Source organism: Salegentibacter agarivorans (genome assembly GCF_900113135.1).
In the GTDB taxonomy this organism is placed as follows: Bacteria; Bacteroidota; Bacteroidia; order Flavobacteriales; family Flavobacteriaceae; genus Salegentibacter; species Salegentibacter agarivorans.
The window spans coordinates 1-47,384 of sequence record NZ_FOOH01000031.1 but is presented as its reverse complement, the minus strand read 5'-3'; the positions used below and the strand labels follow the sequence as shown (position 1 = coordinate 47,384).

Here is a 47,384-nt window from a genome sequence, read left to right as displayed (position 1 = left end):
ACCTGATTTTCCATAACAAATCCTTGTCTCTCGACTTGTTTCTGCTTAGCCTGGAAAGGCGAATAATCAGGCTTCCCCCGTTAAGCAAACATTCCTGTTAGTGAAGCCATCCGTTTTAACATATATTGCTATTCGGATTTTGGGCATCGGCACTTTTTGCAACCTTACCCCCAATATATGCCAGAATCGGTTCGATTTCTCTATGTTCCACTAACTTGCTAGGTCTTCCTTCACACACCACCGTTGCCAGTGACGCACTTGACTTTACATTGCTCTTCCCTCCGATCAGGTGAGCGGGCTTTCTTTCAAGCCTCGGAATTGTTTGCATGCAGGGCAAACAAAAAAGCACCCCATTTGGGATGCTTTTAAATTTTTGTTGAAAAAAGAAAAGATTAATTATCTTCTCCTTCTTTAACTGCAGCAACATCATCTGTTTCAGTAGATGGTACTTCATCTGCTGGTACTTCGTCTTCATCTTCGTCGTCCTCAAGGGCAACAATGTTACGTGAAGTTCTAACCTGGCAAATTACTGTGTTATCTGGATGCTGAATCTCGTAAGACTCGTCTGCAACTGCAGTAACATAAAGTTTTTGACCAATTTTAAGTTTGGTTACATCTGCAGTAATATAATCTGGCAATTCGTTAGCCAAACCTCTTACTTTTAAACGACGTAGGTTATAACGTAAAACACCACCATTTTTAACCCCTCTCGCAACACCTTCGGTATGGATAGGAATTTCCATAGTGATTGGTTTATCATCACTAATCTGGTAGAAATCTACGTGCAATATAGCATCGGTAACCGGGTGGAATTGGATATCCTGAAGAATAGCGTTAAACTTCTCGCCGTCTTCAAACTTAATTTCCACTGTATGCACATCTGGGGTGTACACAAGGTTGTTAAACGAAATTTCTTCTGTTGCAAAGTGCAACGGCTTGGCATCTCCCCCGTATAATACGCAAGGAACCTGTCCAGCATTACGTAGGGCCTTCGTGGCTTTCTTTCCTACGCTTTCTCTTTTAGATCCGTTGATCGTAATTGATTTCATTGTTGAAAAATTTTAGGCTGCAAAAGTAGCGCTTTTTTCCTTTCTATAAAACCCTGACTTAAAATTCTTTAAAAAGAAAATTATAATTGAGAATCGAAGCTAAAAAACTGAATATTAACTATGAATAAAGGGTTTGATTACATAATAAATTTAGAACTAATAGATTCATTGTTATGAACCCTATTCATAACATCGGCAAAAAGATTGGCACAGCTTACAACCTTAATTTTTTTACTTTCTTGCTTTAGCGGAATAGAATCGGTCACAATTAATTCCATTAGTTTTGATTTTTCAATCTTTTCATAAGCTCCGCCAGAAAGTACCGGGTGGGTACAAATAGCTCGCACACTTTTTGCCCCGCGTTCCATCATTAAATCGGCAGCTTTAGTAAGTGTTCCGGCAGTATCTACCATATCGTCTACCAAAACCACATTTTTACCTTCTACGTTACCAATAAGCTCCATGTGCGAGATCACATTGGCTTTTGCTCTTTGTTTGTAACATATTACCACATCGCTCTCCAATGCTTTAGAGTATGCATAAGCTCGTTTAGACCCCCCCATATCTGGCGATGCAACTGTTAAATTATCTAATCCCAATTTCTTTAAATGCGGAAGAAAAACTGTGGAAGCGTAAAGGTGATCTACGGGCTTTTCGAAAAATCCCTGAATTTGATCGGCGTGCAAATCCATAGTTATAATTCTGGTGGCTCCTGCGGTTTCCAGGATACTGGCAATCATTTTGGCAGCAATTGGGACTCTGGGTTTGTCTTTTCTATCCTGACGTGCCCAACCAAAATATGGAAGCACCGCGGTAATATGTCTCGCCGAAGCTCTTTTTGCAGCATCAAGCATTAAAAGCATCTCCATTAAGTGGTCTGCGCCCGGGTGGGTAGAACCAATAATAAAAACTCGCGAACCGCGAACCGATTCTTCAAAAGAAGGCTGAAACTCGCCATCGCTATAAGTTGAAGTAATTACATTTCCTAATTTGGTGCCGTAAGCGGCCGCTATTTTTTCAGCTAAAGCTTTACTCTGGGTACAGGAAAAAATCTTAGCCTCTGGAATTACGTTGGGCATGTTGTGTTGTTTTTATGAATGTTGTTTGTTGTGCTGCAAATTTAGAAATTAATTCCTTTCACACCTCACGAATATGTTTAGACTGAAACTTTAAAATTGGAAAAAAAACATTTGGGGATGGGAAAAATTTTTTACTTTTGCCATCCACTTGCTCGAGTGGCGGAACTGGTAGACGCGCTGGATTCAAAATCCAGTAACTTCGGTTGTGCGGGTTCGATTCCCGCCTCGAGCACTTTTAAGACTTCAAATACCACCAAAACCCCGTAAACTTCACTGTTTACGGGGTTTTTTATTTTTTATGATATCAAAGAATATCATATAATTACATCTAAAAGGTGCCTAATTCGGTGACACTTAAGAAATGAAAATAGGTGCGCCCGAATAGCAACCAACTCCCTGTTAAATAAGTGTTTACATCTTTGACGGTATATTTATTTCAGCTAAATTTATTTCAAATAAAAAACTAATAAGATGCAAAATTTACTATCAATTTTATTTTACGTAAGAAAAAGCAAAGATAAAAATGCTACTCACGCCACTGTTTACCTTGGAATTACTTATCAGGGTAAACGAGCAGAGGCCAGCACAATGAGGAAAGTTCAACTTTCAAAATGGAATGCCAAGGCTAGCAAAGTGAACGGTTATTCTGCTGAAGCTAAGCAAGTCAATAGGAATTTTGAAATTATAAAGAATAGGATCTATGATATCTATCAAAGATTATTGGAAGATGAGGAAGAAATAACAGCAGTGAAAATTAAAGATGAATTTCTCGGTAAAAATTTAGTTGATCATAGAATTCTTAAAATATTCGAGGATCATAACTTAAGAATGGAAAAACTGATTGATAAAGATTACTCCTATAGAACACTTCAACGTTATAGAACTACTAAAAAACATTTAACCAATTTTATTTTATCTAGTTATAAAGCTGATGATTTTCGTGTAAAAGATATTGACATAAAATTCATTAATAGTTTTATTTATTATTTAAAAACAGAACTCAACCTCTCTCATAATTCGGCTTTAAAATATTTAGCCTATTTGAAAAAAATTATCCGAATTGCTGTTGCTAATGGTTGGCTAGAGAAGGATCCATTTTACAATTTAAAATTAAAGCGCCAGGTTATAGATCGGGAATTTTTATCGAAAGAGGAAATCATTAGAATAATGGAAAAAACCTTTACCATTCAAAGAATGGAACAAGTACGGGATGCATTTATGTTCTCCTGCTATACTGGGTGTTCTTATTCCGATATTAAAAAGCTAACTAAACAGAATATTATTAAGGGAATTGATGGCAGCCAATGGTTAAAGTTGAAAAGAACAAAAACAAAATCCCTAAGCAGCGTCCCTCTTTTGACAGTACCGGAAGAGCTTATTAAAAAATATGAGGACTTTGAAAACCCCAAAGGTTTATCATTTGGGGAGATGGCAGCACTAACCTTACAGGTGCCAAGGGTCGCTATTTTACTGTAAGTAAAAGTTTTCTAGCTGAAAATTTCCCGGAGCAATCAGCCTAGGTAAATTGAGGTTTTCGGCAAAAAATGATGAATTGATGAAAAAATGATGACGCGGAATAGCCAGTGTTCGCTGGGGTTCCCGTGCGCTGTCATCGTCTCATCAAAACTGAAGCTGCTTTTGAAAGAAAAAGGTTTTTAATCCTTCTATTTTTTGATGAATGATGTCAGAATAAGATTAGCCCAGTAATACTAAAGCTTCCGGTGGTCATCAAAATGTCATCAAAAAATAATGATGACCGAAAACAGGAATAAAAATCTAAACCATAAACAGGATTAAAACCCAATAAATTAAATGCTAATGAAAGAAGAAAAATTAAGCTGTGAAAAAGCCCGCAACATTTGCATCGTCAAAAGCCTCGCAAAGTTGGGACACTTTCCCAGCAGAACAACGGAAAAAGAAGCCTGGTTTCTGAGTCCCCTGCGGTCAGAAACGCAGGCCTCTTTTAAGGTATCTAAAGAACTCAACAGGTGGTATGACTTTGGAATAGGAGAAGGAGGCAACGTAATTGATCTAATATGCCTTATCGAAAATTGTGAGGTTAAAGAAGCTTTGCAGTTTTTAAATCAAGAATCCATCATACCTACTTACAGCTCACCAAATAACCACAGGCCTAACAACAGGAAAATTCAGGTTACAGCCGTGAAACCATTAGATCATCCAGCCCTACTCTACTATTTGAAATCACGAAAGATCAATGTAGCATTAGCCGGGGATTTTTGTAATGAGGTATGGTATCAATGGAAGGAGAAACAGTATTATGCCCTGGGACTTAAAAATAAACTGGGAGGCTGGGAACTTCGAAATAAATATTTCAAAAACTCCAGTAGTCCTAAAACCTTTTCCCTCATTGAAAACGATTCCAAACAGCTACTCATTACGGAAGGGATGTTTGATTTTCTATCCCTGGCTACCATTGATGAAGATTTAGTACAAAGTTCAGATAGTATCATTTTAAATTCCCTTGCTTTTATAAAGAGGATCGAAACTTTGATCCCAAAATATAAGCGGGTTTTACTCTACCTGGATAATGATCCCGCTGGTGAAAAAGCAACGGCTTCGCTTTTAAACCAATATGACCATATCACCAATCGCAGTGATTCTTATAAAGATTTTGTAGATCTCAATGATAAATTAAAAAATGAAACAGATCTTGTTTGAAGTGTTTATAAATACTTTACTTATAGCTTGAAACAATATTCTCAATATCATCTTTAATAAACTCCCAGTATTTTCCTAATAGACAAATAGGCTCAAAATCATCATCAGCCTCTGAAAAATCAGTAAAGTTTTTAAGTATTAGATTTTTGTCGTGACTATAGGGATATCGCCTTTCGTGCAGTTGTAACATTTGCGCCAGGCTGTAGGAATTAAATAGTGCGTGAAGGTCCCAAAAATCTTTCTTCCTGCCACCACGTTGACCACATCTACTTTCATAGCGATAATCTCTTCAAGGCTAGCCATACGTACTGAATCAACAACAATTGGCAGTTCAATAAAGCTATCAGTATAGAAAACATCTAGTTTAATGGCATTTTCAGGATTCTCTCCAATAAAATAAGATCTTCCGAGGGCTGGTTCCATTTTTAAATGACCCACATAGCGGAAAGTTTTTTCCAAATAGACAGTTATAGTCTTAAAATCAATAGCACCATACTCCACTTCACTAAAGAGATCAATATCAATAAGATTCACGATGTCCTAGCTGCAAACTAAGAGCTGTTCCGCCAACTAATCGGAACTCTTCAAATTCCTTTGCAGTCATTAATTGATTCAAACACTCACGGAGTAATAGATTTACAGTATTATAATGAAGCATATTTATTTATTTTGAGGAAACTGTATAAGGCTTTCTAGTTTTAGTACGAAGTATTTTATCCACTTCTGGTCTACCATAAAACCGAATAATTTCTTTTTTCTCAGTTTCATTACCACGTTCAAATACTCGTTTTATAACGGCCTTACTTTGTTTTTGCCAATCAATATGATCAATATCAGTGTCCCAAAACAATGATTTTCTAAGTAGAGAAATATTAGGAGATTGTAATTGCATTTTCATTTTCTCCCTCCTTATTTCATAATAGGTTTGTAAAATTGCCAGAGTACCTTCTTCCAAACCCAGTTCCCTCTCAATTTTAAGTGCCAGGGATGTATTTAAGTTTCTTTTGCCTTTGGTAATAGCATTCAAAGTTTGTGGATGCTCTTTAATAGCCATAGCGAATGGACGTTGTTTTATGGAACGCTTTTTTAATTCCCGTTTTAAAACAATTCCCGGGTGAATACCTTTGTATCTAAATAGATCATCCATATACCAAATACAAACAATTTTGTTTACATTAAAATCATTTACTTTTTTCATCTTAAGCATTTTCCTTTTGCCGTCGAACGGTAAAACAGTTGTAGATCAGGATGATTTTGTTATTCAGCTATTTCAATTTACTTCTTCCAGCGCCATCGCATTACCTTTTGATGCCCTAGGATTTTCAAGCTTTGAAATTATAGAGGAGCTATAAATAGCCCGGCGCTCCGGTTAATTTCAAAGCTGGTTCTTTAGCAGCAAAAAGTAATGCGGTATAAGAAAGACTAAAAAACACTGAAATCCTGATCGGTAAATTTTAGTTATTATCAAGCGGACTTGAGTTAAAAAGCTTAAACTAGAAAATCAAATTTACCTATTCATCTTCAAAGCTTTTTGGCTCGTGTACAAGACCATTTATAATGAACCTCTTTTATTGAAGCAAAGCTTTTGCGGAGTGAAGATAAAAGTGTTGAATGGCACTGTTAATTAAACTTTTCCGTGAAAAAATCACCGGTATTACTGGCTTTGGAAAATTTTTCCATGAAAAATAATTCTAATAAATTCCAGAACCCATATAATTCAATCTCATTTAGCATCATATAGAATTATAATCTATAAAAATGAGAACTTAACATCGCGAAGCGTGTGACCCTCTTGCTGCTGTCCATACTTCTTTATAATTTAATAATAATTTCCTGTTTTTTAGTATCAAGTTCTATCTGGTATGCATCCCTTATTTTTTTGAAGTCCAGGTCAAGATCCTTATTGGAGCGCAAATATGCCATAGGTGTGAACTTATTTTTTTTGCTAAGTTGTAATTTAACTTCTTTATTCTTTTGGTTATAACTTACCTTCTCAATGGTTCCCGCATCTAATATTATCCATAAATTTTCTGAAGCTAGAAAAACTTTATCTTTAGCGGCCGTAGTTAGCTCAACTTCAACCGTATTATTTTTAGTTTTCAAATTACCTCCAAAAGCTAACCATCCATAATTCTCTTCCTTTGTAATATAAGTCGCAGAATTTATAGCATAGCCGAAAAACCCTGAGCCATAATCCCCTGAATGGTAATCAATCCTTAAAGTAGATGGGTAGGAATGAAAAGCAGCCGGACCAAATCCATCCTGGGTTATATTGGCAATTGCACCCAGGGTTCCTGCATAGCCCACTTTCAATAAATAGAAATCTGGATCATTGCGATAAGCTTTTAAAACCGGAATAGCATTTAATCCGGAACCATAATGATGAATTTGCCTTTCTACACGGGATAATTTACCCCCATAAAGAAAATCCCAGTATCGCCTTGCATTTCCATTATACGCCCAGTGAGGCATAGTGGGCATGTAAGCTAGGATTGCATTCAAAGTAATATCAGCCTTTTGATCGTAGCCAAAATAATCGCTCCACATATATACTTCTTCCTGGCCGGTAGAATCCCAAGGCATTTCAGAGCCAAAAGGATAGTTTAATGATTCCCATACATCAGCTCGTTTTTTCATCTCGGTTTCAAGCTCGCTAGCTAAGTCATTTAAGCCTTCTCTTTGAAGATCTTTAAGAATCATAAGAAACACAGTACCTTCCATCTGACCATATTGGGCATAGTGTGGTGCCAAGCGGTTCATCGCTACTGCAGTATGATATGCATTTTCCAGGTACCACCTCCAGCTATGATTATCTACCAGGTTCTCCTGGTATCTGGCCAACCTGTACATTACCCAATGTGCAGCTGCCACGTGAGGATAATTATAAGACCTTCCGGGATCATCTGCTCCTTTTTTATTCCATGCAGCCCAGGTATTATAATTTATGGTATCACTGTAAGTGCCTTCTGGCATTTTCTCAGGTTCATAATAGAAAATACTTTTCTTGACTCCATATTTTAGCTCTCCCTCTGAATATTGGATACCACCCCACATGGTTTCATCTATAAATTTTTGAAGCTTCTTAATTTCTTCTTTTTCAGGCTGAATCAATTGCTTCATAATTGCGCCAAGCCAACTCCCAGCTCCTCCTTCATCACTTAAACCAGCGACCCATGCACGACTATCCTGGGTTAATTGCTTTTTTGTTTCATAATCATAAGAAATTACGGAGTTGGTTCTGCCAAAAAGAGAATCAGGTTGATCAAACCATTGTTGTGTCATTAAAAAATCACCAAAATCATCTACAACTTCGCTTTCAGGTTTTATAACTTTATAATTGATACTCTGCTTTAGACCATCTTTATAAGTAATAATTGCCCGGGCCCTGCCCCACTTTTTTCCATGCAACTCATATGCTGTAAACCCACCCGGTTTCCTTTCGGCTTCCATTATTTCTAGGGCACCTTCCGGTTCAATTTTTATATCTTCAACTGCTTCTGGGTAATTGAGAAATAATTTTGCTTCTACATCCATTGGCAACACATAGCCTGGGATACCCACAGCAACCGGACGTCCCTCTTCGATAAGCTTATCCTGAATTTGTTCAATTCCTGGTGCCAAAACAAACTTCAAAGAGAAATCCTGGGTTTCTCCCGCTTTTAAAGTCAAGGAAGTTGGCTGGTTCCATTGTTCCACACCTTTCCATTCATTTTCCGCATAGGCTTTGGATAATGCCATCCATTCGTGTACACCTTCAAATACAATACTCCTGTTACTTGGATCATCCAAAAGCGGGCGATAAGCTTCAAATGGCATATTCTCTCCTGGTAATACCAATAAAGCCTCGTCCTCCCCGGTAAGGTGCTTTACTTCCAGGTACCCCGCATCCATTCCGATATAAGGATCAAAAAACACATTATCTGCATGGGTTTCATCAAGGTTTTTCCCTTCTAAAATATTATTAAATGCCATTGGTACCCCCAGCGCCCCTATTTCTATTGGAATACTGGTAGGATTTGTTATTTCAAACCTCATTAATAAACCACCATCTTTTTCTTCGTAATATCTTTTAATCGCTAAAGGATTATCTTCAGGTAGTGTATTGCTTAGGTCTGAAGCTGCAAGGACGGTTCCTGAGGCCGGCAATGCCTCCACCTTCTTACGATTATATGCCGTAGAAAAAGATTTATATTTTCCATCCTTATCTTTTATTCTGAAATTTAAATCCCCTATATAATAAATACTGTCTTTGTCTCGGGTTTCAATTCGCTCACCCGGGGTGAAATCGAAATCAGGATCAGAATTTGGAGAAAGCTTTGCAACGGTTTGAGATGCTTTTACCAACTTTAGGGTAAATTCCTCGGTTTTCAATTCAATGAAACCATCTTCCAGACCCAAGGTTGATTCCCTATCTATAATATTATCCCAATAGGTTGATTTTTCCTGCGATATACCCGTCGCTCCTATAAATAATAGGAATAATAAAATCTTTGCTTTCTTAATTTTCATAACTGTTCTCAATTAGGCTAAATTTATAAATGCCTGCACTTTCACGGGGAATGTCAAGCTTGTTCTCTGAAATTAGAATTTCAGCTTCAGTAATTTTAATTCTTTTTGGATTATCTTCATCATTGTACACCATATCATTTTCTCCTGAAATAATATAAGATGTTCCTGTATTACGTATGGTATTAGCAGCTTCCTCTATTTCCAGAACCTGATCTTTATGTGTAGCATTTACCACTGAAACTGTTAGGAATTTACCATCTTCAGTGATGGTTGCAGCAACGTTCAATGGTTGAGGATTTCCGGATAATTCAATTGGCTGTGTACCGAATTGGTTTCGGTATAGTTTTAAGACCAGTCCAGTTCCTTCAAGCCAGGCTTCCGTCTTGGTGGTTTTAATGGCTCCAATAACATTTACAGTTTGAGCATAATTTGCCATATAATAAATATCTGATTGCCGGGAAAACTCGTTTAATCCAGCGGCAATCCCCAGGGCATCGCGAAGAAAATATCGGGTACCTAAAAGTCCATAAACGTGGGGACCATACCAGTAATTCCACTCATCCATCGCAATTTTAATATTCTTTTCTTTAATACCGGGAATTTCCCTCCTGGCCCTGCGATGCTCTTCGGCAACCTCTTTAATTATTGCTGGCATTTGATTTACATGGGTTAACAAGCCACCAGCATGCCAATCTTGTTTATAAAAATGCTCACTGATATAGGTCATGTTCTCGCTGCAGTGCTCATACATCATATTATTCCACTTCCCTGGATATCCTACGGCTATTAATTCAATGTCGGGATCAATATCCCACATTTCCTTAGCTACTTTATTGTGTTTTTCAACGTATTCTTCAATAGGCATATGTCCCAACTGCCAATCCCCGAACATTTCATTTCCAACTGCCCAAAGTTTCACATTGTAGGGATCTGGATGCCCATTTTTTGCTCTCCATTTTCCCATTCTGGTATGCCTGGAACCATTAATATATTCAACCTTGTTTGCTGCAAGTTGGGCAGTACCTAAGCCGGTATTCACTGCAATATTGGCTTTGGCTTCAAGAATTTCGCATAATTGCATAAATTCATGAATCCCGACATCATTATATTCCAAGCCATTCCAGGCACGTTCAAATCTGGTTGGGCGTTTATCAGGATCGCCTATGCCGTCTTTCCAGTCATAACCTGAAACGAAATTTCCTCCGGGCCATCGGTAAATTGGTGAATTCAATTCTTTCATTAAATTGATTACCCCAGGACGGTATCCCTTAATATTAGTTGCAGGCATTAATGAAACAGCAGCTAATGTAAGATCACCCGTGCCTATAAAATTAAATTCCAATGACCCGGTTTTGGTGTCAGATTCCGCAGAAAATTCAAAAGGAATTTTCTGAAATTCTATTTCTTTATCAATTACAAATGATTTTTTATTTCCATTGAGGGAAATGATCACTTCATTAATTCCATCACCTTTAAAAACTATCCGCCCCACATAATTTTCACCTGATTCGAGGCTTAAATTATCCTGATTTAAGGTTATCTTCTTTTCAACTTGAATAACCGGTAGTTTTCCCTGAGAGTAGGAGTATGAACTATCAATACCCACTTCATTTGTATCCAGAGAGGCATACCAGGGGGACTTTGAGGTACCCGGGGTGTAATAGAACTTACGATCCTCCAACATTTCCGCCCAGATTCCGCCATAAATGGACTTACCCATATGTTCTATAAACTGCCCGTAGATATAGGGTGACATTGGCTCTAATTTCTTCTCCGGTTCAATTTTCACGGTGGGATTTAAATAATCTGCAGATATTTCTTCTAACCTCAGGTTATCAAAATAAACTTTACCTTTAGCTTTACCACCTTTGCCTAGGATAAGCTCCAAAATAAAACTATCATCCATTTCGGTTGAAAATTCCATTTCTACTTTGGTCCAATTGGTAGTACCTTTAAAAATAGTGTCACCTTTAAAATCAAATTTCCCCAGACGAAAACCCGCACCAGCTTCCTTACTTTCCCCGGCAACATTTACCGTTTTTATATATCCTGAAACTTTATATTCTGCAAAGGGCTTTACCCCTATTTTTTTGAACCAACGCTCGGTAATGAGACTATCTGAATGTAAAATCAAGACTTTGGTGTTATAATTTTCCGAAAGCGTATCAGAAAATAATTCCGTAGGACTCCATTCTTCGTACTGCCAGCCTTGTTCTTTTATATTTCCCCCTTCACGTGGAGAAAGAAGGCTATTGTTTTCTTTCTCACTACAGGCCGAAAAAAAGCAAGCAAGGACAATAAGAAGCTTGAAGGTAATTTTCATTTTGGATGAATCTACTAATTATTTAAAGTCAGTTGAGAATTTCCAGCTCGCTTTATAATCTTCAGGTATTTCTTTATTTTCCAAAAGGAACCGAAGCACTGAAACCGGCATCATATTTTCCTGCATAACCCGATCATGGAATTGCTTTTCTGTCCAGCCTTTTTCGAGTAATTCATTGCGTAGGGCATAAAATTGAAGTCCCCCCACCATATATGCCAGCTGGTATAATGGCGGCGTATAAGAAGTTGCAAAAGACCTGCGTACCTCGGCTTCTGCATTGGCATACTCGTGTCCTACTTCATCAACTAACATATCTATACATTCTTGTGGAGTCCATTCTCCCAATTGATATTTAAGGGAAAATATAATTCTAGCACACCTGTGAATTCTCCAAAACAACATTCCCATTTTTTCTTCTGGTGTTCTTGGAAAATCCTTATTCCAAAGGTTAATTTCCCAATAAAGTGCCCAACCCTCCATCCAGAACGGGGTACCAAAAACACTCCTGTAAGGTTTATGACGGGCATTCATATAAAACTGGAGGTTATGACCAGGCAGAAGTTCATGTTGCACTGTAGGAAAAGAAAAATTAGGATTGTTTCCCCTCATGCTCATTAGCTTATCTTCGTGGGACATCCCTTGCGTAGGGTAAGAAATACTAATTTCCCAACCACCTGTAAAGAAAGGGTTCACTTTTTGGCGTTCCGGGGTCATCATGATCATGCCCCAGGTCTCTTTCGCCATCTCGGGAAAAGTTATAAGGTCGCGCTTTTCAATAAAATCTACCGAATGATCATACAAATCTTTAATTGCTTCCGGCTGCTTACCAGGTTCAACATATGTATTTTTCACATGTTCCAAAGCTGCCTTCCAGTCATTGCCATAACCCATTTCCTGGGAAGCCTTAATCATTTCCTGCTTACACCACTCAAACTGTTTTTCAGCAGTTTCAATGAGTTCTTCCGGGGTATATGGAATAAATTCATATTCTAGGTTCCGAATAAGAGTTTTTCTACCCACCGGTTTCCCAATTATACCGCTTCCGTCATCCTTTATACTTTCTTTAGAATAATTTTCTTTTAAAAAGTCTGAATACTTGGTGAGGTCTTCATCTAGAGATTTGTAAGGGGATTCCATCCACCACGTAAAATCCGGGTCATATGCATAATAAAAATTATAAGCTTCTTTTAAACCTTGCTGAAATGAAGTGACAATCCCAGCTGCTTTTTCGGCTATAAGCCAATCCTGGAATTTATCGTTTTCAAGTTGTTTTATTTTCGTTTGAATAATTTCTTCAGCCTTTTTAAACTGCTGAGCCAACACCTTGGCATCTGGCTGCTTTCCCCGCCTCCTTTCCTGGATAAACGGAAATAAAATTTCAGTAAAATCCGCTACGGAAGCTACCTCTTCAAAAGCTTTATAATCCTGGTTTAATAAATAGCCTTCTTTTTCGATCAGGTTTTTCAGCAAAACATAATCTACCTTTTCAGTTGGTGTAAGATCCTTAAATTTAATTTCTTTAATCCTGTTTTCCCAATTATCATAAAACTGGAAAAAGCGTTGATAATATTCTTCAGATTCCTTAATGGTATAAGTTCCTCTTAGGGCATTTTTATCTGCTTTAAAAGTGTTAATAATATCTACCATTTCATTAGCAGAGCTAACACTACATATTGTGAGAAAAATTATAAATGTGCTAATGAGTCTTTTCATAATATGACCTATAATTTTGACCTATTCCAAGCTTTTTAACTTTCAAAGCGCTATACTGGCTTTATTATTTATTTCAATTCAACATCCAGGTAAACGGAATGACGCCCATAGGTTTCATAGAAGGGCTTGAAAACAACCCCGTCAATAGTGAAATGCAATTTGCCCGGGTCGCCCTCAATGGAACTGCTTAAATCCTTAGCATTTAAAACTACTTTTCGCCATTCTTCTCGTGGTTCACTTTCCTGTGCTGCCAACAATACAGGACCATAAAATAAACTGGCAACATTTGGCTGATCCATAACAGGATCTAAATGAAATGCGAATGGCATTTGTAATTCTACCGTATCACCATCCTTCCACTCACGACTAAGTTTTAGGTAGCTTCCTGGGACGGCAGCAACATTTTCCTTCTTACCATTGATCTTGACAAAAAATCCCTTAGTGGCCCATTGGGGCACTCTTATATTCAGATCAAACTTCCCCTCTCCACTTATTCTTAGTTGGGTATGATCTTCTTTGGGAAATGCTGTAGTTTGTTCCACCCGTATATTCCGTTCTGTCCAATTTAGAGTGGAAGGAACAAAAAGGTTCACATAGAGGGCCTGGTTATCCCTATTCTTAAAATAAATAGAGTTTTGTAATTTGGTGCTGCTTTCAATAGCTGTCCCGTTACAACATGTAAAACCCTTCATATCCGGATTTCCAAAATGTTTAATGGAGCCGGGCCGGAGTGGGACATGGTATGTATTAGCCGGGCTATCCTCTGCTACAGAGGCAAGGATATGATTATACAATCCTCGCTCATAATAATCCATTAACTCTGTGCGCTGATCATACAGGAATAGATCTCTACTTAATTTAAGCATATTATAGGTAGCACATGTTTCATTTTGCCCTCCCTCAGAAAAACCATTTTCATAGAGTGTAGCCGGCTGGCTAACAAAACACTCTGCATTTACCGGATTTCTAGCACCAGCAACCCCTCCAATACTGTACATGTAATCATTCTTCGCCTTGAACCAAAAATTATCGGCTACTTGAAAATATTCAGGTGAACCAGAACCGCGGTAAGTTTCAAGGGCTCCTACGATTTGTGGTATGTGCTGGTTGGCATGCAGTCCTCGGAAGGAATCAACATTTTCAGCCAACCCGTGTGAATGCTGTGCATCACCAAAGAATACTTTAATATTATCGAATAATTGGGCCCCTTTAAGGTAACTCGGTTCATTGGTGATCCTATACAAACGGGCCATTGCCTCGTTCATACCCCCATATTCCCCTGCTATATATGTATTCCACATACTGATAAGAGTCTCGGTAGGTAGCTCACTTAATCGCAAATTTACCCAGTCACTCATTCCCCTGGCTATTGCAAGGGCTTTCTCATTTCCACTTACTTCATAAATATCCATCAGGCCTGCTAAAATTTTATGCAGGGTGTAGTAAGGAGCCCAAACCTGATCCTCCTGCCCCCCATAAGAGGCACCCTTCTCCAACATAATAAACTGGTCTGGTGGATAAGCACTAATATACCCTTCTCCCCAGTTCCAGTAATCAGTACGAATTCCCTCTTCACTAAGATCGGAGTTATATTCTGATTTACCCGGACCGGTTGGCACAGCGGTTGGGTCAGAAACAAATTCTTTACTCGTTTTCGCTTTACGTCCAGAAAGCTGAGATAATTCATACAAGGTATTGACCATATACTCCATCTTCTCCGCAAAATTATCCTTAAGTGATTCATCGTAACCAGTGCTCGCATAGGCCTGGGCGATGGCTGTTAAATAATGGCCCGTAGCATGTCCCCGCAACTTAGTTTCCTGGCTATCCCATACTCCCAATGGCTCTGCACCTTCCGGCTGTTCCTGGCCAAAAGCATTACGGAACATATATAAGAAAGAATCAGGATTGGTTTCCGCTAAGGTTAATACAAATTTGTCACGGTTCTCAATAAACTTGGAATCATCTCCATTAACATCAGGGTTCAAAGAAACCTGATTTAACCCGAATGCCTCCAGCCTGCGGTTTGGTGCAGCTGCAGCCTCTAATTTAGCTGCATTAACAATAACCGTGGCTTTTGGCCGTATATTTGTACCAGGGATTCGACCTTCCACTACATACTTTCCCGGCTTAAGAACTGAACTATTGTCATTTGGTGCCGGCCAAAGTACCCGTACCTCAGGTCCCTCTATACCATCCTGATAAACCCCATCTACATAACGGGGTAACCTTGGCATCTGGCCCACCTCTGTCTCAACCATTAGGTCGGATACGCTTTTAAGGTATTTATTATAAAGTTGTGGAGCGGTTTTGGAAAACCTTTGGAGGTTATCTTCCTTTTCTTCTCCTTCATTGACAAGACTACTACCATCTCCTGTGGAATTATTATATATTCTCGAAACCTGTCCATCTCTTAATGGAATTCGGTACAACCTGATATCATGCAAGCTCGCATTAAGATAAGGATGCCCAGGCACCAGGGATTTACCCACCAAGAGTAAATTTTCTGTTGATTTACTATCGAATAATTCCTGGAGATCTATTGTTGTATTTTCTTTCTTGCCTACGGGTTTACCATCCAAATATGCCGTAAGGGTTTGTGAGGGAAAATCAACCACCACCGCCAAATGAACCCATTTATTAGTATTCACTAAAGGGGCAGCCAGACTCTGTTTCTTCTTATCTCCCATAACAATCTGAGCCTGGAATCCTTCCTGCTTTTTCGACCCGGTAGGTGAGGCAGAAAAATGGTTCTTCCTACTTTTACCAAAATCAAAGAATTGCTGATTAGATTCTGAAGACCGTAAAAATACCCACCCGGTTATACTGAAGGATTCCTCTCCATTTAAAGCCTCCCCGGGAATAGCCATATAAGCTTTTCCTTTACCAGGCAGGGAAAGAACTTTACCAAACTTTTCATCATTGACAAACTCATATTGGCCATTTAATTCAGCGTGAAGGTTGTTCCGGGACCAATCCCTGACATCTCCGTCCAGCACGTAACGTGCTATTAATCCCGTTTCGCCTATTCCATCCAGGATTTGATCACCGGATTGGGCCTGGGTAGGAAATATAATTCCAGAACAAGCAACTAAAATCAGGCTTAAATAAATTGGTATTCTATTGGCTACTCTCATTATTAAATAAATTTTCAACTATATTATTCCTGGTCAAGCGAAGTTAATCCTGGTAAATTTTGTCCCACGACGGTGGCTTAACGTTTAATAGGTGTTCTACAAAAAAATCTCTTCGTTTACGTTCTCCAAACTCTCCCCCGGAGGTATGGGATTCTCCAGGCAGAACAACCAGTTCAAAGTCTTTATTAGCTTTGATTAATGCATCTGCGAACTGCATAGTGGATGCCGGGTCTACATTATCATCAACTTCCCCTACAATTAACATCAAATTCCCTTTTAATTTATCCGCATGTTCAATATTTGAAGAGGCTGCATAATGAGGACCAATTGGATATCCCATCCATTGTTCATTCCACCAAATTTTATCCATACGGTTGTCATGACATCCACATGAGGCAACCGCAACATCATAAAAATCTGAATTAAATACCAGAGCTGCACCAGCACTTTGCCCCCCGGCAGAAGTACCCCTAATCCCGACTCTTTCGTCATCCATATAAGGATATTTTTCAGCAGCTGCTTTGATCCATAGTTTACGATCAGGAAAACCAGAGTCTTTTAAATTTTGCCAGCAAACGTCGTGAAAAGCTTTAGACCGATTCGATGTCCCCATCCCATCAATTTGTACCACTATGAAACCTAATTCGGCTAATGGTTGTAATGTGCTATATTGGGAGTGAAATTCCTTTGGAACAAAGGAGCTATGAGGCCCTGCATATATATATTCAATAATGGGGTAAGTTTTATTAGGATCAAAATTTGTGGGCCTGACAATCACGCCCCAAATATCTGTTGTACCATCCCGACCTTTTGCGGTAAAAACCTCGGGCATTTTCCAGTTATTCTTTTCTAAAGCTGAAATATCCGCCATTTGAAGTTCCATTATCGGCTTCTTCTTTCCGGTTTGCTTAAGTACAGTAACCGGGGGTAAATCTACCCGGGAATACTGATCTACATAATATTTATGATCTGGTGAAAAAGTAACTTTATGATTTCCGTTTTCGGAGGTAATCCGGGTGAGGTTGCGACCATCAAAATCAATTCGAAAATAATGAATTAAGTATGGATCCTGGTCATTGTCGAAACCACTGGCTGTAAAATAAATTTGTCGTTTGTCATCATCAATTTCAAGGACTTTCCTAACAGGCCAATCCCCTGAAGTCACCTGGTTTTTTATTTTCCCTGTTACAGCATCATATAGATATAAATGGTTATAACCGTCCCGTTCTGATGCCCAAATAATTTCATTTTCCCCCTCCACATCGTATCGATACCTTTTCCCGCTATAATCGATAAAAGTCGGGCTGGTTTCGTCAATAATTACCTCAACCTTCCCGGTTTCAGCATTTACTTTTAAAATTCGGTATACCTGGTGACCTCGTTGATTATATTCAAAAGTAAAAGCTGAACTATCATCAAACCATTTATAATTAAAGAGGTTATATTGAGAAGCAAAAAGATCACTAGGAATCGGGATATGTTTCTTTTCACTAACATGGAAGAGCTGGGGACTTTTAAAATCCAACTCATCCCCCGGTTTTAAATAATCCCTGGACTGTAATTTTGGTTGAAGCTGTTCTTCGGGACTCGATTCTACAAAATAGATTTTATGTTCCTGTCTAGGTTTTACTTTATAAGCCAGGATTTTTTTACTGTCGGGTGACCAAATAATATTAGGAGAATAGTAAAACCCTTTGGATCCATCAAAACTTAATTGTTCTTCCTCACCACTGTTTTTATCCACTAAAAAAAGGTTGAAATTTTTAATAAATGCTTTATATTGTCCGTTTGACGAAGGAACTGGCTCCTTTTTCTCCTTTTCACGACGATCTCCCCAATATCTTTTTTCCTGCTCTTTCTTATTTACAGAACCGGTAACGGCAAGATGGTAATCGGATAAATTTAAGCGAAATTTTAGAGAATCATTTTGGAAATCAAGGTACTGCTCATCTTCCGTAAAATTCAATTCTGAAATTTTTATAGAGGTAGGTTTTACTTCTTCATCTAATACCTCGCTTAGAGCTCCGGCAAGCCGGATATGATCGAAAGCCTCTTTTTGAGATTTCAACTTGGCATCAACAAGTAAATATTCATCTGTATTTTCAGAGTTATTTTTATACCAGAATTCTTTCTCATTCACCCATTGAAATGAATCGGGCGTATTAAATACTTTATTTTTGAACAAAGTATCGATTGAATTTGCTCTCTTGTAATCTTCAATCTTTCCCTGAGCTAGCAAAGTACTAAATGAAAAAAGACTAAAAAAAGCAAGACTAAAAATATAAAATTTCTTAATTATTCGCATAGATTAAAAGTAAGCTTGGAAAAGTGATCTAACACACCAAATATTATCAACATATAATACAATATTAACATCCCTGAAACTTATTATATGATATAAGGCCACTTATAATATAGATTGTTAAAAGCAACGAAGTGCATATAGCACTTCGTTGACCTGACATTAACTCAAACTATAAAAATACACTTAACTAACTAACGAACTAATATCCAGGATTTTGTTGAAGGTTAGTATTCGTATTTAGTTCTTCCAAACCAATTGGAAAAAGTGTCGTATGGTCTCCCTGAGGAACATGGTTAAACCAGTTTTTTGTCTGGTAGACACCAAACCTTATTAAGTCTGTTCTCCTTCTGGCTTCTGCAGCAAATTCCCATCCCAGCTCATCTAAGAAACGTCCATACTGAACAGGACTTTGATCTCCTGGGTCTTCAATATTGCCATTCTCATCCAGGGTTCCGTATTCAAAAGTAGTATCCCCTTCGAGTTCTTCTCCAGTTACCGTAGCAACCTCTGGGTTATCGAATGATCTTGAACGCACCTCGGAAACTATTTCCGCGGCTTCCGCACTGTTGCCAATCCTTAATAAGGCTTCCGCTTTCATCATTAAGACATCAGTGTACCTGAAATATGGAAAATCATTGCTTAGACTACCTGTTGCTCCTGCCTCTATATTATACTTTTTACATCTAAAACCATCAGTACCATCACTCTCATAAATACTAGGGATTTCATTGATTAGTGTGAACAATACTTCACCAGTGTCTGCATCTAATTGATCTCCCATTAGCCAGGTGTTCTCGAGCCTAAGGTCGCCTTCTTCATAACTGTCAATAAACTGCGGATTAGCACTGGAACCGCCCCAGGGTTGTGCTTGCATATTAAAAACATCTCTATGACTAGGTAATAACATCTTCATATGTTGGCTCCATTCTGTAGCATAGATATAATCATAAGGCACAGCGAATACAATTTCCGGGGAATTCTGATTCTCGGTTGTAAAAATATTACTGTAATTGGAGTCCAGAGAATATTTGCCAGAATTAATGATTTGGTTACTGGCTTCTAAACTTTTCTCCCACTGCGCTGTACCTGTATACACCTCTGCATTTAGGTAAACTCTCGCCAGCAATTGATAAGTCCCCCATTTGGTAAGTCTACCATAAGTACTCTGATCAACGGTTTCAGTTAATTCGGGTATAACTGAATTTAGCTCCGATACTACGAAATCATAAACTTCCTGCCTTGACCTTTGCTGTGGTATTTCATCACTAAAATCCTCTAGAATTGGCACATTGCCGTGTGTATCTAAAAGGATAGAATAATATAATGCCCTTACTCCGCGCATTTCAGCAATCACAGCATTTGCCTGTTCGGCACTCACCGGTAAGTCACCGGATTCCAATTGTGAAATGACCCGGTTGATATTATTTATTCCATTAAAACAAGTGATCCAGGTATTACGCGGCTGCCATTGTGTTTCATTCCACGTATGAAAATGCATACGCTTATATACACCTCCATCATCCCAGCCATTAGGCCTAGTTGGTGTGACGAAAATATCTGCTGATTCTTCTTGCAGGTCAAATAATCCTTGCCACCCCATAATATATCTTAAAGGGGTATATGCCGAGGCAGATAGCGCTACAATGTCCTCTTCTGCCGGTACAAAAGAATCCTCTGTAATTTCGGAAAACACTTCTTCATCAAGATTGGTACATCCAGTGATAGTAAAACCAAACAGGAGAAATAGTACGATTTTAAAATTTATATTGTTCAACATTTTCATAATTGTAATTTTTAAAAAGTTAAGTTTACACCAAGGGTGAACGACCTATTAGTAGGATATTTATCACGACTATCAATTCCCGGTGCAAGCCCTGAGCGGTTAACCTCCGGATCAATTCCTTCATAACCTGTAATGGTTATCAGGTTAAGACCGGTTGCGTATAGTCTCAAATTCTGTAAAAAATCAATATTTTCTGTATTGAAGGTATAGCCCAGCGTAATGTTATCTATCTTCCAGAAATCCCCATCTTCCAGATAATGACTAACATATCGCTGCACATCGGCCAAAACAGCTTTTCCATAGATTTCATCAAATGCGGTATCCAGAACATTATAACCTACTGTAGGATTCTCATAAAACATCCGTTGTGAATTAAGAATCTGATAGCCAAATGCACCTCGCATATTAACGTTCAGATCCCAATTTTTATAATTAAAGGTATTATTCCAACTCACATAGTGCTCGGGTAAGCCGTTTCCTAAAATTTGCCTATCAGAGGCATCAGATTCAGTTGCCGGGATTATGTCCCCATCGGGAGTTTCAATCATAAAGACACCGTCCTCGTTAATATCCACACTCTTTAAACCGTAAAAATTACCAATGCTCTCTCCAACCTGGACAATATGACTTGAAATTTGAATAGGTTCTCCCACATAACCGGTATAGAAGAAATCGTTAGTAGTTTCAAATTGATCATTTGAAATAGAGAGTAATTCATTTCTATTGGTTGAATATGTCATATTTCCACTCCATTGGAAATCTTCCGTCTGAACAGGAACGAAATTTATAAGGGCTTCAAACCCTTCGTTTTTAAGTTGTGCTACGTTTGCAGTGATACTTCCATATAGATAAGGAGGAACAGGAACATCATAATCGTAAAGAGCATCTTTCGTAGTTCTGTTATAATAATCAAGAGCACCTCCTAACCGGCCTCCAAAAAAACTGAAATCCACCCCTGCGTTAAATTCTTCTTTCTTTTCCCAACGTAGATCTGGGTTAGGATTTCGCGCAGGAATTAGTTCTCTTATCCAACGGTTATTGTAAAGAAAATAGCTATCGTAATTCAAACTACTTAAAGATTGATAAGAGCTTCCGGCATTAATTCCTGTAACCCCAAAACCAGCCCTTAATTTAATGTTATCTATCCAGGATACATCTTTAAGAAATTCTTCTTCGTTCATACGCCATCCTGCCGATATACCTGGGAAACTACCCCATTTATTTTCCGCTCCGAATCTTGAAGAACCTTCGTGACGAATACTAGCCATTAGTAAGTACTTATCTGCATAATTATAGGTAAGACGGGAAAAGAAGGCGATCAATTTATCTGAACTTTTAGAGCTTCCCATTCCGGCTTCACCCAATGGCAAGCCTTGTCCTATACCTATATTATTATAGGTATAGGCATCAGTCGGAAAATTCCTGTTGGTAGCGTAAAAACCTTCATAGGTATTATCCTCATAGTTATATCCTCCCAGGGCGGTAAATTTATGATCTCCCCAATTCTTCTTGTAATCTACAGTTATTTGACCATAATTACCGATATAATCATCGGTCCCACGGGAGGCATATCCCTCTAATCCATTCTTCGTGGTAGAGACGTGATTTTTTGTTTGATAAAATCCTCGTATATTATAATTACCTTTTCTGGTATATAAACCCTGAATTACTAGGTCTTCAATGGGTTCATAACTTAGACTTCCCGTTACTCTTAAATTCCGATAACGATTTTTTCCATCAGTTTCCTCTAAATAAGCAACAGGGTTATCATAAAAGTAAACATCCCTTTCATACCAAGTACCATCTTCATTTTTTACCGGTTCTGTGGGATTTCGAATTAATGCCTGCCTGTATACATACGGGTTAAAACTAGCACCATCCCCGCCTGCAAAAAATTCCTGTTCACTTGTTATTATATTAAAATTGGATTTTAATCTATTATCGAACATGTTATGATTCACATCAATTCTGGCAGAATATCGCTTGTTATTCGTTTTTATAAAAATTCCTTCATTATCCCTATAATTGAGTGAAGCTGTGAGATTCGTTGTTTTGTTCCCACCTCGAAAAATTAGGTTATGTACCTGGCTAAGTGCATCTCTTGTTATTTCATCCAGCCAGTCGGTATTCGCTCCAAAATCTTCAACATTGGATCCGTTAAAGGTATATCCTTCATCAAACTTCTGTCTTAATTCTGATGCGTCTAAAAAGTCCATTTTATTATTGATTTGGGATAATGTCATATACCCATTATAATCAATGGTTGGAGCAATTTCCATCCCGGCATCCTTGGTTGTTATTATAACCACTCCATTGGTTCCCCGCGTTCCATAAATAGCTGTTGCTGAACCGTCCTTTAATACGTCTATAGAAGCAATATCTTCCGGCGCAACAGTTTGAAGGTTTCCTGGAACCCCATCAATAAGAATCAGGGGTTGTGAACTTCCACTTATAGAAGAGATACCCCTAAGCATAATTTGCGCTCCCTGGGTGGGATCTCCTGAAGGAGTAGAAACAGACAAACCCGCGACCTTACCTTGTATTAGTTGTGCGGCATCGTTAACATTTCCCTGGATAAATTCTTCTGATTTCACCGTAGCAACTGCACTGGTAACGTCTGCCCTTTTTTGCGTACCATACCCAATAACCACCACTTCATTTAAAGCCGATAAATCCTCTTTGAGTATTATATTTAAATTGGTTTGTTCTGAGAAATTTACCTCCTGAGTTTCATACCCGACAAAGGAAAAAGTTAAGACAGGATTTTCAGAGATGGTATTTAGCTGAAAATTACCATCAAAATCGGTTACTGTTCCATTTCCAGTATTTTTTTCTATAACTGAAACTCCTGGAATAGGCATTCCATCTTCGTCCTGAACAGAACCTGTTAAAGAAACCTGTGAATGCGCAAAGTAACTCACTAAAAAGAATAGAAAAAAACAAAGAAAAGATTTTCTTCTGATGAATTTGATTAAAAAAAGTTGGTTTATCATAATCGTAAGTTTATAAAGTTAGCAGTAGAGAATATCAAACGTTTAGTTTTCTATTCCTTATTTGTAAACTTACAATTAGTCTTATACAAGACTTAACATAAAGTTAGCGACAATTAATACTATCTTAACACATAAATAGTCAGGATGTTTTTAAAAGCGCTCTAAATTAAATGGACTTATAGACACGGAGGTTTTACGGTTTCCAATAATTTCTGAAATTAATTTTCCGGTGACGGGTCCTAAGCTCCAACCCATCATAGCGTGACCCGAGGCAATACTAAGGTTGCTATATTTCGAGGACTTTCCGATAAAGGGTAAACCATCTGGGGATACCGGTCTTAAGCCACTTGTGGCTAATTTTTTTTCTTTTTCAGTTATTGTTAAATCTTTGTAAAAATTAGATGCTGCGTTGGCAATGGTTTCCACCCTATTGGTCTGGATACTAGAATTATTTCCTGAAAACTCCATAGTTCCTGCAAAACGTGTGAAGTTTTGCATGGGTGTCACGGCAACCTTGGCTTCTGTTAATATAGCTGGTAATTTAATATCAGTTTTTCTAAAAACATCCATACTATAGCCCTTCCCTGGTTGAATAGGAATATTTATACCTAGCTGCTTTGTCATTTCAAAAGTCCAACTACCGGTAGCCACCAAAAATTCATCTGCTTCAATACTTTCAGTTTCAGTGATCATAGCTTTGAGACTATTTTCTTCTGTTTTAAATCCGGTGACATTTTTTTCTAAGATAAAATTGGTTCCATTATCTACTAACCATTTTTTTAGATTCTTCATAAATATATTTGGCGTACTATGGGTGTCACATAAATAATGTACCCCACCTAATACATCTTCTTTCAAACCTGGTTCGATTGCTTTAATACCCACTTTATCCAATACAGAGACCTCTAATCCCAAATCCTTTCCTCTCTCTGCCAATTTTAGTTCGTGATCCTGATTCTTAGCGGTTTTATAAATCATGAGCAAACCTTTCTTTTCCATATGAAAGTCAAAATCGAGGGTCTCCAACATTTCCATATAGAGATCCCGGCTTTTAAGGTTTAGCTCAACCAGAACTGGAATTGCCTTTTCTACATTCTTCCTTGTTGATGACTTTTTAAAATACCAAGCCCATTTAAAAAATTCCATATCCCAACGGGGTTTAATATAAAAAGGACTGGAACTATTAAACATCCATTTAATGCCTTGGGTAATCATCCCGGGTTCTGCAATAGGTTTAAAATGGCTTGGTGTAACATAACCGGCATTAATAAAAGAAGCGCCCCCAGTAATATCTCCTTTATCAATAATAGTCACTTTATACCCTTCTTTTATTAAGTAGTATGCTGAACATAAGCCTGTAATGCCACCGCCAATAATTGCAACTTTTTTCATGTTCTAAATATTAAAGTACCTGAAACCCATGGGCATAGGGATCATCATCATCGATTACTATATTATTATAGCCTGTTACCATTGCCCACCCTTCTATACTGGGAATAATTGATTTAATTCCAGCCAATTCTGTTTCTTCTTCTATTCTCCCAATAAACCTGCTTCCAATTATACTTTCATGGATAAATTCATCACCCATTTTTAATTTACCTTTTGCATACCACTGCGCCATTCTTGCAGATGTACCTGTTCCACATGGAGAACGGTCAATTGCTTTATCTCCATAAAAAACTGCATTTCTAGCGGTGGAATTTTCATTTATTACGGAACCTGTCCACTGAATATGACTTAGTCCATTGATCGTTGGGTCTTCAGGGTGCACGAAGCTATGTTCGGCATTCAAATTATTTCGAAGTTCCCGGCTCCAGGTTATCAATTCACTTGCCTGGTAGTGTTCAAGTCCTTTAAAGTTATCCTGGACTTCTACAATAGCATAGAAATTTCCACCATAGGAAACATCTACGATTAAATCACCCAAATCACTGGAGTTTACAGTGATATTCTCTTTAGCCAGGTAAGATTTAATATTGACAATTTTGACAGATTTTACTTTTTTTCCTTCCTGCTTATAAGTAACTTTTACAAGGCCAGCCGGTGTTTCGAGGCGTAGAATACCTGGTTTTTTCGGTGTAACCAGACCTTCTTCAATTGCCACGGTTACCGTACCAATGGTACCGTGTCCACACATAGGCAGACAGCCACTAGTTTCAATAAAAAGAATACCACAATCATTTTGGGGATCTGATGGCGGGAACAAAATGCTCCCACTCATCATATCATGGCCCCTAGGTTCAAACATTAAACCCCTCCTAATCCAATCATATTCTCGCATAAAATTTTGCCTCTTTTCACTCATGGTTTTTCCTTCAATGAAAGGACCACCACCAGCTACTACCCTCACAGGGTTCCCACAGGTATGGGCATCCACACAAAAAAAAGTTTTTCTTGCCATTAATTTCTATAAGCTATCTGTTGTATATTTTCCATTAATATTTCTCAAAATCCCTAATGGATTTTTATCCTTTAGCGAGTTTGGTAGTAACTCATCCGGCCAATCCTGATACGAAATCGGACGCACCCACCGTTGTACCGCGGTCAATCCAACTGAGGTAAATTTCGCGTTTGAAGTAGCCGGGAATGGTCCACCGTGAGTCATCGCTGCGCACACTTCAACTCCTGTAGGTACGCTGTTGAATATAATCCGACCTACAGTAGTTGTAAGGGAATCAATAACATCTTTATATTGCTGAAGTTCCTTTTGATCGGAATTTAATACCGTTCCGGTGAGTTGGCCTTCTAATTGCCGGAGCACCTCATTTAATTGGTTTTTATTCTTACATTTTACTATTACTGAAAAAGGTCCAAATACCTCTTTATGAAAATGAGTATTCTCAAGAAAGGCTTCCCCTGTAACAGAAATTACTTCCTGCCTTCCAAAGTTAGGTTGGATCTCCCCATCGTATTTCCCTACCAGATTATAACCTTCCTGAGATAATACACCAGATTTTGAGGTTTCATATTGCCCTTGGATTCCAGGGCTTAACATAACATCTGGAGCAATATTCGCTAGATTCTTTCCTAATTTTTCAATAAAACTGTCTAATGCCGGACTCTCTATACCAAGGATTAACCCTGGATTGGTACAAAATTGACCACACCCAGCTGTAATAGATCCTGCATACTGTTCAGCCCATTCCTCACCTTTCTCTTCCAGAGAGGAAGGTAAAGCGACTACTGGATTAACACTTCCCATTTCAGCAAACACCGGGATAGGTTCTGGTCTTGCTGCGGCTAATTTTGAAAGTGCAGTACCTGCTTTATAACTACCGGTAAATCCTACCGACTTGATTTTGGGATGTTTTACCAACCACTCTCCTACTTCAATTCCTTTACTGTTAAGGTTGGAAAAAACACCATCAGGCATCCCCGTTTTCTTAGCAGCTTTAATTATCGCTTCAGCAACCAGTTCCCCAGTTCCTGCATGTAAAGGATGGGATTTCACTACTACAGGGGAGCCAGAAGCTAATGCACTGGCAGTATCACCACCGGCAGTTGAAAAAGCAAAAGGAAAGTTACTGGCTCCAAACACAGCTACTGGCCCATAAGGGATTTGCATTCTTCGAATATCTGGTTTTCCCTCTGGATTACTGATAATTGCATCAACCCAACTACCCTCCTTAAGCATTTCTGCAAAGGCTCTTAACTGCGCTGTGGTCCTGGCAAACTCACCATTTGATCTTCCTTCCGGAAGGCCGGATTCTTCCCTGTATACGGCTTTGAGTGCTTCACCATTTGCTTCTAATGCTAATGCTATTGCTTCAAGAAATTCAGCAATCTCACTATTAGTTTTATTCTTATATAATTCAAATGCCTTGTTTGCCTTTTCCACTGCAAGATTAACTTCCTCCTTGGAAGCTTCATAAAAAGTTGGACTGGTTTCCTTATTTTCTCTTGGATTAAAAGTTCTAAACTTTATATTTCCGTTATTGGAAAGCTCTTCTCCTATATAATTTTTCCCTGTAATCATGCTTTCTTTTTTTGGTTTATAATGATTTATAATCTACTAGTGTAGGTCTTTTTGCCATAGCATCCTCGATAACAGACAAAACACGCTTACGTTCTGCACCTTCAAGTTGTAATCTTGGAGCCCTTACATTCTCAGTTCCCAGACCAGTTGCCACTTCGGCCAGTTTTATATTTTGTACCAATTGGGGAGAAATATCAAGTTCCAAGAGCGGCATGAACCATCTATAAACCCTCAAAGCTTCCTTTAAATCCCCTGCCTTAACCAACTTGTAAATGGCTACTGTTTCCTCTGGATATGCAGCGACTAAGCCCGCGACCCAACCATCGGCCCCGGAAACCATACTTTCCAACGCCAGAGTGTCAACACCACATAAAACTTTTAAACGGTCACCAAACTTATTTTTAAGGCGTATAACATTACTTATATCGCGTGTTGATTCTTTTACGGCCTCAATATTATCACATTCAGCTAATAAGTCTTCAAACATCTTAAGACTAATCTCTATCTTATAATCCACCGGGTTATTGTAGATCATTATAGGAAGTGAAGTACTTTTCGCAATTTCTTTTAAATACACTACCGTCTCGCGATCGGTAGCTTTATATCGCATAGGTGGTAAAAGCATAAGCCCTTGTGCACCCCAGGTAGCGGCATCCCTAGCAACCTGAATAGCATCCTTTGTGGATTGCTCAGCTATATTTATAATCACTGGAACTTTTCCATTGGTGATTTCCAATGTTTTTTTCACCAAGCTCTCCTTTTCCTTAGGAGTTAGTGTACTGGCTTCTCCTAGAGTTCCCCCTAAAATGATTCCACTTACACCAGCTTCCAGTTGTGCGTTAATATTCTTTTCAAAGGTGATTAAATCCAACTCATCATTCTCGTCGAATTTAGTTGTCACTGCGGGCATTACCCCTTCCCATTTAATTGCCATAATAATATATATTTTAAGACAAAAATAAATCGATTAATCATCTTAACATTTGTAGTCATTAACCAAACCTGATACTATATTAACATATAAATTGAATTATTGATTTTTTTTTAATAATATTTACAAAAAAATAAGTGTGAAAGTATTACCCTTCAAAATTCCGAAGCCTGAAAAAGAAGCGCTGGTATATCAGGAAGACCATGAAATAGTCTTCTACGATAAGCTTCATCAACATGAGGAAATACAGATTAGTTATATCATGGAAGGGAGTGGTTCATTAATAGTTGGAGACAGTATTAATGAATACCAACCCCACGATATATTGGTTATTGGGGAGAACATACCACACGTTTTCCGTAGTGATGCAAAAGCCCACCCCAAATCAGTGATGTATACTTTATTTTTCACTAAGAAATCTTTTGGGAAAGACTTTTTTAATATCACAGATTTAACAGGAGTTCAAAAATTTTTTGATGAATCTGAATATGGAATGAAAATAAAAGCAAATGAAGATAATTACATTCTTTTTAACCAGCTTAAACATCAAAATAAAATTGAACGGATTGCCTCTCTTCTTTACTTATTGAATGGGTTGATTTCCTCAGAGAAAAACCCCCTTTCCTCTTTTGTTTACAGGAAAAAATATACCGAGGATGAAGGTAAAAGAATGAACGATGTTTTTCAATATGCAATGGATAATTTCCAGGAAGGTATCTCCCTGGATGATATTGCAGATATTGCTTTTATGAGTAAAAATGCTTTTTGTCGTTATTTTAAAAAAAGAACTAATAAAACATTTTTCCAGTTTTTAATTGAAATACGAATAGACCATGCGTGTAAGTTGCTTTATAAAGATCACGATCTATCTATTTCAGTAATTTCTGAATTATGTGGTTTTCAGAATATCGCTAATTTTAACCGGAAGTTTAAAGAATTAAAAGGAATAACCCCTTCGCAATACCGTCACCAGGCCGATTAAAGTCTTTTAAATTTTGTCCGGATTTATAAGCCGTTGTGTTTCAAAAAATAATTGGTAATCAGAGTATACAGGTGTAGTGAAGTATTTTTACCTTCAAAAATCCCGTGTGAACGATTTGGATAAGCCATCATATCAAATTGCTTATTATTCCTTATCAATTCATTTACCAGGTACTCCATATTCTGATAATGAACATTATCGTCCCCGGTACCATGGATTAAAAGTAAATTTCCCTCTAAATTTTTCGCATAGCTTGCCGGTGAACCTTCAATAAATTTATCCTTATCCTCAGAGGGCAACCCCATATAGCGTTCCTGGTAAATATTATCATAAAATAATTGGTTGGCAACGCCGGCTACCGCAACTCCTGTTTGATAAACTTCCGGATAACGGAATAATAAATTCTGGGTCATAGAACCTCCTCCACTCCAACCCCATACGTTAACGCGAGTTTTATCTAAAAAAGCATAAGTCTCCAATACTTTTTGTGCAGCCAATGCCTGGTCATTAGTATTCATTAATCCCACCTTTTGATAAATAGTTTTTCTCCATTCGCTTCCTTTTAAAGTTGGGGTGCCGCGGTTATCCATACTAATTACCACGAATCCTTGTTGCGCCATAAAAATCTCGTACAAACCAACCCATTGGTCTGTTGCTACCACGCCCCAGGGTTCCCCATAGACATGGAATAGAACAGGGTATTTATTTGAAGCATCAAAATTTATAGGTTTGGTCATCCTTCCATCCATTTCAATACCTTCTTCTGTAGTCACCTTAAAGAAAGTAGTTTCAGGTAAAATAAGGGTATTCAGTTTATCTTTTAAATGCTTATTATCCACTAATTCTTTAATCGTTCTATGCTTTGGAAGATTTATCAGACTTACGTTATTCGGTGTATTAACATTGGTAAAATTATGAATGGCAAATTTGCCATTTGGAGAAACATCATAAGTATTTACCCCTTCAAATTCTGGCGGAGTAATCCTTGTTAACTTCCCGTCACCATTGAGCGGAACGCTATATAAATAGCGCTGGGTAGCGTTATCAGGAGACGCCACTATGTATAGATTTTTACCATCAGTTTGGTAATATGCAGCCACATCATATTCTCCCGGGGTTAAGAGTGTTTTCTTTCCTGTTTCCAGATTAATTTTATAAATATGGCGCCATCCATCATTTTCTGTCATTCGTAAAAAGCTTCTTCCATCTTCGACGATTAACTGATTGTTCTTGCCCCATTGGTTAGAAGATATATCAGGATAGCGAAGATCAACCCAGGTGTTTTCAGTTTCAGTGTATATTCTATTTAAAGAAGATGAAGAAGGTTTATAGGTATATATTTTCAGTTCATTCTGTTTCCTGTTCATCTGCTGGATAAGTAACAGGTCATCATTTACCCATTGCATAGCCGGTAAATAGTGCTGAACCGGATTTCCAGGGACAGGGATCCATTTCACTTCGGAAGTCTTCGGGTTGATCAAGCCTACTTTTGCCGAAGAAGGGTCAAATCCCGCCTTAGGATATTGTACCGGAATAGGTTCAGAATAAACTGAATCCGTATTATTAATCATATAAAAAGTACCGCTCTCGGAAGCATCGAGTTGCCAAAATGCAATTCTTGAACCATCAGGGCTCCACTTAAAACCATCCCGCATCCCAAACTCCTCTTCGTAGACCCAATCAAAAGTACCATTAATGATATCTCCAGTCCCATCTTTGGTAAGCTGAGTGACCTCCCCGGTTTGAAAATCTTCTTTATAAATATTAAGGTTCTGCACGTAAGCCACAAACTTATTATCTTGAGAAAATTTAGCAAACATTAAAGTGGAAGAAGGGAAACCCGTCCCTAATTGCTTTAGTTTTTCGGTATCAAAATCATATACCCAAAAGTCCCCTTTTGTATTGGAACGCCATACACGGCTGGAATTAGTAAAGATCATTACTTTACTTCCATCGGGTGATAATGAGAAATCTTCTATACTTAGGTTTTCCCCATTTACGACCAATTGATCTTCGGAAAGATAAATACTCTTTTTATAATTCTTACTATTATATTTTATAAGTTCATCGTTACCAGCTTCACTTTTTTCGATAGTTATGAATGCATTTCCCTTTTCAATCCAGGAGATAGGACGTTGATAATCACTTTTGAATTCGTCAGAATTGTAAATCTGTCCCAGGCTTAATAGAGAATCATTTTGCTGTGCAAATACAGGAAATGAAATTGTAACTAATAGAAGTAGTTTTAATACTATGCTTTTGTACATTCTGATGTGGGAGTTATTATTTTTTTGAATTAAGCATTTTTAAGCGCTTCTATTTCTTCGATTGTTTTGGCCAATGGATTACCTAATAATTCTTTTCCTTCCCTGGTTATTAAAAAATCTTCTTCCACCCGCATTCCTCCGAATGTCTTAAACTTTTCTACCTCCTCATAATTTACGAAAGCCGTATAATTCCCTTTCGCTTTCCAGGACTCAATAAGAAAGGGGTTAAAGTAGATTCCTGGTTCAACCGTTAGCACGTTACCCTCTTCTAATTCTTTGCCCAAACGAAGGGATTTCAACCCAAATTTTTCGCTTTTTTTCAAGTCTTCATTGTACCCCACTAATTGTTCACCAAAATTCTCCATATCATGCACATCCAGCCCCATAAAATGTCCCAACCCACATTGAAAGAATAAGGTGTGAGCCCCTGCATCTACAGCTTCTTCGGTATCCCCTTTCATTAATCCCAAGCCTTTTAATCCCTCTACTATCCGGGTGCAGGCCAATAGATGGGCATCTTTAAATCGATATCCCGGTTTTAATGCAGCGGCGGCTGATTCGTGTGCATCGAGAACAATGGAATAAACATCCCGCTGGAGAGCGGTAAATCTTTCTGCCACAGGAAAGGTCCTGGTCATATCCCCGGCATATCCCATCTCAGTCTCAGCACCGCAATCGCATAAAACAATATCTCCATTCTCTACCCGTGCCTGGGTGGCGTGGTTGTGAAGGTATTGACCGTTCTTAGTTAAGATAATAGGAAAAGAAATATTCCCTCCCCCGGCAATAGCTATTGCCTGGAGTTCTCCGGCGATTTGCTTTTCTGATACACCATCCCTGGTATTTCTAATCGCATGACGATGCATTGCTGCCGTAATATTTACTGCTTTATGAAGCTCTTTTATCTCTTCGGGAGATTTGATAGAGCGTTGCGCAATCACTGCTTTTACAAATTCAATAGAATAATTTCTTCCTATTGTAGATACTGGAAAGCCTATGAGTTCACCTAGTTCGATGGTCACCCTACTTCTGTATGGTGGCAGATAATGTAAGGTTTGTCCTTTTTGTTTTGCTTTCTGAATAAGATCCTTCAACTTCGACATGGGTTGCACCTTCTTAATACCACATTTTTCAGCCAGGCTAACCATGGGTTCACTGGCTCCCACCCATACCATGTCTTCAGGAGTTAAATCATTTCCAAATAGGATTTCTTTTCCTTCATCGAGATCAATTATCACGTATAAATCAGGAAGGTTTATTCCAAAATAATACAGGAAGGTACTGTCCTGTCGAAATGGATACCAGTTATCATTATAGTTCATACCTGTTTCCTTATTACCGGGAAAAATCAGTATGCCAGATTTTATTTTTTTCTTTAATGCTTCTCGTCTCGTAATATATGTTATTGGTGAAAACATTTATTCTTCCATTTGTTTAACTAATTCTACATCTAGATAATACTTGTGTTCTATTCTCCAAGGGGTAAAAAGATATTGGTTTCTGTTCTGAATAGGTACACTTTGCCACTCTGTAGATGGAATAATTTTAATCCGTTCCTGCGTACCATTTAGAACCAATGGTAAATTGAAACCCTCTATACAGTTGGTATACCTATAAAACATTTTATTATTGGGAGCGTCTACATACAGTTGTAATATGGGAATATCAGTCGTGGTCAAATATTGGGCAAAAACTTCGGAATAATCGTATCCCGATTTTTCAGAAATGTATCGTTGAATCTCAATACCGTCAACCGTTTTATTATGAAAAGTCATATTCAAACCAGTGAGGATATTTTTAAAGAGTTTGTCATCATCAATACTATGCCTTATGCTATGAAGCATATTCCCGCCTTTTGGATACATATCGCCACTCCCTTTTGCGTTTACCCCATACGATGGAATAATAGGTTCCTTATTTTGGATACCACTCCTGGTTCCGTAATTATAATCGTTAGCGGCTTCCTCTCCATAAACGTAATCCATAAATAGCGTTTCACTATAATTGGTAAAACTTTCATGGATGTACATATCTGCTAGGTCGTTTGTAGTAATATTATTACCAAACCATTCGTGTCCACTTTCGTGAATAATAATAAAATCCCAGGTTAATCCGAGTCCTGTACCGGAGCCATCATTTCCTCTATAACCTCCCGCATAATAATTCCCATAAGAGATATTGGATTGATGTTCCATACCCGTGTTTGAGGTTTCCACAAGCTTAAAACCGTCTTCATAAAAGGGATAGGGCCCAAACCAATATTCGAAAGCATCAAGCATATTATGAACCTCCCTGGGCATATAATCTTTGGCTTTATCCAAATTATAATCCAGGACCCAATAATTTAAATCTAAATCTCCTTGTATACCTTTGTATACTTCTGCGAAATTCTCATAATGTCCGATATATGGTATGATGGTATAATTACTTATCGGGTTCTCAACTCCCCACTTATAGGATATTGTGCCATCCTGATGGGGAGTTTTATCTAATAAACGTCCATTGGCCACGGCCATTAATTCTTTTGAAACACGCATAGTAAGCGATGCTCCTCTATCCGGCTCATCACTTTGATGATCTTTATTTGGATACCATATAGAGGCCCCAAGTCCCTGGCAGGTTACAGTCATCCAGGGTCTTCCTTTTTCATCTTTTGTAAATGTCCAACCACCGTCCCACGGGGGGCGAATAGCTTCATGGGGTTTACCGCTGAAATAGATTTTCACCTCATGTTCAGAACCCATACTTTGTGAAGGGGTTTTAACCTGATAAACATTTCCTTCACGAATAAACCTCAATGTTTGTTTTTTGTCATAGATAATACTATCAATTACCAAAGGTTTTTGAAGATCAATCTGCATCAGGTTAGGATGGTTTTCCTGGACTACCTTATAGGTTATTTTATTAAAACCCGAGGTATATTTATTTTTAAAAGAGGGTTTAACCTGGATATCATATCTCAGCACGTCCCACCAGGCTCTTTCGGGGGTAATACTACCTCGCAGTGTATCTGCTCGGGTAAATTGTTTTTCCTGCCCCAACATTTGAAATGAAAAAAGTACAATAAGAAAAAAAGAGAAAGAATTATGCTTCATTAATTTGATTTATGAGAGGTATATGAACAAAGCAATAAATTTGTAAATTATTGCTCACTTCAACAACCTTACTTCCATTCTTGAGCAATATAGTATCAAAGATGGATAATGTTATATAGGTTTCACATATTCAAAAAAATCAAATAACCTTTTACCTTCTTTAATGGATATACTGGTACCATACACAACATATATTATTATTCTTAGAATATGAAAAAACTTGGTATCCAGAAAAAACTTTCCTATTCAATCCATCTGCGAAATGGACATCAAATATTAATCTGCCCTAAACTCTGAGCTGATTATGTGGCTTCCGAAGCTATTTAACGTACTTCACACAAAACCCAAACCAAATATAATTGACTATCCTGCTGGCTCTTCAATTCAGACAACGCATTTTGATGCGGATCTTTATAATAGCAATTATCATTGGCTTAAGACTACTCAGTTTTTGAAAACAAATTCCTATTCAATAAAAAATTGAGGAGGTTATTAAAACTCCCATCAAAGCTTCAAAACCAAAAAAGACTAAAAAACCAGAAAACTTTTAATGTTTTTTAGTTTTTTAGTTTTATATTTGCATTCTAAATCACAAAAAAATTGTACCTAATATGAAAAAAATGATAATTGGTTTTCTCTTTGTATATGGGATTACCTTTGGTCAGGAACCCCTGGAGCTCAAACTTTCAGATGCTGTTTCGTATGCCTTAGAGCATAAGGCAGATGCAGCTAAGGCCAGGCTAGATATTACTAACGCCGATGCACAAATCTCTGAGGTCAGGGCCAAAGCTTTACCGAACTTATCGGCTAATGCGGGTACTACCTATAATGCCCTTTTGCAGGAAAATATATTACCCGGAGAAATTTTTGGGGCTCCCGGAGAAAGTATTGCGGTAGCTTTTGGAAGGAAATGGAATTCCACAGCCAATGCACAGCTTTCCCAAACCATATTCAATCAGGCCGTCTTTGTGGGTTTGAAAGCTGCAAAATCTACAAAAGAATTTTATAAGCTTAATGCACAGCTTACCAACGAAGAAATAATTGAAAAAGTAGCAGTTGCTTACTATCAGGTGTTCCAATCAAAGCAGATTCTGGAAAACCTTCAGAATAATTTGGAACTCACAGAAAGAACGGTAGGTATCGTTAAGGGGTTATACGAGAACGGACTTGCAAAAAAGATTGATTATGACCGGAGCATGGTAGCACTAAATAATTTGAAAAGTAATAAACAGCAAGCCATTAATGCAGTAGAATTAAGTGAGAATGCATTAAAATTTATGATAGGAATGTCCATTTCTCAAGAAATAAGATTGCCACAACAAAATTTCCAACCGGAATTTTTACCAGGAATAGAGCTTGAATTTTCCAGTCGTACGGAACTAGAGTTACTGAATAAGCAAATTGAACTTTTAAATTTTCAGAAAAAATCAACCCTGGCTGAATATTATCCTTCAGTTTCATTGGTTGCTAACTATGGCTGGCTGGGACAGGGAGATGTTGTTCCTCTATGGAATGGAAAAAACGAAGGTGCTTTCTGGTCAGATTTCAGCGCTATAGGATTAAATATCAGTATCCCTATTTTTAATGGAGGTGCTACCCGGGCAAAGGTGAAGCAGAACCAAGTAGAGATAGAGAAAGCTGAAGAGGATCTTCAAGAAACTGAACTAGCTCTACAGCTTGCCTACGAAAATGCGATCTCACAATTAGAAAACAGCTTTATTTCCATTCAAACACAAGAACTAAATGTGGAGCTTGCTCAAAAAGTATTGGAAGACACTCAGAATAATTATGAGTTGGGTTTAGCTACTCTTAACGAAATGCTGGATGTTGAAAGAGAACTTGCTGATGCTAAAAACAGTTTAACCAATGCCAGGTTAGATTATAAACTAGCAGAAGTGGAGCTTTTAAAATCCCAGGGAAAATTAGACACATTAAACGAAAATAACCTTTAAAATGAAAAAAAAGACAATCATCACAATAGTAGTGCTATTAGGCGTAGCCGTAGCGTTTTATTTTATCCTACAAAACAATAAAAAAGAGAACGAAAGAGAATTAAGTATTGTAACACAGGAAAATACAGAAGTAGCAGTGAACACTGCAATTGCACAAAAAGAAAGAATTGGTTCCATGTTTACGGTAAACGGTACTTTTTTACCCACAGCCACAGCAAATATTTCTGCGGAGATCTCAGGACAAATAGGAGCTATTTATGTCGAAGAAGGCGATAATGTAAAGAAAGGTCAGGTAATAGCGAAACTAATTGGAGATAAAGCAAATGTCAATATGGGGAATGCAAAAGCCAATCTTGACAACGCTGTATCTAACTTAAACAGATTCGAGGCTGCTTACAAAACGGGGGGAGTAACTGCCTCAAAGCTTGATCAGGCAAAACTACAGGTAGAAAATGCAAGGGCACAGTATCAATCTGCCCAACTAAATTCCGGCGACACCAACGTACGCTCAAAGATGAGTGGAGTGGTAAATAAAAAAATGGTTGAAGTTGGAATGGTCGTAGCTCCGGGAACTCCAATAATAGAGGTAGTAGACATTTCTTCGTTAGACTTAAAAGTAGAAGTAGACGAATCTCTTGTTAGTCAACTTAAGCTTGGAGATTCGGTTAAAGTAACTCCAAGTGCTACCAAAAAAACCATTGAGGGTAGGATTACTTTTATAGCTCCTGCTTCCAATGGAGCCTTAAAGTTTCCTGTAGAAATTTCTATAGATAATTCCCAATCAAACTTAAGAGCAGGAATGTATGCTACGGCAGTGTTTAACCAAAAAGGAGAGAATAATGTACTTGTAATACCCCGAGAAGCCTTCGTGGGAAGCGTTAGCGACAACCGGGTTTTCGTTGTAAAAGATGGTATTGCATACCTGACGGAAATTAGCACCGGTATTAATTACGGAAATAAGGTGCAAGTAACCAATGGGCTTAATGAAGGGGATGCAGTGGTAACCAGCGGGCAGATTAACCTGACAGATGGGACTGCAGTAAAAGTGATTAAATAATAGAGAAGAAAAAAAATGAAATTAGCAGAAGTATCTATAAAAAGGCCCAGTCTTGTAATAGTGATGCTCGCATTACTTATTATTGGAGGCCTTTTCAGCTATAGTCAATTAAACTATGAGTTGATTCCAAAATTCGAAGTAAAGGTAGTAACCGTGATGACGCCATATCCTGGCGCGTCACCGGCCGAGGTAGAGAATACAGTAAGTAGAAAAATAGAAGATGCTGTGTCTTCCCTTGAGAATATCGACAAAATTCAGACCAGTTCTTTTGAAAGTCTGTCGGTGGTGACCATCCAGTTTAATAATGAGGCTGATGTGGACTTTGCGCTTAATGAAGCACAACGTAGCATAAATGCAATCCGTTCGGATCTACCTGATGACATTGATGAACCTTCCCTCTCCCAATTTTCGGTTTCTGATTTGCCTATTATGAGTTTGGGAGTTACTGCAGATCTTTCAGAGAATGAATTATATGATTTAATTGATCAAAAAATCCAACCTGCTTTTTCACGTCTTAACGGAGTAGCCCAGGTGAATCTTGTAGGAGGTCAGGAAAGAGAGATTAGGGTGAATTTAGATCCTAACAGGCTTCAGGGCTATGGGCTTACCGTTCCAATGGTACAGCAAATAATCACTGCGTCAAACCTGGATTTTCCTACTGGAAACTTAACGACCAGGGAGAATACTACACTTATTCGCCTTGCCGGAAAAATACAGTCTGTAGATGAGCTAAGAAACCTTACCATAGCTTCACAAAACGGGCAGAATATTAAACTTTCTGATATTGCTGAAATTCAAGATACTCAAAAAGAAGTTGAGAAGATTGCGCGTATTAACCGTGAAAATACGATCCTGCTTCAAATTCAGAAGCAAACTGACGCGAATGCAGTGGCTGTAAGTGAACTTGTACAGGAGAATATAATTGAAATTGAACAGCAGTATGCTGACCAGGGTGTAGATATAAATATAGCAAGTGACGATTCTGTATTTACCCTGGAAGCAGCAAACTCAGTAATAAAAGACCTTTTAATCGCCATAGGTCTTGTGGCCTTCGTTATGTTATTTTTCCTACATAGCTATCGTAATGCTCTTATTGTAATGGTAGCAATTCCAACATCATTAATTGCAACTTTTATAGGTATGTGGTTATTAGGTTACAGTTTAAACTTAATGAGTTTGCTTGCACTTTCTTTGGTAGTAGGTATTCTTGTAGACGATGCCATTGTGGTTATTGAAAACATTCACCGTCATATGGAGATGGGTAAGAATAAAGTACGTGCCGCCTATGATGGGGCTTCAGAAATTGGATTTACAGTAACGGCGATTACCCTGGTGATTGTAGTAGTATTTTTACCAATTGCATTAAGTGACGGTCTCGTGGCCGATATTATTAGACAATTCTGTGTTACTGTAGTTATAGCCACTTTACTGTCCTTATTGGTTTCCTTTACCGTAGTGCCTTGGTTATTTTCGAGATTTGGAAAATTGGAGCTTATAAGCAATAAATCATTCTTCGGAAAAATCATCCATAAGTTTGAAAAAGGTTTGACCTGGTTTACAGAGGAAGTAACAAAAATCCTGAAATGGTCTTTAGATAATAAAGTAAAAACCTTTGTAGTTGTAGCCGGGCTCTTCATAAGTTCAATCGCCCTTGTGGCAATGGGCTATATAGGTTCCAACTTTTTTCCTTCAACTGATAGGGGCGAATTTTTAGTTCAATTGGAAATAGATAAAGACGCCTCTATTGAAGAGGCGAATTTTATCACGCAAAAAGCAGAGAATTACCTTTCACAAATTCCTGAAGTAGAAAGACTAATTACTACCGTGGGGCAATCCAGTAGTGGAGGTATGGGAGGTGCACAGGCAACCAATAATAAATCGGAAGTATCGGTTACCCTGGTGGATCAATCTGAAAGAGAAGAAAAAACTAGCGTTATAGCTGCGAGGATTAAACGAGATCTGGAACAAAATTTAGTTGCAGCCGATGTTACTACTGTTTCTGTTGGATTGGTTGGAGTTGAAGATGCACCTCTTCAAATGACTATAACTGGGAACACCTTTGAGGAAGCTTTGGCTTATGCAAAAGCTGCTGAACAAGCATTAAAAACAGTAGATGGAGCAACCGAAATTGAAACCAGTGTTGAGGAAGGAAATCCTGAGATTTCTGTCAATGTTAACAGGGATAAAATGACCTCCCTGGGATTAAATGTTGCCACAGTTGGGCAAACAATGCGTACAGCTTTTAGTGGAAATACGGACAATAAATACCGAACTGGAAATAATGAATACGATATCAATATTATTTTTGATGAGGCGTCAAGAAACAATATAGAAGACGTGCAAAACATCCAGTTCACCAATAACAATGGTGAGTTAATAAACCTGGCACAGTTCGCTGATATTAGTTATGAATCTGGTCCTTCCTTATTAGAGCGATATGATAGGTCACCTTCTGTAACTATTTCTGCCCAAACCGTAGGGAAAACCTTGGGTGCAGTAGCTCAGGAGTGGGAAGAAAAACTAGCAGATATTGAGCGACCAAAAGGTGTGGAATGGACCTGGGGTGGGGACATGGAAAATCAAAGTGAAGGTTTTGGAACCCTGGGAATTGCGCTGCTGGCGGCTATCATGTTGGTATATATGATTATGGTAGTGCTTTACGATGATTTTATCAAGCCGTTTATTGTATTGTTTTCCATTCCGCTTTCGTTTATTGGTGCATTGTGGGCACTGGCTTTAACTGATCAGAGTTTGAATATTTTCACCATTCTTGGTATTATTATGTTAATAGGCCTGGTTGCCAAAAATGCCATTTTGCTGGTTGATTTTGCGAACCATAGGTTAGCCCATGGAGAAAAGATAAGAACAGCTTTAATACAGGCAAACCACGCCAGGCTGCGTCCTATTTTGATGACCACTATTGCAATGGTTTTCGGAATGCTACCTATTGCTTTAGCTTCTGGCGCAGCGGCAGAAATGAACAATGGTCTAGCCATTGTTATTATTGGAGGCCTATTATCCTCCTTATTCCTTACCCTGGTCATTGTACCGGTGGTTTACCTGATCTTTGTTCGGCTTGAAGAGAAATTCTCTTCTAAAGAAAAACAAGATTATGATAAATTAATGCATGCAGAATACGAGCACCTCAATCCAAAGAGTGAGCTTGAATTCTAGTAGATCAATTAAATCTGGTTACTGCTTAAGTAACCAGATTTATTAATCTAATTTTTCAATACTTCTTTTAAATGTAGATCTTTGAAGAATTAGCAAAAAATTTAAGAGATATGGAAAAAGATACAGAATTATTAAGTAAGGTTTCCCAGATGTTTTTAAAGAATGGTGCCAAGACTGTGACCATGGACGAGATTGCAAGGGAACTTCGGGTTTCTAAAAAGACACTTTATGAAAAGTATCAAAATAAAGATATACTTCTTGAGGAGGTGTTAAGTTACAGTTTAGAGAAAGTCCTGGAAAAATTTAATGACCTGGATGAAACAATCGAGAATGCTATAGAAAGAATGTTTGCCAGAGATACAGAAATTGAAAAGGCATCAAGAACCAATGATTCCATCTTTCTTCGCCAACTCCTGAAGTATTATCCCCAGATCTTCAATAAACATATGCTATATTTTTCCGGAAAACTTTCGGAAATACTTATGCATAATGTTGAAAGAGGAAGAAGTCAAGGCTTATACCGAAAAGATTTTGATGCCTATTTTTATTCGAAATTATTTTTCCAAATGACTATGAGCTATGATAACTCTCCTTATCTGGATACCCAAGAGATAAGCAGGTCCAGGTATCAGGAGGAAGCCCTCTTATTCTATATGAATGCAATTACCACCGAAAAGGGCAAAGAAGTAATGAGAGGTCTTGAAATAAAAAAATTATAACCCCTATCTGGAATTAAATGCTTTAGAAAAAATACTGCTCTGGAAAAATTTCAGCAATACTTCTTCACTGAAAATTATCATTCTTGTTTTTGATTACTAATACACAGCTCATTACTAAATACCATACTTATGAAGCGCTACGAAAAAAATTTAATTTATGAAAAAAAGCTAAGCCTCTGGTCAGGATATCCGGTTAAGATTGAAGATGATTTAGATAGTATTTGTCAATGTGATGTTGATTTTATAGAAATACTTATGCTTTTAGAGAACGCATTTTTAATAAATTTAGTAGAATCTGATAAAACCCGCCAGGATTTTACCACCATAAAGGAATTTATAGATTGGGTAGAATCCAGGCCTAAAATGACACAATCTTTTAAAAGATTTAAGTTAAACACCTTGGCCTTAACCCTCCGCTACTAAAATTCCTGTCAGATTCCTTCTCCGTCTATTAATTAGAAAGCTTAAAGAACATTTTTAATGAAACAAAATTACTTATATGAGATTATTCGTTTAAGTTATAGATTTCCATTACTAACTATTATTATCAAACAGGTAATTTTTTGGATCATAGCTTACGGAGTCCTGGGCTTTATATTATATTTTTCAAGTCTTTCAATTTTTGAAGGCACGAATTCCCCATTTACCCTAAGTTTAGCAATGTTAATACTAACAGTATTAATATTTGGTTTTATGAATGGAATCATCTTAGGTATTTTTGAATACTTCTTAAATAAAAAATCCAATTTAAATAACAGCTTAGGTCTCACAATACTTATAGGAAGTTTTGCTTATTTCATAACAATTATGGGTTTGATAAGTTTAACAAGACTTATCATCTTTTGGGTATTGGAATTATTACATATGGATATAGGTTTTGTAGAGGTGATTTTAAGAGATAACTGGATATATCATTATGCTATCCTACTCGTCTACACCTTGTTTATGACCTTAATAATCAGTTTTATCAGCCAAATTGAAAAAATACTTGGTCCTGGCTACCTACTTCCTATTTTATTGGGCTGGTTTAGATATCCGAGAGAAGAAGAACGCATTTTTATGTTCCTGGATCTTTCTAACTCTACAAGAATGGCTGAACAATTGGGTCACATTGCCTACAGTAATCTTATACAGGAATGCTTTCTGGATATTAATAAGATGGTAAAAAAATATAATGCTGAAATATATCAATACGTTGGAGACGAAATTGTTGTAAGTTGGCCCTTGGAGGGCATGAAAGAATATGTGTATATAGAATTCTTCTTTGCTGTTATAGCACTTTTACAGGAGCGTTCAAAATATTACACGGATAAATTTGGTGTTACTCCGTCCTTTAAAGCCGGGGCTCACGTCGGTGTTGTTACCAGAGTTGAGGTAGGAAATATAAAAAGAAATCTTGCCTACCATGGAGACACTTTAAATGTGACTGCAAGATTAGAAGGATTGTGTAAAGAATTAGATAGATCTGTACTTTTTTCAGGCGCACTAATAAGAAAAACAATGGTAGATAAAAAATACAAGATATCCTCCCTAGGATTTAGAACTCTTAAAGGTAGGGAAGCTAAACTGGAAGTATTTAGTATTGATTAATAAAATATTATTACGGAAATGATAAATGTTTAGTCATAAATTGTACAGAGACTATATGAGTTTATTATTCTGACCTTTTTTTTGGGGGAAATACTTGAAGTAACCTCCCCAATATTAATATCACTTTCCAACATCATAATACTTGCGGTCATTTTTAATTCCTTTAGATGAATAGCCGAAATATATACTTACAATTTTTTCAATCGTATTATATATAATGATGGCCTATAAATATTACTTTGTCGCAAATTCGAGCCTGTTTATGCGGCTTTACAGGGCATTTGTCGCAAATTCGACAAAAAATGAAAATAAACAAGATCTTAAACAACTGATTTACAGTTTTTTAAAAATGAGTAACGTGGCTCTGCCCGTTACCCTCTTCCTACTCATTTTTCTTCGCTTTGCTTTTCAAAATGGCAGCTTAAGAAGCGATAAATTTACAATCTCTATGACCTAATATTTTTGATTAGGCTCATTCTTCAGAAAATCTAAAAGCAGTAAAAAAATAGTTTGTAACAAAACATAAGAATTTTCTACCAACAAGATTAAGTACTATTTCGAACTATTACTACATAGTTGGACAGGTTACAAATTTTTCAAAACTCAAAACTTTAACAATGAACAAAAAGTTTTCTCTGTCGCTACTTCTTTTAGCTACAGTTTTATTGTCTTCTTGTCAGAAAGATGAAACTATTCCTCAAACCGATTATTCTATAGAATCTGATATTTCTTTTGAGTTAATCAGCCAGCATTCCAATGGATGGATCAAAGAAGCACAGTACAACAATTTTCATTTAGAAGAAACTGTGCCTCAAAATGAATTCGAATATTATGAAAACGGTTATATAAAATCTGCGAAGGTATATTCCAGCTATCCGCAACAACATTTATATATGGAAGTAAACCGCAGTGAAGACAACAAGCCCCTCTGGTCTAAATACTACACTCCTGAAGGTGACCTTTGGTTTGAAACTGTGTATCAAAACGGGCAGCTTTCAACAAAAAAGGTTTATAGCGAAAAAGGAACTGCTGTGCATTCCTACACCGATGGTGACTTAACTTCTGTAGAATTTACTTCGGCCGATAATAGCGTAACAAGTACTACTGTTTATAACAGGATCGCAGGAACAAAAAAGCTTACTATCATCCAGGATGGAGAAACCGTGCTGGAAGAGGAATATAGTGACCTGGAAAATTATGGTGACGGAATGTTGACGAGTAACCGGGCTCCAATGGCGAACCCATTTGCTGATACTGAAGGATATTATCGTCAAATACGTTCATCCTTTTTTACCAGCACTATGTGGGAAAACAATGCAGATCCTATTGAATACCTAAAACCTTACCGAAACTATTACGGATACCACATTCCTGGTGGGGCTGAATTCGTGTCGAAATTTGCAACGGAATTTGCTGTAAACTCAGAAGTATACCAGTCGATTATTGAGCAATATCCTGTTACCGAAGATGAAGCTTTAGTATTAAGCTACCAGTATACTGAAGGTAGCGGCAGCTATTTACCTCCCTTTGAAGAAAGACGAGCACTGGATAAGGAAATGCAGGAAAATCCCTCCCTTTTTGAATTGAAATACGGCAATGAATACATCGAAAAAATACATTATGGGAAAAACATTTTTGTAATTGGCGCCTTACGTAATATGCCTACTAATGACAAAGCAGCTAAAGAAATAAAAGATATTGCCCGAAAGCATATGAATGGATTGATAGACGGGGAAAACCAACTAAGTAACGAAGAACTGGTGATATTGAATAAGGTTTGGTTTGAGGTTAAATTTTTCTCCACCCTTAAAATGCATCGCAATGGAGTAGTAATTAATTCTAATGCAGATTACAACAAAGCTGTTCAAGAAGTTATGGATGCAGAATCAACAATAATTCAAGTGGAATACATCCCATTTGATCATATGATTTCCGATTAATTTTAATTTTGATTAGCTTAAGATAAAAGTCACTCCAAAAGAGTGGCTTTTTTATCCAAATTATTAATTTAAGGAGGGCATAATATTAGACTCCACGCCTTTGTATATGTTATGCACATATAGTGAATGTGCATATCAACCTCATCTTACCTCTTGTCGAATTGTTCTCTTTTATAGGTTATAGGTAGCAATTAATGGCGAGATATAAGATTGACTATTACCTTGATCATCATTTCTTTATCCCCTGGGTGGCTTTCAGCAATTAACAAGGTCAATGCCACCAGGGCATTGTCTGGAATTACTTTATTACTGGCTTGGGTATAAAGGATTTGATTCCGGTCTAGAAACCAGACAAATAAAAATGCGGCAATTCGTTTGTTTCCATCGGAAAACGAATGATTCTTAACCACAAAATACAGCAAGTGGGCTGCTTTTTCTTCGGTTGTGGGATAGAGGTCCTTCCCGCCAAAGGTTTGATATATATTTTCTAATGAACCCTTAAAGGAATCGTCTTTCTCCCGGCCAAAAAGTCCTTCGAATTCTGTTTGCCTTCCTAATTCATCTATAGCCTTTCGAGCTTCATTGTAAGTGATTTGAAAAACTTCTCGACTTCCTTCCTCAGGTACCTCCAGCCGCTGGTGATCATAATCATCTAACAAATCCAGAGCGCGAGAATACTGTGCAATAATTTTTATTAATCCGGCTGATTCATCAGTATTAAGGTCGTGTTCAGAAATAACTTTTTCCTGCAAGCGAACCACGTTTTTTAGTTCTTCAAGCTGGCGGGTTTTTTCTCGAAGAATTTTTTCATTGATGGAATATCCCTTTATTAAATAATTTTTTAAAATTTTATTAGCCCATTGTCTAAATAGAATTCCGCGTTTAGAGTTAACCCGATAACCCACAGAAATTACTACATCTAAATTATAATGCATTCTATCTCTGGCTACTTCTCTCTTTCCTTCCCGTTGAACCGTTCGGTATTTCCGAACAGTTGAATTATCATCTAGCTCCCCAGATGAGAATATGTGCTTAATGTGTTCACTAATATTAGCCTTACTAGATTCAAATAGGGCGATCATTTGAGCTTGTGTAAGCCAAACCGTTTCTTCTTCAAGCCTGACATCAATTTGGGTTTGCCCGGTCTCTGTTTTATAAATCAGTATTTGATCCTGCTGCGATTCCATAATCCTTTCAGAATATAAACTATTAGTATCTTTTTGATTTTGAAATGAATATAAACATTTTAATTATAAGTTTATTTAAATGAGAGTAACGGCCTAAGGCAAAATTTTCTTCATATAAATATTACCCATCTGCAATGCAAGAATGTGGTTGGAGTTCTTTCGAAGATTGCGAAAGACTCAAAATAATAATGTCTCATTTTAACGAAATTCAACGTTTAATATATGTTTCAGGAATAGAAAATCATCCTGAGATAATCAAAAAAAGAAGAAATAAACAATTTAAGAAGAGCTTTGAAAAAAGGAAGTAATCATAAAGAATTAGCCAGATTAAAAGCGATAGAAAAATAATTTGATAAAACAATTCAAGAAGAAACTGAAGCTAAATTATTGGATGAAACATTCGTAGAAAGAGTAAAAACTTTTTAAGATACTTTTACTCCAAATAGGCTAAATTTTAGGTTGGCTCCCTTTGATTTATTTCCGCAATTCCAAATTTTAAGCAACCTCAAGGGTGAATATTTAGTCAATGGCAATTTTGATAATGTTATTTATATTTATGGAAGTAGACCAAATATAAAATTGACTGTTTTTGGCGTTATAACGTATCCAGTCGGCTAAGTGCCCCTTGTAATTCTAAAATAATCTTTTAAGCTGTATTTGTTTATTTACTCAGCTGTAATTTTTTATAATTTTGTGGATAGAGGTTCTTAATATCCTTGTACTTTATAGTCATGATATTCTCTAAGGTATATTTTAACCACTCATAGGGATTCACCTCGTGTTTTTTACAAATAGCAAAGAAGGAATAAATTGCTGCAGCTCTCTGAGCAGCCTTATGAGATCCGGCAAATAAGTAATTTTTCCTTCCCAGGGCAACTGGACGAATTTTATTTTCTATGAGATTATTATCAATAAGTAAATTCCCGTCATAGAGATAAGCA

30 protein-coding genes and 1 tRNA gene are annotated in these 47,384 nt (G+C 37.5%); 11 read left to right on the top strand and 20 right to left on the bottom strand.

What is annotated here, in order from left to right:
- Nucleotides 1-392: 392 nt before the first annotated feature.
- Complete coding sequence (locus BM084_RS17035) at nucleotides 393-1,049, bottom strand: 50S ribosomal protein L25/general stress protein Ctc (protein WP_075325537.1); 657 nt, start codon at nucleotides 1,047-1,049, stop codon at nucleotides 393-395.
- 137 nt (nucleotides 1,050-1,186) lie between these two features.
- A complete protein-coding gene (locus BM084_RS17030) occupies nucleotides 1,187-2,128 on the bottom strand; it encodes a ribose-phosphate pyrophosphokinase (RefSeq protein ID WP_075325536.1) in 942 nt (313 codons plus the stop codon).
- Between the two features lie 150 nt (nucleotides 2,129-2,278).
- On the opposite strand from BM084_RS17030, the gene BM084_RS17025 reads away from it, so the two are divergent.
- The 3 genes from BM084_RS17025 to BM084_RS17015 all read left to right on the top strand — a co-directional run bounded on the left by BM084_RS17025 (nucleotide 2,279) and on the right by BM084_RS17015 (nucleotide 4,807).
- Nucleotides 2,279-2,360, top strand: a tRNA-Leu gene (locus tag BM084_RS17025).
- 239 nt (nucleotides 2,361-2,599) lie between these two features.
- Nucleotides 2,600-3,604, top strand: a complete 1,005-nt coding sequence (locus BM084_RS17020; RefSeq protein WP_093306231.1) for a site-specific integrase — start codon at nucleotides 2,600-2,602, stop codon at nucleotides 3,602-3,604.
- Between the two features lie 342 nt (nucleotides 3,605-3,946).
- Nucleotides 3,947-4,807, top strand: a complete 861-nt coding sequence (locus BM084_RS17015; protein ID WP_093306229.1) for a toprim domain-containing protein — start codon at nucleotides 3,947-3,949, stop codon at nucleotides 4,805-4,807.
- Nucleotides 4,808-4,945: 138 nt separating this feature from the next.
- On the opposite strand, the gene BM084_RS19465 is transcribed toward BM084_RS17015, so the two are convergent.
- From BM084_RS19465 to BM084_RS16950, 13 genes are all read right to left on the bottom strand, one after another.
- Nucleotides 4,946-5,266 carry a hypothetical protein gene (locus tag BM084_RS19465; protein ID WP_245764401.1) on the bottom strand — a complete coding sequence of 107 codons (321 nt, stop codon included), beginning with the start codon at nucleotides 5,264-5,266 and terminating at the stop codon, nucleotides 4,946-4,948.
- A gap of 205 nt (nucleotides 5,267-5,471) precedes the next feature.
- Entirely contained in the window at nucleotides 5,472-6,005 is a 534-nt protein-coding gene (locus BM084_RS17005; RefSeq protein WP_245764400.1) for a helix-turn-helix transcriptional regulator, read from the bottom strand.
- 614 nt (nucleotides 6,006-6,619) lie between these two features.
- A complete protein-coding gene (locus BM084_RS17000; RefSeq protein WP_093306228.1) occupies nucleotides 6,620-9,316 on the bottom strand; it encodes a DUF5695 domain-containing protein in 2,697 nt (898 codons plus the stop codon).
- Nucleotides 9,306-11,639 carry an alpha-L-arabinofuranosidase C-terminal domain-containing protein gene (locus BM084_RS16995; RefSeq protein ID WP_093306226.1) on the bottom strand — a complete coding sequence of 778 codons (2,334 nt, stop codon included), beginning with the start codon at nucleotides 11,637-11,639 and terminating at the stop codon, nucleotides 9,306-9,308. Before BM084_RS16995 ends, BM084_RS17000 begins: the two co-directional genes overlap by 11 nt.
- A gap of 18 nt (nucleotides 11,640-11,657) precedes the next feature.
- Nucleotides 11,658-13,352 (bottom strand): DUF885 family protein, encoded by a 1,695-nt coding sequence (locus BM084_RS16990; protein WP_093306225.1) that lies wholly within the window; start codon nucleotides 13,350-13,352, stop codon nucleotides 11,658-11,660.
- A 68-nt stretch (nucleotides 13,353-13,420) separates the two neighbouring features.
- On the bottom strand, nucleotides 13,421-16,489 hold the full coding sequence (locus tag BM084_RS16985; protein ID WP_093306223.1) for a beta-L-arabinofuranosidase domain-containing protein: 3,069 nt from the start codon (nucleotides 16,487-16,489) through the stop codon (nucleotides 13,421-13,423).
- Between the two features lie 43 nt (nucleotides 16,490-16,532).
- Complete coding sequence (locus BM084_RS16980; RefSeq protein ID WP_245764399.1) at nucleotides 16,533-18,674, bottom strand: S9 family peptidase; 2,142 nt, start codon at nucleotides 18,672-18,674, stop codon at nucleotides 16,533-16,535.
- 319 nt (nucleotides 18,675-18,993) lie between these two features.
- Complete coding sequence (locus BM084_RS16975) at nucleotides 18,994-20,577, bottom strand: RagB/SusD family nutrient uptake outer membrane protein (RefSeq protein WP_218152258.1); 1,584 nt, start codon at nucleotides 20,575-20,577, stop codon at nucleotides 18,994-18,996.
- A gap of 11 nt (nucleotides 20,578-20,588) precedes the next feature.
- The gene (locus tag BM084_RS16970; RefSeq protein WP_093306218.1) at nucleotides 20,589-23,570 is read right to left on the bottom strand and encodes a SusC/RagA family TonB-linked outer membrane protein; all 2,982 of its coding nucleotides are present in this window, start codon (nucleotides 23,568-23,570) and stop codon (nucleotides 20,589-20,591) included.
- 150 nt (nucleotides 23,571-23,720) lie between these two features.
- Nucleotides 23,721-24,962 (bottom strand): NAD(P)/FAD-dependent oxidoreductase, encoded by a 1,242-nt coding sequence (locus tag BM084_RS16965; protein WP_093306216.1) that lies wholly within the window; start codon nucleotides 24,960-24,962, stop codon nucleotides 23,721-23,723.
- A gap of 10 nt (nucleotides 24,963-24,972) precedes the next feature.
- Nucleotides 24,973-25,974: a 4-hydroxyproline epimerase gene (locus tag BM084_RS16960; RefSeq protein WP_093306214.1), complete on the bottom strand. Its 1,002-nt coding sequence runs from the start codon at nucleotides 25,972-25,974 to the stop codon at nucleotides 24,973-24,975.
- Between the two features lie 6 nt (nucleotides 25,975-25,980).
- Nucleotides 25,981-27,549 carry an aldehyde dehydrogenase (NADP(+)) gene (locus tag BM084_RS16955; protein ID WP_093306212.1) on the bottom strand — a complete coding sequence of 523 codons (1,569 nt, stop codon included), beginning with the start codon at nucleotides 27,547-27,549 and terminating at the stop codon, nucleotides 25,981-25,983.
- Between the two features lie 16 nt (nucleotides 27,550-27,565).
- Nucleotides 27,566-28,483, bottom strand: a complete 918-nt coding sequence (locus BM084_RS16950; protein WP_093306210.1) for a dihydrodipicolinate synthase family protein — start codon at nucleotides 28,481-28,483, stop codon at nucleotides 27,566-27,568.
- A gap of 136 nt (nucleotides 28,484-28,619) precedes the next feature.
- On the opposite strand from BM084_RS16950, the gene BM084_RS16945 reads away from it, so the two are divergent.
- Nucleotides 28,620-29,462: an AraC family transcriptional regulator gene (locus BM084_RS16945; RefSeq protein ID WP_093306208.1), complete on the top strand. Its 843-nt coding sequence runs from the start codon at nucleotides 28,620-28,622 to the stop codon at nucleotides 29,460-29,462.
- 23 nt (nucleotides 29,463-29,485) lie between these two features.
- Here BM084_RS16945 and BM084_RS16940 read toward each other — a convergent pair whose 3' ends face one another.
- Genes BM084_RS16940 through BM084_RS16930 form a run of 3 tightly spaced genes read right to left on the bottom strand, consistent with a single transcriptional unit; the run spans nucleotide 29,486 to nucleotide 34,824 of the window.
- Nucleotides 29,486-31,729 carry a S9 family peptidase gene (locus tag BM084_RS16940; RefSeq protein ID WP_093306206.1) on the bottom strand — a complete coding sequence of 748 codons (2,244 nt, stop codon included), beginning with the start codon at nucleotides 31,727-31,729 and terminating at the stop codon, nucleotides 29,486-29,488.
- Nucleotides 31,730-31,758: 29 nt separating this feature from the next.
- Nucleotides 31,759-33,147, bottom strand: coding sequence for an aminopeptidase P family protein (locus BM084_RS16935; RefSeq protein ID WP_093306204.1), 1,389 nt, complete (start codon nucleotides 33,145-33,147; stop codon nucleotides 31,759-31,761).
- A complete protein-coding gene (locus BM084_RS16930) occupies nucleotides 33,148-34,824 on the bottom strand; it encodes a M1 family metallopeptidase (RefSeq protein ID WP_093306202.1) in 1,677 nt (558 codons plus the stop codon).
- Nucleotides 34,825-35,435: 611 nt separating this feature from the next.
- Here BM084_RS16930 and BM084_RS16925 point away from each other — a divergent pair.
- The 7 genes from BM084_RS16925 to BM084_RS16890 all read left to right on the top strand — a co-directional run bounded on the left by BM084_RS16925 (nucleotide 35,436) and on the right by BM084_RS16890 (nucleotide 45,256).
- Nucleotides 35,436-36,776, top strand: coding sequence for a TolC family protein (locus tag BM084_RS16925; protein WP_093306200.1), 1,341 nt, complete (start codon nucleotides 35,436-35,438; stop codon nucleotides 36,774-36,776).
- A 1-nt stretch (nucleotide 36,777) separates the two neighbouring features.
- A complete protein-coding gene (locus BM084_RS16920) occupies nucleotides 36,778-37,833 on the top strand; it encodes an efflux RND transporter periplasmic adaptor subunit (protein ID WP_093306198.1) in 1,056 nt (351 codons plus the stop codon).
- A 15-nt stretch (nucleotides 37,834-37,848) separates the two neighbouring features.
- Nucleotides 37,849-41,007: an efflux RND transporter permease subunit gene (locus BM084_RS16915; protein WP_093306196.1), complete on the top strand. Its 3,159-nt coding sequence runs from the start codon at nucleotides 37,849-37,851 to the stop codon at nucleotides 41,005-41,007.
- Nucleotides 41,008-41,117: 110 nt separating this feature from the next.
- Nucleotides 41,118-41,726: a TetR/AcrR family transcriptional regulator gene (locus tag BM084_RS16910; RefSeq protein WP_093306194.1), complete on the top strand. Its 609-nt coding sequence runs from the start codon at nucleotides 41,118-41,120 to the stop codon at nucleotides 41,724-41,726.
- A 129-nt stretch (nucleotides 41,727-41,855) separates the two neighbouring features.
- Nucleotides 41,856-42,149 carry a hypothetical protein gene (locus BM084_RS16905; RefSeq protein ID WP_093306192.1) on the top strand — a complete coding sequence of 98 codons (294 nt, stop codon included), beginning with the start codon at nucleotides 41,856-41,858 and terminating at the stop codon, nucleotides 42,147-42,149.
- A gap of 57 nt (nucleotides 42,150-42,206) precedes the next feature.
- On the top strand, nucleotides 42,207-43,316 hold the full coding sequence (locus tag BM084_RS16900) for an adenylate/guanylate cyclase domain-containing protein (RefSeq protein WP_093306190.1): 1,110 nt from the start codon (nucleotides 42,207-42,209) through the stop codon (nucleotides 43,314-43,316).
- Nucleotides 43,317-43,933: 617 nt separating this feature from the next.
- Entirely contained in the window at nucleotides 43,934-45,256 is a 1,323-nt protein-coding gene (locus BM084_RS16890; protein ID WP_093306185.1) for a hypothetical protein, read from the top strand.
- Between the two features lie 191 nt (nucleotides 45,257-45,447).
- Here the strand turns inward: BM084_RS16890 and rhuM are convergent, their stop codons facing one another.
- Together rhuM and BM084_RS16880 are read right to left on the bottom strand one after the other, a co-directional pair.
- The gene (rhuM, locus tag BM084_RS16885; protein ID WP_177195726.1) at nucleotides 45,448-46,443 is read right to left on the bottom strand and encodes a virulence RhuM family protein/type II toxin-antitoxin system death-on-curing family toxin; all 996 of its coding nucleotides are present in this window, start codon (nucleotides 46,441-46,443) and stop codon (nucleotides 45,448-45,450) included.
- A 661-nt stretch (nucleotides 46,444-47,104) separates the two neighbouring features.
- Nucleotides 47,105-47,384 (bottom strand): IS66 family transposase (locus tag BM084_RS16880; RefSeq protein WP_143083678.1); only part of this gene is annotated, 280 nt, incomplete at its 5' end.

Coding starts and splice junctions, on each gene's coding strand:
- BM084_RS16900 (WP_093306190.1), top strand. CDS start 42,207: ATGAAACAAAATTACTTATATGAGATTATTCGTTTAAGTTATAGATTT.
- BM084_RS16905 (WP_093306192.1), top strand. CDS start 41,856: ATGAAGCGCTACGAAAAAAATTTAATTTATGAAAAAAAGCTAAGCCTC.
- BM084_RS16940 (WP_093306206.1), bottom strand. CDS start 31,729: ATGTACAAAAGCATAGTATTAAAACTACTTCTATTAGTTACAATTTCA.
- BM084_RS16890 (WP_093306185.1), top strand. CDS start 43,934: ATGAACAAAAAGTTTTCTCTGTCGCTACTTCTTTTAGCTACAGTTTTA.
- BM084_RS16915 (WP_093306196.1), top strand. CDS start 37,849: ATGAAATTAGCAGAAGTATCTATAAAAAGGCCCAGTCTTGTAATAGTG.
- BM084_RS17005 (WP_245764400.1), bottom strand. CDS start 6,005: ATGAAAAAAGTAAATGATTTTAATGTAAACAAAATTGTTTGTATTTGG.
- BM084_RS17035 (WP_075325537.1), bottom strand. CDS start 1,049: ATGAAATCAATTACGATCAACGGATCTAAAAGAGAAAGCGTAGGAAAG.
- BM084_RS17020 (WP_093306231.1), top strand. CDS start 2,600: ATGCAAAATTTACTATCAATTTTATTTTACGTAAGAAAAAGCAAAGAT.
- BM084_RS16930 (WP_093306202.1), bottom strand. CDS start 34,824: ATGAAGCATAATTCTTTCTCTTTTTTTCTTATTGTACTTTTTTCATTT.
- BM084_RS16950 (WP_093306210.1), bottom strand. CDS start 28,483: ATGGCAATTAAATGGGAAGGGGTAATGCCCGCAGTGACAACTAAATTC.
- BM084_RS16925 (WP_093306200.1), top strand. CDS start 35,436: ATGAAAAAAATGATAATTGGTTTTCTCTTTGTATATGGGATTACCTTT.
- BM084_RS16975 (WP_218152258.1), bottom strand. CDS start 20,577: ATGAAAATGTTGAACAATATAAATTTTAAAATCGTACTATTTCTCCTG.
- BM084_RS17015 (WP_093306229.1), top strand. CDS start 3,947: ATGAAAGAAGAAAAATTAAGCTGTGAAAAAGCCCGCAACATTTGCATC.
- BM084_RS16990 (WP_093306225.1), bottom strand. CDS start 13,352: ATGAAAAGACTCATTAGCACATTTATAATTTTTCTCACAATATGTAGT.
- BM084_RS16955 (WP_093306212.1), bottom strand. CDS start 27,549: ATGATTACAGGGAAAAATTATATAGGAGAAGAGCTTTCCAATAACGGA.
- BM084_RS16965 (WP_093306216.1), bottom strand. CDS start 24,962: ATGAAAAAAGTTGCAATTATTGGCGGTGGCATTACAGGCTTATGTTCA.
- BM084_RS16985 (WP_093306223.1), bottom strand. CDS start 16,489: ATGAGAGTAGCCAATAGAATACCAATTTATTTAAGCCTGATTTTAGTT.
- BM084_RS16920 (WP_093306198.1), top strand. CDS start 36,778: ATGAAAAAAAAGACAATCATCACAATAGTAGTGCTATTAGGCGTAGCC.
- BM084_RS16995 (WP_093306226.1), bottom strand. CDS start 11,639: ATGAAAATTACCTTCAAGCTTCTTATTGTCCTTGCTTGCTTTTTTTCG.
- BM084_RS16960 (WP_093306214.1), bottom strand. CDS start 25,974: ATGGCAAGAAAAACTTTTTTTTGTGTGGATGCCCATACCTGTGGGAAC.
- BM084_RS16935 (WP_093306204.1), bottom strand. CDS start 33,147: ATGTTTTCACCAATAACATATATTACGAGACGAGAAGCATTAAAGAAA.
- rhuM (WP_177195726.1), bottom strand. CDS start 46,443: ATGGAATCGCAGCAGGATCAAATACTGATTTATAAAACAGAGACCGGG.
- BM084_RS17030 (WP_075325536.1), bottom strand. CDS start 2,128: ATGCCCAACGTAATTCCAGAGGCTAAGATTTTTTCCTGTACCCAGAGT.
- BM084_RS16910 (WP_093306194.1), top strand. CDS start 41,118: ATGGAAAAAGATACAGAATTATTAAGTAAGGTTTCCCAGATGTTTTTA.
- BM084_RS16970 (WP_093306218.1), bottom strand. CDS start 23,570: ATGATAAACCAACTTTTTTTAATCAAATTCATCAGAAGAAAATCTTTT.
- BM084_RS17000 (WP_093306228.1), bottom strand. CDS start 9,316: ATGAAAATTAAGAAAGCAAAGATTTTATTATTCCTATTATTTATAGGA.